The following is a 54,752-nucleotide window of genomic DNA, read 5'->3' as shown; positions in this document are numbered from 1 at the left end:
AAAAAACGTACCTCAAAGACCGCTTTGTCCATATAAAGCGCACTTAATTGTTCGTGGATCGCATTTTCTAAGCGCTTAGCTGTTTGATGGCGCAGAGTGCTGAGTGCCTCGGCTAAATCACGCGCTTTTTGTTCAGCTTCTTTGACCTTAGCAATTTGCTCATCTAAGTTTTCATCACTTTGTTGCATCACTTCAAGTTCAGCTTTGATCTTTTCGTAGTAATCAAGAATATTTTCGATCGAATCACCATATTTTCGTTTCAACTGGTGAATCGTTTCTAAACGTTCTTCAATCGAATTTAGTAAACCTTCGTCCCACTCGAGATCACTCAACTGACCTGAAACTTCATGGCTAGCATCTTGTAAATTATAGTAAGCATCAGAAACTTTAGCATAAATCGCACCTAAGTCCGAATTTAACTCCGAGATCTTTTCTAGCTCGTCCATAACATTCCCTAAGATACTCATGACATCAAGATTTTCACCATTTAACGCTTGGTAACTAAATTCAAGTGCTTGATGGATCGTTTGGTAATTATCAAGGCGTGTTTTTTGCTCACGTAACTCCTCTTCTTCACCAACTTTAAGCTCAGCATCACTGATCTCGTTTACTTGAAACTGCAACATATCTAAGCGCTGAGCCCATTCATGGGCATTTTTTTCTCTTTTTTCCAACGCCGTACGTAATTCACAATATTCACGGTATAAAATTTGATAATCAGCTAACTTCTGCGCGATCATTAGTTCATAGCCATCTACTAAATTCAAATGGCGCTCTGGATGCATTAATTCTTGATTTTCATTTTGCCCATGAATATCGATCAAAGTTTGTCCTACCTGACGTAAAGTACCTAGATTTACTAAGACCCCATTGATCCGACAAATATTTTTTCCACTCCGGTAAAGATCACGTTGTAAAATCAAGGTATCATCTTCACAATCGATACCAAATTCATGTAAAAGGTCATAAGTTTTTGCATGTGGTGGTAATATAAACTGTCCTTGCAAAATTGATTTACTAGCGCCTTTACGAATAAAGTCGACCGACCCTCGTGCCCCAGCTAACAGACCCAAAGCATCAATAATGATCGACTTACCAGCACCAGTCTCACCAGTTAAAACAGTCATATTTGCACTAAAATCAACTGTCAAATGATCAATAATCGCAAAATCACGAATCATTAACTCCTGTAACAAAATTTTTTCCCGCTGTTAAGTTACTAACAGTTTTTCCTTTCATCTAAAATCAAGCTACGTCTCGTCGACCAACGCCGTTAATTTAGTATTGATCGCGTTAGCATCTTCATTTGAACGAGCAAATAACAAAACTGTATCATCATCGCCTAAGCTCGCAAACACTTCTGGATAATTCATTTGTGAAATTAAACTTGAAAGTGCTGGCCCATTCCCTGGAAGGACTTTTATCATACACATATCACGGTGACAATCAGACATCAGATAAGCATCTTTTAACACCTTTATTAATTTCTTTTCCGTGTTATTTTGCTTGGTGGTTGGTAAACTATAGCGATAAGAACCATCTGGAGTTGGTAATTTTATCAACTGCATTTCTTTGACATCACGTGAAATCGTTGCTTGAGTAACTTCAACTCCATTAGCCGAAAGTAGCGCCACAAAATCTTCTTGACGATAGACAGTATTTTCTTGAATTATTTTCTTTATGATACGCTGACGATCTTGTTTTCTCACTAAAACATCCCCTTCTAACCACTAACTATTTTGATGAAGTAAAGTTTGGTGGGCTTTTTTGATTACGGCTTTAGGATCAATGTCTGGCATGATTTGCCCGCTCTCTTTTGTGGCGCGTAAATGAACTAGAAATTCGATATTACCTTCACCACCAGTGATCGGTGAAAAATCTAGGCCTAAAACATCGTAGCCATGTTCGGCTGCAAAACCAACAATATCTTCAACTACTTCTAAGTGAACTTTTTCATCACGTACGATCCCATGCTTACCAACTTTTTCCTTGCCAGCTTCAAATTGTGGTTTGATCAAGGCAACCACATCGCCACCTGGGGCAATAATGTCATGTAAATTTGGTAAGATCAAATGTAAGGAAATAAACGAAACGTCGATTGTAGCAAAATTTGGTTGACCTGAAGTAAAATCAGCTAATTTACTATAGCGAAAATTAGTGTTTTCCATTACCACAACACGTTCATCTTGGCGTAACTTCCAAGCTAATTGATTAGTCCCTACATCCAAGGCATAACTCAACTTAGCTCCCTTTTGCAAGGCTACATCGGTAAAACCACCGGTCGAAGAACCAATATCAAGTACCGTTTTATTTTTAGTACTTAATTTAAAAGATTTAAGAGCTTTTTCTAGCTTTAACCCACCACGACTGACATAAGGCATTTTTTTGCCCTTAAAGTGAAGTTTAACACTTGGATCGATCTTTTCACCTGGTTTATCTAACCGTTCTTCATTTTCACCTAAGATCTCTCCTGCCATGACAGCTCTTTTAGCTTGTTCACGCGTATCAAATAACCCTTGTTTGACTAATAATACATCGACACGTTCTTTTTTCATACTTACATCCTTAAATCATATTGTCAACTACCTCAATTATAATGAGGTTTGCGGATTTAGACCACAATTTGCAACTACTCATTTTTGATTTGATGAGATTGCCATTTTAGTCCGCAAGTTGCTCGACGGACTTGAAGCTTATTTTGCTTCAAAATAACCCAACAACTGCGCTAGTAAAGTCACATCAAAACCTGTTTTTGCCAGTTGTGCTAGATTTTTTCTTGCCTGCTCAAGCGTTTCATTTAAAGCTTCATATGCTTGGTCAAGCCCTAACAAACGAGGAAAAGTGTTTTTATTTTCAGCGAGATCTTTATGCACTTTTTTCCCCATTTTCTCAGTCGTCGAAACTACATCCAAAATATCGTCATAGATTTGGAAGGCTAACCCGAAGTTTTGTCCAAAAGAACGCAAATTTTCGCTTTGCTGTTCATCAGCATTAACTAGTAGGCCACCTGCAACACAAGCATATTCAAGCAACATCCCTGTTTTTTTACGGTGAACATCCATTAATTCAGTGAGAGTCAATGTTTTTTGTTCGCCCAAAATATCGCCAGTCTGTCCCGCGACCATCCCGTTAGCCCCGCTAGCTTGTGACAAGTTTTTGATTAGTTTGACTTGTAACTCAGGAGCTAAATTAGTCTCAGCTAACCAACCAATAGCTTCAGTCAAAAGCGCATCACCAGCTAAAACAGCGATGTCTTGACCAAACACTTTGTGATTAGTTGGCTTTCCACGACGAAGATCATCATTATCCATTTCAGGGAGATCATCATGGATCAACGAATACGTATGCATAAATTCCAAACTTCCCGCCACACTCAAGACATCATCGTCCAACACACGTCCTCTTGCTTGACAAATCAATAGGATCATCAAAGGACGGATTCGTTTACCGCCCGCCTCAATTGAATAACTCATTGCTTTTTGCAATTTAGGTGCACTGTTAAGTGTCGCCAAATGTTTTCCCATATGTGTCTCAAGTTGTGGTAAAACTTCTGCTTGAAAATCTGCTAACTGCGTTTTATCTTCCATCTTTGCCAATGAACCTTTAAATTTTAAAGTTCACTTTCTTCCCTTCTGTTCGATTATTCTTGGGGTTCTTCAAAAGCAATTTCTTGTCCTTCGTCATTTATGACTTGAGCCAAAGTTTTTTCAGCATTTTGAAGGGTTTCTTGCAATTTTTTACTCAAAGCGACCCCTTTTTGGAATTGCTCCATTGCTTCTTCTAAAGGAACATCACCTTGTTCAAGGCGAGCAACGATTCCTTCAAGCATTTGTAATTCCTGTTCAAAGCTTAAATTATTTTCTGCCATTATTTTTCATTCCCATCAATTTTTGTAACTTCAGCGGTGATTTTACCATCCGTTAAATGTAAATTTATTTCTTGTCCAACTTTAACATCACTAGTCGTTTTTATGATATGGTCATCAACTGTCACATACGAAAAGCCACGATTCATCACTCTCAAAGGACTTAACATATCCAACGAACTGGCCACCTTCACCAACCGTTTTTCTTTGATACCCAAATAATTTTTCATTGAATTCAACAATTCTTTTTGTAATTGGATCACTCGTTGTTCTGACAAAAGCACCTTTTCTTTAGGTGAATTACTTTGCAAACGTTCCTGCACTTCTGAAAAAGTTCGCATCTTTTGCAAAATATTTTCGCGATAAACTTGCTTTAGTTTCGTGCTGTAATTGTCTAATTTTTGTAAATATCCCTCATATAAGCGATTTGGTTGCACAAAAACATATGAATGTTGTAATTTATGCAATCGTTGTTCACGTAATTTCACCATTGCTTGGTAGCTTTGAATCAAGCGTAAGCGATCTTGTTTAATCCGCAAAATTTCATCAGCTAAAACGGGTGTAGCCAGTTCAGCAGCAGCAGTCGGCGTTGCTGCTCGAACATCTGCAACAAGATCGGCAATCGTGGTGTCTGTTTCGTGACCGACCGATGAAATGATCGGAATTTGACTCTCAAAGATCGCACGGGCTACCTTTTCTTCGTTAAACGGCCATAGATCCTCGATCGAACCTCCACCACGACCAATAATGATCGTATCAAAATCGCCCCGAGCATTGACCTCTTTTAAACGGCCAACTAAAGAATCTGCTGCTTGTTCACCTTGCACGACAGCAGGAAATAAGACGATCTGCGCAATCGGATAGCGTCTTCTAGTCGTAGTGATAATGTCACGGATCACAGCACCTGAGGGACTAGTGATCACTGCGATGCGCTTAGGAAAGTAAGGCAACGCTCTTTTCGGGGCGCCAAATAATCCTTCTTTGGCCAACTTCTCCTTTAATTGTTCATAAGCTTGATAAAGTGCTCCAACTCCATCTGGCTCCATTTTTTCGATCGTGATCTGGTAATTTCCACTAGGTTCATACAGATCAACACGACCAACAACTAAGACATTCATCCCGTCTTCTAACTCAAACTTTAGCCGATTGAAAGCAGACTGAAATATGACTGCATCAATCTTAGCACCATCATCTTTTAAACTAAAATATTGATGACGCGGGCGACGCCGATAGTTGGAAACTTCACCAGTTAAATAAACACGATTTAAGTAGGGATCTGCACTAAATTTGCGATGAAGATACTTGGTTAAGGCTGTAACCGTTAAGTATTGTTCTTTTTCCATTACTTACTCTTTTCCGCTAATTCTAAGGTTTGTTGCATTAGCATTGCGATCGTCATTGGTCCAACACCACCAGGAACAGGCGTCAGGTAAGCTGCTACACCAGTAACACTTGCTTGATCCACATCACCAACTAAATGGTTATCGGGCAAGCGATTGATGCCAACATCAATCACAGTTGCTCCTTTTTTGACATAACTTTGATCGACCATCTCCGCACGACCAGTTGCCACGACTAAAATATCAGCATTTTTAGCGATCTCAGGTAAATTTTTAGTCTTGCTATGTGCCACTGTAACTGTTGCATCAACATTGATCATCATTGCTGCCAACGGCCGACCAACTAAATTACTACGCCCAATGATCACTACATTTTTACCAGCAACTCCAATGTCATATTCAGCTAGTAAGACCATAATACCACGTGGGGTACATGGTAAAGCTTGTGGTTCATTCATGAATAGATGACCTAAATTCTTTGGATGCAAGCCATCAGCATCTTTTTTAGGTGAAATCGCATTGATCACTTCATTTTCATCCAAATGCTTTGGTAATGGCATCTGAACTAAAATTGCATGCACACTTGGATCATCATTTAGTGAGTCGATCAATTCTAAAAGTTCGCTTTGAGCGGTTTGCGCAGATAAATGGAGATCTTTAGTCTCAATTCCAATTTTTTCTGCTGCTCGTTTTTTATTGCGAACATATACTTGGCTTGCTGGATCATCACCGACTAAAATAACGGCTAAACAAGGCGTAATTCCCTGATTTTTTAACACTTCTGCTTTTTTTGCCAGTTCACTGCGGATCTTTGCCGCGGTTTGGCGCCCATCTATCATAACTGTCATTTAAATCACAACCCTTAGCTAGTTTTATAATTAGTATTTTAGCACACTTTAGTCGGTCTTTTTAATGAAAAATACCTGTACTAAAGCAAAGCACTTCAGCACAGGTATTTGTTAGATCAAATTCGATAAGACACCATTTACAAAACGGCGCGATTTATCGTCACTAAATTCTTTAGCCAATTGTAAAGCTTCGTCCAAAGCTACTTTGGCAGGTACTTCATCTTCGTCTACGTAAAGCATTTCAAAAATTGCTAGTCGCAAAATCAAAAGGTCTGTCTTATTGAGGCGAGCGAGCGACCAATTAGCACTCAAATGTTCAGCGATTTTTTCATCGATCTGTGTTTGATGCGAGCGCACACCTTCAACTAATTCAGGTAAATAGGCCGGTACTGCACTCAAGTCATCATTGTCTTCTAAAAGCGCCTCGTAAACATCCTCAGGTAAAGCGTCTGGATTGCTATTTAAAGCAAAAAGTGCTTGAAAGGCTAGTTTACGCGTATCATGTCTATTAATACTCACTATTCTTCACCATTTTCTTCACCAAATATATTATTCGGATCAATTGTTTGTTCTTGCTTTTCAGGAATTACTCCTTGAACGTGCACATCCACACCCATAATTTCGATCCCGGTCATAAAGAGGACCTGTTGTTTTACTTTTTCTTGAATTTGTGCTGCAACTTTTGGCACAGATACACCGTAATTCAAGATGACATAAACATCAACAACTAATTCATCTGCTTCTTTGTTGACCTTTACACCTTTACCGCGAATTTGACGCCCTAATAACTCAGAGAAACTATTTGCGATCGACCCACGCATTGAATACACGCCGTCAACTTGACTCGCTGCGATCCCGATAATGACTTCGATCACTTCGGGAGCCAAACGAATCTCGCCTAAACTAGGTTCTTGACTTGTTAAAACAATATTATTATCTTCAGACATACGTAAAACCTGCTATATAAAATATGGAAAAGTATAGAATTTATCTTCTACAGCTCAAGAAAGATTATATATTTCCTTTCTTAAAATTCTTTACTGCCATCATAAATGTCCTTCCATTATTATGACAAGAAATACTTTCTAAAAAGTTTAATCTGTTTTCAAGTTTTTTACGTCAATACAATTCCGATCCCATATTGTCTTTCTTACCGGACATTGTAGTAAATCCTACCACTAAGCTGATCAAAGTTGTGATAGTCGCCGTTCATTAAAAAGCTAACTTAGGCACGTGAGATATAAGTACCATCAACAGTATTAATCGTTAAGACATCGCCTTCGTTAACGAAGAATGGAACTTGTACCACAACACCTGTTTCCATTGTAGCTGGTTTTGAACCACCAGATGCTGTATCACCTTTAATGCCAGGTTCTGTTTCAGCAACTGCCAAATCAACTGTGTTTGGTAATTCAACCCCTAAAGTTTCAGCACCATACATGATAACACTAACGATCATGTTTTCTTTCAAGAACTTCAATTCATCTGTCAAGCTTTCACCTGGCAATTCTAATTGTTCATAAGTATCTGTGTCCATGAAGACATGGTTGTTACCATCAGCATATAGATATTGCATCTTCTTACGATCGATCTGTGCTTGTTCTACTTTTTCACCCGCACGGAAAGTTTTTTCTTGCACAGCACCATTACGTAAGTTCTTTAACTTAGAACGAACGAAAGCTGAACCTTTACCTGGTTTAACGTGTTGGAATTCAACCACACGCCATAATTCACCATCAACAGTGATCGTCAAACCATTTTTAAATTCATTTACAGAAATCATATTAGTCCTCCTAAAAATAATCGCACAAGTTCTACGGCTCACCAGCTGTAAGACTTATCCAAATATAATTCGTACATTTAATAATATCAAAATCAAGGCTATTAATGCAAGCTAATCAAGTGTTATCCCCTAAATTTGTCGATATTCCTGTCCAAAATCAGTCAAATTTTCATATCCGTTTTCCGTGACTAAAATATCATCTTCTAGTCTTACCCCACCTAGATCAGGTAAATAGATCCCTGGTTCGATCGTGATCACTTGTCCAGGCTGTAAGACTGTAGGGATGATTTTGCCAATATATGGATTCTCGTGCACACTCAACCCAATACCGTGTCCCATACCATGTTCAAAGTAATCTCCATACCCAGCTTCTTTTATGTAGTTTCGCCCGATCGCATCAATTTCACAAGTCTCGATCCCTGGTCTGATAGCTGCGATTGTTGCTTGTTTTGCTGTAGCTACAACTTGATAGATCTCTGCTAACTTAGAGGGAACTTCGCCTAACGCAAAGACCCGCGTTACATCCGAAGTATAATGATTAAGAAAATAACCAAAATCTAGGGTAACTAACTCATTTGACCGAAGTTTTTTTGGGCTAGCAACACCATGCGGTAAAGCTGAGCGTGTTCCAGAAGCTACGATCGTTGCAAAAGAAGCATTTGTTGCCCCTTTTTTTCGCATAAAATAATCTAATTCCAAAGCTACCTCTAGTTCAGTTTGCCCCACTTGAACATGTTCAAGAATATACTGATAGCCTTCTTTAGCCAGTTGACAACTTTTCTTTAGTTTTTTGATTTCAGCGGGTGATTTTATTTCGCGCAAACTTTCGATCAAACCACTTAAAGGTACAATATCACACATTGCTGTTTCATCCAATTGGTCATATATTTGATAGGTAAGTGTCTCTTCAAAAGCTAGCGCGACTACTTTTTGTTGTTCACACAGTGCTAAAGCTTCCGTTAAATAGTTGCGAGTGATCCTATATTCAAGCCAAGGGTGTTCAGTTTGAATTTGAGTTTCGAAGCGGGCATCAGTTATCAAATAACGCCCTTTTTCGGTCACTAAAAGCAAACCTTCGTCCCCAGTAAAGCCACTCAAATAATAAATATTAGTCGGATCAGTCACTAAATATGCATCCACACTTGCGTCTTGCATCAAAGAACGTAATTTGTCACACCGTTTATCAAATTCTTGCTCCATCACCAATCCCCCTTAACCTCTCTAAATTGACTCATGACTATGATAACATATTTACGCTAAATTACTTATCAAGATATCTCATTTTCCTAAGTTAATATATGTTATACTGTTTTTTAGATAAAGCGAGGTTTTATGATCATGAAAGAAATCACATCCGTTTCCAATCAGCAAGTAAAAGATTGGAAAAAATTAGCAACTAAAAAAGCACGACAAAAGGAAAATCGTTATCTCCTAGATGGTTGGCATCTTGTTAAAGAAGCACTTAAGGCTAAACAACCGATCACTAAAATTTTAGTAACACCCACTTTTAAACACATTGATGAACTCGAACTTCCAACTGAAACAGAACTTATTTCGATCAGCGAACAAGTTGCTAAACAGCTTAGCGAAACTAAAACTCCGCAAGGAATCTTTGCTGAAGTCAAAATCACACAAACAAACATTGATCCAACAAAGGTTTCTGGTGCTTGGCTCTTTTTAGATGGAGTACAAGATCCAGGAAATATTGGAACAATGGTCAGAACATCTGATGCTGCAGGGTTTAAAGGAGTCGTTTTCGGCAAAAATACAGCAGATATGTATCAACCTAAAGTTGTTCGGTCAATGCAAGGCAGTCAATTTCACATTGACTTAGTCAGCGCAGATCTTTTAACTTGGGTCGATGCTTTTAAAGCACAAGCCAAACCTGTTTTTGGTAGTGAATTAAATGAAGCAGCTCGTAGTTATGACCAAGTTGGGCGTCACCAAGACTTCGCTTTGATCATGGGTAACGAAGGCAACGGAATGGATCCTGAACTTTTAAATAAAACTTCTTTAAATCTATATATTCCGATCAAAGGACATGCGGAATCACTAAATGTAGCTGTCGCTGCCGGGATCTTAATGTTTCAACTTATCGACTAAGTAACACAAACAATATTTTTTACTGTGTAATGAATTTTTTTCGTTACACAGTTTTTTTATCCGCTGATTTTGAAAAGTACAATAATAAACTCTATAAAAACAGTCGCTACCATTCTTATAGAGTTTATCTAGAAATATTTAATTTTGCTAAAACTACATAGCTCTAAAACACTTGATTGTTATATTCATCGCTATTCATCGTTTTGGAGTCATACAAAACTACATAGCTCTAAAACTATCATGATTTATACAGTATCAAACAACGAGTTTTGGAGTCATACAAAACTACATAGCTCTAAAACTCAGCATTACTTAAGGCACCTACTTCATCTGTTTTGGAGTCATACAAAACTACATAGCTCTAAAACAACTTTAAGCACAGATCAGCGATGACTTATGTTTTGGAGTCATACAAAACTACATAGCTCTAAAACTGTAGCGATCCAATTTATACCGCTCGTAATGTTTTGGAGTCATACAAAACTACATAGCTCTAAAACAGCTAGCAGTTTGCACCACGTAACCCGAGTGTTTTGGAGTCATACAAAACTACATAGCTCTAAAACGGGATCATGGCAATATACTTCTACGTTAAAGTTTTGGAGTCATACAAAACTACATAGCTCTAAAACTCAACCTCGTGGAAATAACGAATATGCCTAGTTTTGGAGTCATACAAAACTACATAGCTCTAAAACAATCACCCATATCAATAGCATCTACTAATTGTTTTGGAGTCATACAAAACTACATAGCTCTAAAACCTCAAATGCAAAATTTTTTTCAAATTTGTGCAAAATCAGTTTCGTAATCACGCTACTAATCCTAGCAAGACTTTCGTTTTATATAACTCCCATATTTTTTGTTATTTGATCTCAACTAAAGACACCACAACTTGCTGTGCCTTAGTATCTTCGGCAATCATCTTATCGGGATCAAATAAAATTCCCGCCATTTTAGCATTATGCCCTGCCTGAATATCTAACAAGCGATCACCGACCATTACCGAAACTTGAGGATCTAAGTGATGTTTAGTTACTAAGTGATTCAATGCTTCTGGATCAGGTTTACGCTTAAAACCATCATCAGAAGTTGAATAATCAGTAAAATATTTTAAGAGATCATCTCGTTCTAGTAATGCAAGAGAACTCCGATCACGGTGTGTTAATAAAAAGCTCTGCCCGCCAGCAGCCTTAATTTTTCCTAACAACTCACGTGCTCCTGAAAACGGCTTAGCTAAAGCCCGAAACTCTTTTTCAAAATCGCGATAATCAGCGTGTAATTTAGTCGCATCTAAATTTGGTGTAGTATAACGTCGATAAGCTTCGCGAACCGAATCCTCTCGCATCACTTGATAGACTTCAGCTACATCTAAGGTAACACCCTGATTTTCAAAAGCCTGAACAAAGGCTTTGACCATCCCTGGATACGTATTATACAAAGTCCCATCAAAGTCAAAGAAATAATTTTGGTATTGCATTTACTTCACCTACTTGTTGTCAGTATCAAAAATGATCGTTACCGGACCATCATTTACTAAACTCACCTGCATGTCCGCCCCAAATTTTCCTGTTTGGACTTCAATCCCTAGCGCACGTAATTTTTGATTGAATTCATCATAGTTTTTACTAGCGATCTTAGGGTCTTGCGCCCGGGTAAAACTCGGACGATTGCCTTTTTTCGTATCCGCATAAAGGGTAAATTGAGAAACCGATAAAATTTTGCCGTTAACTTGTTGCACATTCAAATTCAATTTATCGTCTTCATCACTGAAAATACGACAGTTAGCAATTTTTTTGACCAAATAATCAATTTGTTCACTACCATCATCGGCTTGAAACCCGACTAATAGTAATAACCCTTGCCCAATTGTTCCTACTGTTTGATTATCGATCGCTACACTAGCTTTCTTTACTCGTTGTAAAACTACTCGCACTTTTTTACCTCACTTAATGAATTGTTCGTTTGACCACGTAAACATCCGGAACACGTTTGATATTATCCATTACCCGTTGTAAGTGAACTTTATCCTTGATCCCAACAGTTACATCGATCGTTGCCATCTTGTTGTGGTCGATTCGGCCGTTGATCGAATTTAATTGTTTAGTCGTATTATTGATAGCTTGTAAAACATCATTCAATAAACCTGAACGATTGTAACCTTGGATCTCAAGGTCACTATTATAATGGGTACGTCCATCAGGCACGATATTCCAACTTACATCGATCAAACGAGTTCCGCTCTTTTCGGCATTTTTGACATTAGGACAGTCAACACGATGGACCGAAACCCCACGTCCCTTAGTAATATAACCGACAATATCATCACCAGGAATCGGATTACAACAATGACTTAAGCGCACTAATAGATTATCGATTCCTTCGATCAAAATACTTTCATCACTCTTAGAATTAGACTTATGTGTAGTATTTTTGATCTCTTTATGATCTTCTAACAGTTCTTTTTCTTGTTGTTGCTTGCGTTCAAGTTCTTGTTTTTCTCGAATGTCTTGGGTCAAAATGTTAATAACACCAGCCGGTTGAATTTCACCATAACCTAAGGCAGCATAGAGATCTTCTTCCGTTGAAATATGCCGTTTTTCTAAGACACGCTTCAGATTTTCACGAGTCAAAACATCATGAACATTAAAGCCAGCTTCACTTAACGCCGTTTCTAAAATATCTTTTCCGCGATCGATATTTTGTAAACGATCTTGTTGTTTAAAGAAGCGTCTGATCTTATTACGCGCTTTATTCGTATGAACTAGATCTAACCAGTCACGACTTGGACCGGCTGAATTTTGTGAAGTCAAAATATCAACGATATCACCATTTTTAACCTGATAATCAAGAGGAACGATCTTACCGTTTACTTTTGCACCAGTAGTATGGTTACCGATCTCGGTGTGGATCGAATACGCCATATCAAGTGGTCCAGCTCCTTTAGGAAGTTCAAATACATCGCCTTTAGGAGTAAAAACATAAACACGATCACTGAAAAGATCACCTTTAACACTTTCCATGAAATCACTGGCATCACTAGCTTCATTTTGAAGTTCAATGATTTCTTTAAAGAGATTTAGTTTCTCCCCGGTAGTCGTCTCTTTGACCCCATCAGTTTTACCTTCTTTATATGCCCAGTGAGCAGCGATCCCATATTCGGCGACCCGGTGCATTTCTTCTGTTCGGATCTGCACTTCAAACGGCGTACCATTTGGACCAATCAAAGTTGTATGCAAAGACTGGTACATGTTGGCTTTTGGCATAGCAATATAATCTTTAAAACGCCCAGGCATCGGCGTCCACTTCGTATGGATCGCACCTAAAACGGCATAACAATCCTTGATCGATTTAACGATCACACGAATCGCTAATAGATCATAAATTTGACTAAACTGTTTATGTTGATCACGCATCTTACGATAGATCGAATAGATATGCTTAGGGCGACCATAGATTTCACAGTCTTTCAAGTTAAGATCCCCGATCGCTGTTTGAATCTCAGAAATTGCTTCATTAATATATTCCAAGCGCTCAGCACGCCTTGAGTTCATCAAATGAACGATTCGGTAGTATTGTTGTGGGTTTAAATAGCGCAAAGACGTATCTTCTAGTTCCCATTTGATCGTACTGATACCTAAACGATCAGCCAAAGGAGCATAAATTTCTAAAGTCTCATTGGCGATCCGTCTTTGCTTATCAGGGCGCAAATGTTTTAAGGTCCGCATATTATGCAAGCGGTCCGCTAATTTCACAATGATCACGCGTAAGTCTTTTGACATCGCCAATAATAGTTTACGGTGATTTTCTGCTAATTGCTCTTGATGAGATTTATAGCGAATCTTACTTAATTTTGTTACCCCATCAACAATAACTTCAATATCATTGCCAAATAACTCACCAATATCGGCCAAAATAACAGGGGTATCTTCGACTACATCATGTAAAAAGCCGGCACCGACCGTCTCTGGATCCATCTTTAATTCCGCTAAAATTGCAGCTACTTGAATCGGGTGTACGATGTATGGTTCGCCTGACTTTCTAAATTGTTCACGATGAACATATGTGGCAAAATCACAAGCTTTTTGTACGATCGCCACATGTTCTTCATTCATGTATTCTTTACATTTATTGATTACATCTTCTGCGCTCCAAATTACGTTTTTTTCCATACTCTCACCGTCGCTGCAAGCGAAAAAGCAGCTGTTCCTTTCTTATAATGTCCCAATAATTTATCCCTTTTTAGCTAGATGCGCAGTAGGCACTTTTCACTACTGTAAAAAGTGCCTACTGCTGACTCTGATGAATTTTAGTCCCGCACAGTCCCATAGGCAAAAGCAGCCAATAAAAAGTAAAAAGCGGCACAATAGATCGTATGACTATCAAAGAAAAAGTCACAACCTATCAAGTAGATCACTGGGAAAAATAAAATCAACCAAAAGTGATCGGCACGCTTACCTGCGTATATTCCTGAAGCAATTGCATAGATAACATTGATTCCGAAAAGGATAACTCCTGTTTTAGTAACTTCATCAACATTAAAAAAAGTAAAGATGATTGGTATCATAAAGCTAAATGCCAAGGCAAATGCTAGATACCAAGCAATGTGTTGTAGTGACATTCTATTTAAGTTTGCTCTCATTCTCATTACCCGTTTCTAAAAATTATTAATCTTATTTTACCTTAATTCTAAAGCAAATGAAAGTGCCGACAAGAGATAAAGTGGCGCTGTTTCGGCCCGCAAGATCCGGGAACCTAACCCCGCCGTAACAAAGCCTTTTTGTGTTAACAGTTGAACCTCTGCCGGTGCTAAGCCACCTTCAGGTCCAAAAATCGCCATTAATGCTACTGGCTTAGTGGCACTCTCTTTTTTTAATTGTTCAAATAATTTTGCTAAGTTCGTTGTTTCACCAGTCTTAGCTGCTTCCTCATATGCTACCATGCCATATTGCGCTGACGCTAGTTTTAAGTTTTCAAGTTTATCACAATAGCTGATCGCAGGTACGGTTGTCCGATGTGACTGCTCCGCTGCTGCTAAAGCAATTTTTGCTAACCGCGCTAATTTTTTAGCTCGTTTTTTATCATCCCATTTGGCAACTGAATAAGTCCCTTTGAAAAAAATGATTTCATCAGCGCCTAGTTCAGTTGCTTTTTGAACAATAAAATCAGCCTTATCACCCTTAGATAATCCACAAACGATCGTTGTTTTGACCGGTAAATTTGTCATTTGGATAAAACTATCAACTTTTTTAGCTATAGCCAAATTTTTCTCAACTGTGACTAACTCCATCACATTGACATTTTCATCTGGCGTAACTAGTTCAAACTTATCGCCACTGCGCATTCGCATTACTACAATAGCATGTTTGTAAATTTCTTTTGGAAGCTCAAATTGCTCACTTGTAAGCATTTCATCATAAAAATAACGTTGCATACTTTATTCATCCTCTACTACTGGGAGATGGGCGATGATCGAATACCAATCTTTCATATTTAAAATCTGGTCGATCACAAAACCATGTTGCTGTAACTTATTTACGATCAATGACTTTTTATCCGCAATGATCCCTGATGTGATCAAAACGCCTCCAGGATTTAAGCAATTAACTGCTTGAGGAATCAACGGTACAATGATTTCAGCTAAAATGTTAGCAGTGATCAAATCTACTTTTTTATCGATTCCCTCTAAAAGGCTATTAGCTGCAACAAAAATATCGTCTTCCATCCCGTTTAACGCCAAATTTTCCTGGGCAGCTTTGACGGCTACATCATCAATATCATAAGCAAAAATCTGTTTAACTCCAAAATGTTTAGCCGCAATGCTCAAAACACCTGAACCAGTTCCCACATCGATCATTGTTTCATCGCCTCTGACAACTGTTTCCAATGCCTGTAAAGCTAAACGGGTCGTTGGGTGTGTTCCCGTTCCAAAAGCACGCCCCGGATCAAGCACGATCAATTTTTCATCTTCAGTTTGAGGTTGATATTTTTCCCAACTCGGCACGATCGTTAAATAGCGCGTCAAGCGGACAGGATGATAATACTTTTTCCAAACATCTGCCCAAGATGAATCATCTAACTCCATTAATTCAACTTGTGTCTTACCAGGATTAAGGCCAAAATCACTCAAATGGGTGATCTTTTGTTTCAATTCATAAATCAATTCTTCTAATGCTTGTTCAGCTGGAAAATATGTCGACAAGACCACGTTTTCTAAGTCCTCGTCTTCGATTTGAACACCACCGGCTCCATTTTCCATTAAAATATTAATGACAGCTTCACTAGCTTCGTTTGTCGTTGTAATTGCTAATTTGATCCAATCCAATTTAAAACCTACTATCCTATTAAATTAATAGATAGCTTTTCCTTTCTTAAAAAATTTTCCACTCCATTAATGATACTAAAAGCGTGGATAACTTAATTCTTGTTTGGGGGTATTGTTCGTTGCATCTGCCACGATTTTTTCAAATTCTTCATTTGACCAAGTCAGCTCAAAAACTTCTTTGTCACTGTCATTTAAAAAATCTAACAAGTCAGAATATCCATTGTCTAAAACAATTTGTAAGTAGCTGAAAAATGCCTTACCACGTGCAAGTGACCAGCCTTTTTTACCAGCATAACTAAGACAAGCAAAATATGCATCTTCATCTACAGCTGCTGGATTTTTTTCGTCGTAAAACAAAATACTATCACTAAATGAAATTATCGGTTCACTTGACGCAATACCTTGGGCATCTTCGATCATTTGTCCTATTTTATTTTCGGCGTAAAAAGTAACTTCCATTTCGAAAGTTTTTTCACGTTTATTCCAAAAAAGGTCGATTTTTCCGTCAAAATCTAACTCATCGATATTTTCTTCTAAAAATGAAAGAAGATCTTTTTTTGCCATCCTCATCATTCCCATCTCTCTGATATATCTATATAGTACCCTTTGCCCCAAGGTGAAAACAAGCTCTTATTCTGTAAATATTTTATATGTTTTTCATAATTTAGTGCATTTCACAAAAATTTAACGTATGTTTTTTCAATTTTAGCAATATTTTATTAATTTTTTCCCGTTGAATCGGTACAAAAGCGCTAATTTCTGATAAACTAAGAGTGTGAATTACTAACTATTAGGAGATGATTTATTTGGCTAAATATAAAATGATCCTTGATTTAGATACTGGGATCGATGATGCACTTGCGATTGCTTACGCGCTTGCTTCTGAAGAATGTGATCTAATCGGGATCGTCGGATCGTATGGCAATATTTTAGTAGAAGATGGGGTCCAAAATAGTTTAGACTTGTTAGAATTATTAGGTCGTCCAGATATTCCTGTCTTTACTGGGTTGCCACATGCTTCCACTAAAGAAAGTTTTGAAGTTATGCCGATCAGCGCACAGATCCACGGAAAAAACGGGATCGGCGAAGTTAAATTAAAAAAAGCTGACCGTAAACCAGAAGAAATGTCTGGAGTTGACTTCTTCATTGAAGCGGCACATAAATATGGTAAAGATCTCGTGATCGTTCCAACTGGTCCTTTAACTAATCTAGCCGCTGCCTTAAAGAAGGATCCACAAATCGCTGAATTAGTCGGCAAAGTTACTTTGATGGGTGGGGCTTTGACTGTCCCTGGTAATGTAAATCCAGTTACAGAAGCTAACATCAATCAAGATCCCGAAGCAGCAGATGCTGTCTTTAGAAGTAATTTCCCACTAACAATGATCGGGCTAGACGTTACTACTAGAACCTTACTTACTACCAAAGAAACACAAAAATGGCGTGAATTAAAGACTTTATCGGGAGAAAAATATGCTGATCTAACTGATTATTATATTGATGCCTATAAAGTTACTAGCCCTCACTTAGGTGGTTGTGCCTTACATGATCCATTAGCTGTAGCTGCTGCGATCGACCCTTCATTAGTTCAAACATTAGATTTAAACATGAAAGTTGATACTGAAGGACCATATGCCGGGCGAACAATTGGGGATGAAACGCGCATCAATGAACCTGCACTTCTAACTAAAGCAGCCGTTAATGTCGATAAAGAACGTTTTGTTGAGCGTTTTATGGAACGTTTAACAACTTTGTTTAGCAAAAACTAAGTTACGTAAGGATATGAAAAGATGAATCTTATTGGGATCTCACTTTACATTTTTTGGCTCTTATTGGTCGTCTTAAAATTTAGCACTTTACCACACAATCGAAGTTTTTCTTACCAACAAGCTTTTTTTGGGACTTTGATCTGGTATAAAAATTTTAGAAATCTATTGCTATTGTGTTCTTTACTAGTACTAGTTATTTTTGCACCACTTAAGATGATTTATTTGCTATTCTTCATCACCGCATGCTTAACATTTTTAATGTCTATGCGTAATTTTTGGACACGTGTTGGTAATGCTTGGATGGGGATCTCACTTAGCCTAGTCTCACTTTTAATAAGTATTGGAACGGGACTGTTTGTTTTTAAAACTTAATAGCCAAATAAAAAGGATCATTCAAGCTACAAAATTGAATGATCCTTTTTATGAGGTGGGGATAGTGAAGTTAATATCAAATAAAAACTACACTACCATATATTAATGTTTATCGAATTTATTACTTGTGATCAGCTCAATGGTTTGATCCATCTTATCACGGTAATTTTGTTTATCTAGTAGCAATGTTGTAATAATGTCGATGATATAAGTCATTGCAAACTGTGAGTTTATAAACCGCGCATTATCAACAAAATTACTATTTTTGACTAAGATCGCTAAATCACTCAGTTTATATAGTGGACTATCTTTGATCCCAGTGATTGAAATCAACGTAGCCCCCTTTTGTTTTCCGAGTTTAGCGGCACTGTTTACTTCAGCAGTATTGCCAGTTGATGACAATGCTAAGATAACATCATCTTTTTCAACGATTCCACTACTGATATACATACTATGACTTTCAGTCATTCCAAATGCGGCGATCCCCATTCTGATCAAGCGTTGTGTTAATTCTTTTGCAGTATAACCCGAACTACCCAACCCAAAAATGTAGATGCGGCGACAATGACTAATGCGTGCAACGATTTCTAATAAAACTTGTTCATCGATTCGTTGTCTAGTTTGTGTCAATACTTCTTCATAGAATTTTTGGACTTGCATCGCTAAGGTCAACTCACTTTCCTGTGGTTCAACCTGTTCATACGTTACTAACCGCAATTTAAAATCATAAAAATTGGCACATCCCAACCGATTGACCAAACGAGTAACGGTTGCATTACTTGTACCAGCTAAAGCAGCTAATTCATTGATACTTAATCGTTGAATTTTTTTAGGTTCTTGGATCGCTTGTAGTGCAACTTTCCGTTCTTGGCGTGGTAAATTGGGATAAATTTTTTCTAGTTCATTTAAAATATTCATTCCACCAAATCCTCTTGCCAAATAAAGTAAACAATTCATTGATTATCATATCACATCACTAACCGACTTAGGGCAAAATTAGTTGATTGCTTGCACAAAACAACTTGCAATCTCCAACGGACGCGTAATTGCACCACCAACAACAACTGTATGACACCCTAATTCTAAACAGCGCTTAGCTTTTGTTGGGGTATCTATTTTTCCTTCAGCAATTACTGGTACTTTAGAACATGCTAAAACCTCTTTTAAGTAGGTAAAGTCATCTGTTGCGATATCTTGTCCCTTAGTTTCTGGTGTATAACCATGCATAGTTGTTCCGACCAAATCAAAACCTAACTCATTTGCAACTTTAACATCGGCTAAAGTTGCTGTATCGGCCATCAATAAGGTATTAGGAAATTCAATTCGCATTTGAGCAACGATATCTTCAAGCTGCTCTTCTTTTGGTCTTTTTCGACTTGTTACATCACATGCGACTACTTGAACCCCAGTAGCGGCTACCGCTCGCATCTCTTTTATTGTAGGCGTAATATAGACGTCTGAGTCTGGATAATCGACTTTATTCAAGCCAATTATCGGTAACTCAACTTCATCTTGGATCGCTTGAATATCTACAACTGAGTTAGCTCTTATTCCAGCGGCTCCAGCCAATTGCGCAGCTAGTGCCATGCGTGACATGATAAACGAACTATACAAAGGTTCGTTTGGCAGCGCCTGGCAAGACACGATCAACTTACCTTTGACTTGTTCTAAAAAGTTTTTTTCCATGACTCACACCTCAGTTTATTTAAAATATTTTTCGTAGATTTTCTTTGCACCAGCCTTAACTTCAGGAGTAGCTTTAGCCATTGGTTCTCGCGTATAACCAGCATTAACTCCTAGTTCTTGTAAAACTAATTTCAAAGTAGCATAGATACCGTTATTCAAAAGATCAGTGATCAAATCATTACTTTCATGTTGTAATTTTCGTGCTTTGTCAATATCACCAGCTTCAAAAGCTGAAATCTCAGCTTTGGCTTTTTGAGCATTAATATTAAAAGTTGAACCGATCGCACCATCAACATCTAAAGCTAAGGCTGGTAATAACATTTCATCAAACCCAGATAAGATCAACTTGTCTGGGAAACGGTCACGCAAGCGTTCAAGTAAATAAAAATCAGCATTAGTATATTTGACACCAATGATCTTTTCATTTTCAAACAACTTGGCAAAATTATCTAATGAAAGTGAGACGCCCGTCAAAGCTGGAATCGAGTAAACCACCAATTTTGTATCAACATCTTTAACGATCTCATCGTAGTAATGTTTGATCTCTTCAAAATTAAAGTTGTAATAAAATGGTGTAACCGCTGAAATTGTTTCATATCCCAAATCTGTTACATATTTAGCTAATTCTTTAGCTTCATGCAAATTAGGTGAGCCAACTTGGGCGATCAAATCAATGTTTGAACCTTTAGCTTCATCGATCGCAATTTCAAAGACTCGCTTCTTTTCCGCGGTACCAAGCATAAAATTCTCACCTGTACTGCCGCCAACATATAAACCATCAATTTGGTTAACATCAATGTTATAGCGCACCATTTCACGTGTGCCTTGTTCATCAATGTTCCCGCTTTCATCAAAAGCCGTCATTAAGGCTGCATATAATTTTTTCATGGGAAATTCCTCCAAAAGATTTGATGTTGTAATAGAAATTCAAATAATTCAACCGACGCTTACAGCATAATTCACGATAAAGATTTTTTCAAGTTAAAAAAACGGTAATTATTTTCATTTAATGCTTAAACAGCATCATTAATAAGCATTTTTAGCTGGAGAAAAAAATTTTCCTGTTTTTGATTTGAGAAAAACTTTTTCTAATGATATTATGAAACCGCAATCAAAAAATAAAGGAAGTGCGTACATATATGACACAAGAATATATGCTAGCATTTGATGTTGGCGGAACGACCATTAAGTATGCTTTGATCACACCCGAACTTGAGTTTAAGGAAAGTGGCCATGTTCCTACCGAAAAAAATAAGGATAATAAAATCTTGAAAACTCTCTTAGCAATCAGCCAAGAGTTTCAAGCCAAATATTCCCTAAAAGCTATTGGAGTCAGCACTGCAGGCATCGTGGCGACAGATGGTAGTATCCGATATGCTGGCCCAACGATCCCCAACTATCAAGGAACCCCAATCAAAGAAAAATTAGCACAAACAACTAATCTCCCCGTTTTTGTAGTTAATGACGTTGATGCAGCTTTACTAGGTGAAGCGCTAAATGGGGCTGCTAAGAACGCAACTAATGCTTATTGTGTTGCCCTAGGAACAGGAATTGGGGGCGCCTTTTTAAATAACGGCCAACTATTTGCTGGAGCGCATGGAACTGGAAATTCAATCGGTTATACCCTGTTTGATCCCTGCACTCAAACTAACTTTGAACAACGTGCTTCTACCCTAAGCCTTGAACATGAGCTTTCTCCCTTAGAAATTAGTGTGAAAGATGCTTTTAGTGAGGCTAAAGCCGGGCAAGAACCTTATGTAAGTAAACTCAACGCTTGGGCCTTAGAAGTCGCTAAAGGTTTAAGCAACATTTTATTGCTATTTGACCCAGAAGTTTTGATCATAGGCGGAGCGGTATGTCAACAAGGCGAATTTTTGCTCCAACTTTTGAATAACCAACTAGCCGATTTGTTACCACCTAATTTATGTCAAACTAAAATCAAGACGGCAATTTTAGCGGATAAAGCGCAACTTTATGGTGCAATTTACCCTTTTTCAAAATAAACCGTTTACATTATTTTTGAATTGTGATACGCTGTTTATGTAATAGAAATTGCAATCAAATAATTCAACCGTACTAAAGAGCTTGCTCTGAGCTTTTTGGTGCGGTTTTTTATTGTCCTTAAAAACTAAACGAGGTGTGATAAATGCAAGTTTCAATCAATACGGCTGTCTTTTTACCGCAGCTTGAGCAACACATCAGTCAATTAGAATGTTTACAAGCAATTGATGGTTGGCCGATCGAAAATATCGAAGTTCGCGGCGAATTTTTTTCACTGGAAACTAAAATTCAAGAATTAACCAATATTAAATCCCTTTGTCAAAAAAACACTTGGAATCTTTACTACTCCGTTCCTGAAGAACTCTTTTTAGGTGATCACTTTAATCCTGAACTTGAACAACAGTTAGCTTTAGCTGAAAAACTTGAAATCAAGAATCTCAAATATAGTTTTGGAAATTTCGAGCTGCTATTCAGTGACCAAGAATTTGATAAATTACAAACCTTATTAAACAACAGTCCCATTACAGTTACTATTGAAAACCAACCTAATTCTAAAGGTGAGTTAGCGACTATGCTTAAAAATCTCGAATTAGATCAAGCCGAAAAACTTGCGCTTGGTTATACCTTTGATGCCGGAAACTGGTATTGGATCAATGAAAATCCCAACGAAGCCTTTCAAAAATTGCACGATAAGATCAATATTTTCCACTTAAAAGATATCAAAGACCACCAGATGGTTTTACTTGGTGAAGGTCAAACCGATTGGCAACCGATGATCAAAGCCCTATCACCAAATATTCCTATTTTTTTGGAATATGGCACGACTGATTTAGAAGAACTTCAACACGAGATCAAACTAGTTAATCACCTACTAGCAAAATGAGGTGAGTGTATGCCTTATTTACTCCAATTAGTTATCATCTTACTACTTACCAAACTAGGAGCTCACCTATCAAACATGCTTAAGTTCCCCAGTGTGATCGGTGAATTGTTAGTTGGGGTTTTAGCTGGTCCAGCAGTTTTAAATCTTCTTGTTCCCAATACGTTTACCAACTATTTTGCAGAACTTGGAGTGATCGTTTTGATGTTCATCGCTGGTTTGGAAGGTGACTTAGGCTCACTTTTACGCTATTGGAAACCTTCACTTACGGTTGCCATTTTAGGGGTGATCATTCCCACTGGTAGCGCATTTCTCTTATGTTACTACGGCTTTGATTTTTCAGCTAAAACGGCTATGTTTCTCGGATTGATCCTAAGTGCGACCTCCGTTAGTATCTCTGTTCAAGTACTCCGTGAAATGCACCGCTTGAATAGCCCCGAAGGTTCGATGATCCTAGGTGCTGCTGTAGCTGATGACATCATTTGTGTTATTTTACTTGGAATCTGTGTTTCACTCTTTGGCACCAACACGGGTTCACAACAATCAATCAGTTTAATGCTAGGTTTAATGTTTCTCTTTTTCATTTTGACTCTTATTTTAGGTAAATGGTTTGTACCCAAATTTTTAGCTCTCTTTAGTCACTTAAATGCTAGCGAAAATGATACTACAGCTGCATTAGTGCTTTGTTTTGGTTTTGCTTTGCTTGCAGTTACGCTTGGCATGAGTGATGTTTTAGGCGCTTATTTTGCAGGTTTAGCAATTTCTGAAACTAAATTTAAAGAGCGTTTAGCACTTAAGATCGAACCGATCGGATATGCTGTTTTTATCCCGGTATTTTTTGTCAGCATTGGCTTAAATATTAGCTTCAAAGGGATGGGACAAGACTTATTTTTCATCATTAGTCTGATCGTGATCGCTATTTTAGGTAAACAAATTGGTTGCAGTCTAGGAGCTAGATGTTTTGGGCTTTCATTTACAAATGCAAATATCGTTGGTGCTGGTATGGTTTCGCGCGGTGAAATGGCTCTTGTAGTCGCAAATGTTGCATTAAATGCACATTTGATCGATCAAAATCATTACACTGCCATGATCATGGTCACTGTGATCACCACTTTGCTCGCACCGTTACTGTTAAAATGCTATATTCAAAAATCTAAACAACTTGAAGCTTAATTAAATACGAGGTGACTTTAACATGGAAAAAGTAGGTTTTGGCCTTACCAATTGGATCGTTGTGGTTCTATATTTAGTCGGGATGTTGCTTGTAGGCGCGTATTTCACCAAACGTTCAAGTAAAGACACTGATGCCTTTTTTAAAGCCGGCGGAAAAATTCCTGCTTGGGCTGCTGGGATCAGTATCTTTGCCACCACTTTAAGTTCGATCACATTTATGTCTGTTCCCGAACGTGCCTTTTTATCCGATTGGTCGTATGCGATCGGTTCACTTGTTATTATTCCGATCATCCCAATTTTGAATCATTTCTATGTCCCATTCTTTCGTAAATTAAAAGTAACAACTGCTTATGAATATCTAGAAGCTCGCTTTAGTCCGTTGATCCGTGCTTTAAGCAGTTTGCTATTTATGATTTATCATATTGGTCGGGTAGCCGTAGTTACGTATTTACCTGTACTTGCCGTTGCTTCTGTGACAGATATCAATCCTCTTTTAGTCGCTGCTTGTGTCGGAATTATGTGTATCATCTATACCTTCCTTGGTGGGATCGAAGGTGTTATCTGGAGCGATGTGATCCAAGCCTTTGTTTTGATCGGTGGTGCTTTATTGATCATCTTCATCGGAGCATTTTCGATCGATGGTAATTTTGCCACAGTTGCTCATACAGCCGCAAGCAATCACAAGATCTTATCCGGAGCTGATTTTAAGCTTAGCGATTTAGCTAACTTTGTTCCTTTGATTTTTGTCGGACAATTCGTCAATAGTCTTTATCAATATACTGGTAGTCAAGATGTCGTGCAACGCTACCAAACTACTAAATCGCTAAAAGAAACGATCAAGTCGTTATGGACAACTGGCTTTTTAGGCATCTTAACTATTCCACTTTTCTTTGGAATGGGAACTATTTTATATACTTTCTATCAAAATGTTGCTACGTTACCAAAAGACTTTAACACTAGTGCGATCGTACCTTATTTTGTTATCACCCAACTTCCAGCCGGAATCGCTGGATTTGTTATTGCGGGGATCTTTGCTGCCGCACAATCAACCATCGCTTCTAGTTTAAATTCGATCTCAGCTTGTTTTGTGACCGACTTTAAGCAGCGCTTCTTCAATGATAAATTTACAAAAGTTTCTGACGTTAGTCTTGCCAGGATCGTGATCATTGTCGCTGGTGTTATCAGTACTGCGATCACTATTTACTTTACACTTGGAAACACTTCAGATACTTGGAATGTATTCTTGACCGTTTCTGGACTCTTTGGTGTTCCTGTAGCAGGTCTCTTTGCCTTAGGGATCTTCACTAAACGCGCCAATGCCCGGGGTGTCTTACTAGGCTTTGTTTTAAGTGTTGTTTTAGCTTTCTATATCGATTCCTTACAAATTTCCTCACTCTTAGTTGCTACCGTTTCATTTACCGCTGCAGTTGTCTTTGGGTATTTTGCTAGTTTACTATTTCCAAACAACAATAAAGATAACCGTGGTTTAACGATCTACACCTTAAAAGATAAAGTAGATGATTAAGTTAGAAAGGAAAGTAAGCATATGAAAGATCCAATGTCACTTAAAGAAATGTCCACATATCAAGGAGCATTTCCAACTCCCACTGATTTTCATGAATTTTGGCAAAAACAATTAGCTAATTTGACTGTGCCTGACTATCAATTGATTTCACGAGATTTTAAAATTCCTGGGGTAGATTGTTATGAGCTTACCTTTAATGGAACTAGGTACGGCCAAGTCTATGCCAAGTGCATTTTCCCCGAAGGTTCGCAACCTGTTCCTGTGATCTTTTATTTTCACGGCTATATGGGGCAATCTCCAGACTGGGCAACTTTACTGAGCTTAGCTGCTGGCGGTGCTGGTGTTGTTGCAATGGATGTACGGGGACAAGCAGGAAAATCGTTAGATCATGCAACTTTTGATGGCGTAACCGTTAAAGGTCAAGTGATCCGCGGAGCACTACAAGGTCCAGATAAACTTTTCTTTAAAGATATTTATCTAGACGTTTATAGTTTAATTGAAATCGTTGCCAGTTTTTCACGAGTCGACAATACTAAATTTACTAGTTATGGTGGCTCGCAAGGAGGAGCTTTGGCGCTAGTTGCAGCTGCACTAAATCACCGTCTCACCCAAGCCATCTCGATTTATCCTTTTTTAGGTGATTTCAAGCGAGTTTTGACTTTAGGTGATCACAGTGAAGCGTACAATGAACTTTTTCGTTATTTCAAATTCTCAGATCCGTTTCATCAAACAGAAGATCAAGTCATGCAAACACTAGCATATATTGACTTAAAAAATATGGCTCAATTGATCAAATGCCCAGTAAAAATGATTACTGGCCTAGAAGATGATGTTTGTTTCCCTTCAACTCAATTTGCCATTTACAACCAAATCACTAGTGCAAAAGAACATCTTCTTTTGCCCGAATATGGACACGAAGATATGCATGTTGCCGTCAATGATCAAGTCTTTAATTGGCTCTTTAAGACTAAGATCGAAGTCGCCAAATAGCACTAACTAAAAACAAACACAAAAACGACCTGACTTCAAAATTGAAATCAGGTCGTTTTGTAATTTATTCAAGCTTATTTTACTTCAATGATCTTAACTTGCATTTCGCCACCGGGTGTTTCAACTGTAACAGTTTCGCCCACTTTATGCCCTAAAAGACCTTGAGCAATTGGTGATTCATTGGAAATCTTACCCGCAAATGGATCTGCTTCAGCAGCACCAACAATTTGATATGATTCTGGTTCATCATCATCTTCTTGGAAAATCACCGTTTTACCAATTGCAACTTCATCAGCTGCAATTGCACCATTATCAATGATTTCAGCGTGATTCAACATGTTAGTAACTTCTTTTATGCGCCCTTCAAGCATTGATTGTTCATTTTTTGCTGCTTCGTATTCGGAGTTTTCAGATAAGTCACCAAAAGAACGTGCGATTTTGATACGTTCGATGATTTCAGCACGTTTAGTTGTGCGTAACTCCTCTAATTCTGTTTCAAGCTTTTCTTTACCTTCCAAAGTCATTGGAAATGTTTTTTCTTCAGCCATATCAACTTTCACCTCATTAAATGTTTGTGTTACATTATAACACACTTATGCTTCATTCTTACGGATAATATCACGAACCTTTGTGACTAACAAATCGATCGCTACTTGGTTTTCGCCCCCTTCAGGTACGATAATGTCAGCGTAGCGTTTTGTCGGTTCAATAAATTGGTGATACATTGGTTTTACTGTTTTTAAGTATTGATCAATAACTGATTGTAAAGTACGTCCCCGTTCTTCAATATCACGTTGAATCCGACGAATGATCCGAATATCATCATCGGTATCCACAAAGATTTTAATATCCATTAAATCACGTAATCTTGCATCGTTTAACGCTAAAATACCTTCAACGATGATAACTTCACGTGGTTCTTGCACTACAACTTCTTTACTACGCGTATGAGCTGCATAGTCATACACGGGAATCTCGATCGTCTTCCATTTTAAGAGATCTTCAAGTTGTTCGATCAAAAGATCTGTATCAAATGCATTGGGGTGGTCATAGTTTACCTTTGTACGTTCTTCAAATGGAACATCGTCTTGACTCTTGTAGTAAGAGTCTTCTTGTAACATCATTAAAGAATGACCGTGTAATTGGTCAAAAATTGCGCGTGAAACAGAAGTTTTTCCACTACCGGAACCTCCTGTAACACCAATGATGATCGGACGGGGATGTTTCTTTGATTCTGACATTAATAAAATCCTTTCTTATACCTTAGAGTTATTGATTATCTTTTTCAAGTTTCTTAGTCAACGCTTGATGTTCTTCATATGTTTTTGAGAAGTAGACCTTACCAGTCTTCATATTAGCGATAAAGTATAAATACCCTTTATCTTTATCAACTGGATTTAACACAGCTTTGACCGAAGTAATACTTGGGTTGTTAAATGGTCCAGGTCCCAAGCCTTCATACTTATAAAGGTTATATGGTGAATCGACTTCAAGATCTTTATAAGTAACACTTTGCTTATGTGTTCCTAGCGCATATAAAACTGAAATATCAGATTGGATCTTCATATTTTGCTCTAAACGATTCTCAAAAACCCCAGCGATCTTATAGCGATCACTCTTAGTAACACCTTCACGTTCAACTAAGGATGCTAAAGTCAATACTTGTTGTACAGTATAATTTTTCTTAGCGATCTCACTGTAGTAAGGCGATAACATTTCATTTGTTTTAGCTACCATTTGCTCAACTAACTCACGCAAAGTGGAACCTTTTTTTACGGTATAGGTTGCGGGATATAGGTAACCTTCCAATTTATACCGAACATCTTTTGCTTCTAAAGCAGAAGTTAGTAATTCAGGATATTTTGCTTTTAATTCATTTAAAAAGCTTTCATCGTTTACTAACTTCAAAAAACTCTTCTTACTAAATTTGGTATTGTTCTGGATAGCCGTCCCGATCTCATCTACCGTAACACCCTCTTTAACTAGCACACGATTAGAACTTACCGACTCACTTGAGCCACCTTTTTGTAAGGTCTTTGAGATCTTTGCTAGACTCATTGAAGGTTTTAAGACATAGTACCCTGCTTTAAGGTTGCTGATTTTGTGCGTTTTTACATAGTAGTCAAAAACAAATCCACTCTTAATAACTTTTTTATTCTCTAAAATTGCTCCAATTTGTTTAGTTGTACTTCCAACCGGAATTTTTACCTCGATCTGCTTAGTAGAAGTTTTATCTAACGGTTCGAGAGCAGATTTGAAATACCGATATCCAAAAGCACCAACCAAAACGACCATGATCCCGATCACCAAGATCACACCGGTAATAATTCGCTTAGCAACTGGCTTTTTGGCTTTTTTAGTCGTTTGACCGTTATCTTTATTACCCAAAATATCGACCCCTGCTATATAAAATGTGAACAGATACGCTCAAATTATTGAGCCACTATCTGTGAAAGAAATATAGTTTTTCCTTTCATTTCTTTATTAATAAGCTACATTTTTATATTATTCCTATGGCTTCAGCCAAATATCAGCCACACATTTTTAACTTTCTGGCTAAAATTTCCTAAATTAAGTACTCTATTTCATAATTATTATCAGCTGATTCCCCCTTGAACTCTATCTCTATCATTATATAAGTGTCACCAATTAATTGCAATATACCCGCGCATTCCTCGCAAAAAATATCTCATCTGACAAAATACTGTCAAATGAGATATAGCAAACGATATTTTGTTGATTAACGAATATCAGCTGCAAAAGTTTCCACTAACTTAGCTTTAACTTTTTCAAATGCTTGGTTAACAGCATCATCTTGAAGTGTGCCGCTTGGATCAGCATAAACTAATGTATATGCTAATGATTTAGAACCCTTAGTAATATGTTCACCTTGATAAAGGTCAAAGAGTTTCACATCTTGTAAGAAAGCACCACCATTTTGCTTGATGCAATCAACAATTTGTTGGTTAGTAACATCGCTTGCTACCGCTAAAGCAATATCACGTGTGACTGATGGGTACTTCGATACTGGGGTATAAACCTTTTCTTCTTTTGGTAGCTCAATGACTTTTTCTAAGTCCAATTCAAAGACATAAACTCGTTGCTTTAATTTATATTCTTTTGCCGTAAGCGGATGAATCTCACCAACAAAACCAAGGTATGTTTCACCAGCATAGATTTCTGCCGTACGTCCAGGATGCATATCGGCTAACTTGCTTGCACGATAAGTAACATCTTTTACCCCTAATTCTTGTAAAAGATTTGCTACGATCCCTTTAGCATAATAGAAATCAACTGCTTGTTTTTCAGTATTCCAAGTCGATGGGCGAACTAAACCAGTCATTGCACCTGCAATATGTTCTACTTCTTTTGGTCGATCAGTTCCCTCGGCACGGAAAAAGACACGACCTTGTTCATATAATGCAACATCATTTACTTTACGTGCAGCATTATATGCTAAATCATCTAACAAACCAGAGATCAAGTTCATACGAACCGTCGTATGTTCACTACTCATTGGAAAGGCAAGCTCGGTTGGTAAAGCTTCTTCAAGGGCAAAACGAGTTGCCTTTTTAGTTGTCGTAAGACCATAAGAAATTGCTTGATTCAAACCAGTAGCTTCAAGAGTTTGTTTAGCTTGACGAATCAATTTTTGCGCAGGTGTATAGCTACCTGGAGTCGTTTGACCTGCTGGTAAAGTCGTTGGTAAGTTATCATAACCATAAATACGTGCAACTTCTTCAACTAAATCGGCTTCAATTGCAATATCCCAACGCCTTGTTGGTACTAAGACATTCAACTGCTCGCCATTTACCGTCACTATAAAACCTAAACGTTCAAAAATCGCCAATACGTCAGCTTGTGAAAGCTCTGTTCCTAAGACTTTATTGATATGAGCCACAGACGTAACAACATTTTTACCTTGAGCCTCAATTTCATTGGCCGAAGCGATACCAGCAACTACTTGACCATCACCTAGTTCCGCGATCAACGCTGCAGCTGCATCTAAAGCTTCTTTGACAGTTCCTAAATTGATACCACGTTCAAAACGCATTGAAGCTTCAGAGTGAAGATTTTCTCGTCGTGAAGTCTTTCTGATTCGATGACTATCAAATACAGCTGATTCTAAAGCTACCGTCGTTGTATTATTGTCAATTTCTGTATCTAAGCCACCCATTGTCCCTGCTAAAGCTACAGGAACGTCATTATTGGTGATCACGATATCATTTGCTTCTAACGTCCGTTTTTCGCCATCAAGTGTCGTTAAGACTTCGCCTTCTTTAGCTAAGCGAACTACAATTTGATCACCTGTCAATTTGCCTTGATCAAATGCATGTAATGGTTGGCCATAGTCCAATAAAATATAATTTGTCACGTCGACCACATTATTTAATGGACGGATCCCAGCATTCCATAACCGTGTTTGAAGCCACATTGGACTTTCTTTAACGGTAACATTTTTAATGATTCGCATCATATATGGAGCAGCTAATTCTTTTGGTGCACTAACATTAACATAGTTAGCAACGTTATCCGTTTGGTCTTCATCAACTTTAGGCGTAGGTAAAGTAACCTTTTGATCATAAATCGCAGCAATTTCATGAGCTGCGCCACGCATACTTAATAAATCACCACGATTAGGCGTAATGTCGAGATCAATTACCGTTTCGTCCATCCCTAAATAAGGAAATACTGGATCACCAGGTTTAGCATCTTCTGGTAAAACATAGATTCCATCAGCATATTCCTTAGGAACAACACTTTCAGAAAAGCCCAATTCTTGTAAGGCACAGATCATTCCTTCAGAAACTTCACCACGCATCTTGCCACGTTTAATCTTCACGTTACCGGCAATTCTTGAGTTAGGTAAAGCAACGATAACTTTTTGGCCAGCTTTGATATTAGAGGCACCACAAACGATTTGCGATGGTTCATCTGCCCCAATATCTACTTGACAAATATGCAAGTGATCTGAGTTTGGGTGGTCTTTAACATCAAGGGTATAACCCACAACAATTTTCCTTAACCCATCCTCAAGTTTTTCTGTGCTAGCAACTTCAACTGCTGTTCTTTCAATTTTTTCTGATAATTCCAGTGGATCAAGATTTTCAACTGGAACATATTCATTTAACCATTTTGTTGAAACTTTCATGAATCAATTATCCTTTCTGCGAAAATTGTTGTAAGAAGCGAACATCATTTAAGTAAAATTCGCGAATGTCATCAACGCCGTACTTAAGCATCGCAAAACGATCCGGTCCTAAGCCAAAGGCAAAACCGCCGTAAATTTCTGGATCCACCCCAGCCATCTTCAAGACGTTAGGATGAACCATACCAGCACCTAAAACTTCGATCCAACCAGTACCTTTGCAGACAGAACAACCTGTGCCCCCACACTTAAAGCATGAAACGTCTACTTCAACAGAAGGTTCTGTGAATGGGAAATAACTTGGCCGCAAACGAATTTCGCGATTTTGACCAAAGACTGTTTTGGCGATCAATTCTAACGTACCTTTTAAGTCACCCATTGTAATGTTTTTATCGATCACTAAACCTTCAACTTGATGGAATTGATGCGAGTGCGTTGCATCATCGGTATCACGCCGATAAACTTTTCCGGGAGAGATCATCTTTAATGGTCCCTTAGAAAAATCATGAACTTCCATTGTTCGAGCTTGGACAGGGGATGTTTGAGTCCGCATCAAAAGTTGATTTGTAATGTAAAAAGTATCTTGCATATCACGTGCTGGATGATCTGGTGGTAAATTTAACATTTCAAAGTTATAGTGATCTTCTTCGATTTCAGGGCCATCAACAACTTGGAAGCCCATCCCTAGGAATAATTTTTCAATTTCATCGATCACTTGCACCAATACGTGAGGTGTGCCTGTAGCTACTGGGCTAGCAGGTAAAGTTACATCAAGTGTTTCGCTTTCTAACCGCTTTGCAAGTTTTAAAGCCTCAAGTTCTTCGTTTTTTTGTGCAATTGCTTGAGTAAGTTCATCTCTGATCGTATTGGCAAAACTACCGACTTTAGGACGTTCTTCAGCACTAAGATCACGCATGCCACGGAGAACTTCGGTGATCGAACCTTTTTTACCTAACAAATTGACACGAACATCATTAATAGTTTTAACATCTTGTGCATGTCGAATTTCTTCGAGTCCTTTTTGCTTGATCTCTTCAAGTCTTTCTTTAAGATTCATCTTGATCTTTCCTTTCATAAATATCTATCTAAACGCAAAAAAGCCCCATCCCTAAAAGGGACGAGGCTTCGCGGTACCACCCTTGTTCTGTCAGTAAAAACAGCACTTTTTCATGATAAAACGGTCATGAACCGATCTGTTATTCATCTAAATGAATCCCAACAGTAACTCAGGAAGTGAAATTCAAATCATTTTGTATCAAAACCTTCTCAGCTACCGGTCTCTTTCTGTTATACAGCTTGATTCTACTAATTTCCGTCTACGTCTTTAAATATTATATTATTCAGTTTAAGCTTGGATCTAAGGTTAGTCAAGTAATTCTTTGCAATCCTCAAGCGAATACCATTTCTCTGACCAGGTATGAATGTCGTTCATAATGGCGCGTAAATCCGCCCCGCGTGCAGTTAATTGGTAGACTGCACGAGAACTTTTTTCAGAAGCGGCTTTTTCAACAAGACCTTCTTTTTCCAGTTCTTTTAAGCGTTCAACTAATACACGATCACTACATTTTTCTACTTTTTGAGCTAACTCCTTAAACCTTTGCGGTCCTTCATTTAACAATACTTCGATAATTAATCCATTCCATTTTTTTCCTAAAATTCCAAAAGTCTTTTGAAACTTCGGACAGACTTTAAAAACAGTTTGCGTACCCACAGGCCATACCCCCTACTAAATTTATATCTAAAAAAACCCGCATCACTATGTAATACGGGTCTATCTCTATGCTAATCCATAGTGCTTAACACTATTGTACACTATTCACTTACTTTAGCAAAGCCTAGAGCTTGTTTTATGGATCCTACGAGCTTAAGATAAAGGTGTTTGCTATACTCTTCAGTGGCAGAATATTTATCGATCAAAGTCACAATATAACCTTCTGAATATTTTGGTGGGCAAGTAGTTGCACCCCACATGTGCTTGATGATGATATCTTTCTCGCGTGGAGTTAAAGTCGTTAATTTTTCAGCATTGCGTACTGCAATTCGTGGATGGATCCATGCATGAGTTCCACGATCAAACTTCGTCACACGCCAATCGTAGTAAAATAAATCATGCAATAATCCGGCACGAGCAGTCGCTTTAGCATCTAAGTTAAATTTTTTGGCAAGTAAATAGCTTTCATAAGAAACAGCGATACAGTGTTCCAAGCGCGTCGAAAAATGGTGTTGCGTATAATTAGCTAAACGTTGAACTTCTGGCTTAGCTAATAATTCGCCCACATAACTCATGTATTCTTCATCATTGCGCCATGCGTCTTTTTTCATATGCTGCGATCTCCTTCAATAATAACAACAACTATACTACTATTTGACTAACCAACTCTTCTCTTCACCTTTAATATTACTATTTTGAAGTAAAAAAGCAATATTTAATAGCTAAATTAGCATAAACTAAAGACAAATTTAAAGAAAGTGTTTTCAATCACGCTAGTGTTGGTTTACTTACAACTCTAAAAATACATGTAATATATTATTTAAAATTAAATTTATGCTTAAGAAATCAAAAAGTTTTGATAAATATCTCTATTAAAACTTAAGCGGATTTAATTTTTCAAACAAAAAAACCCTTGAAAAATCAAGGGTTTTAACGTTTTTATTAACGGCGACGTTCTGGGATACGAGCAGCCTTGCCTTGCAATGCGCGTAAATAGTACAATTTAGCACGACGTACACGACCGTAACGTACAACTTCGATCTTATCAACACGTGGTGTGTGTAATGGGAATGTACGTTCAACACCTACACCGTTACTGATTTTACGAACTGTATAAGTTTCTGAGATGCCTTCGCCACGGCGTTTGATAACAACACCTTCGAAGACTTGGATACGTTCACGCTTACCTTCAACGATACGAGCGTGAACACGCACTGTATCACCAGCACGGAATTCTGGAATATCATTACGTAATTGAGATTCCGTAATTTTTTGGATCAATGGGTTTACTGACATTTATGTTTTCTCCTTTTCATCGACATTCATGTCCAGATGCAGCGGAATATCGTTAATCTTGGCAACAGCCAGAATTTATTTTAACACACAAAAAACTTCATGTAAACAACTATTATTTTATTTATCTAATAATAATGGCGCAGGAACAGGATGATCCCCAATCAATTTTTCCATCCAGATCATGTCGTACCACGTATCAAATTTATAGCCACAACTATGAAAACGACCAACTAGTTTATAACCTAGATGCTCATGGAAATGCATACTACCATAGTCTACATAAGAATCAGCATCTTTTTTAGGTACACTGATACAAGCATTGAGATTTTGAAAGCCCATCGCACTCAAACATTGCTCTAAACGATAATAAAGCTTTTTGCCAATGCCATTTCCGCGACTAGTCGGGTCAAGGTAAATCGTCACTTCAACTGACCACTTGTAAGCTGCACGATGATTAAAAGGTGCTGCATAAGCAAAGCCTACAACTTTACCATCTTTTTTAGCTACTAAATATGGGTAAGTCTGACTGATTTCTTCAATTCGTTTTTGATATTCAGTTAGACTAGGGATCTCATATTCAAAGGTGATGGCCGTATTTTGGATATAGTAGGCGTAAATATCTAACAACTGAGCTGCGTCAGTAATATCTACTGGCATTATTTTGATTTCACTCATACCCTATTCCTCGATCGTTTTAAATTCTCGTAACCACTTAGCTTCTTTAGCAGAAAGCTCATAATTTTCAAGTAGATCTGGGCGCCGCTCATATGTACGCCGTAAAGCTTCTTTATTGCGCCATTCAGCGATTTTTTGGTGGTTACCACTAGTTAGTACTTCAGGAACTTTCATCCCTCTAAAATCAGCTGGACGTGTATATTGGGGATATTCCAATAAACCAGTCGAAAATGAATCTCCAATCGCCGACTGAGCATTTCCCAATACATCTGGTAATAAACGAACCGTTGCATCGATCACGACCATGGCACCTAATTCACCACCAGTCAACACAAAATCACCTAATGAGATCTCATCGGTGACCCGTGCTCTGATTCGTTCATCATAGCCTTCATAATGCCCACAAATAAAAGTTAGGTGTTCTTCATTGGCTAACTCTTCAGCCACACGTTGATCAAATTTACGTCCTGCAGGATCAAGTAAGATAACCTTGCCTAAGCCATTATTTTTCGCTTCGATCGCATCTAAAGCATCATAGATCGGTTGCGCCTGTAATAACATCCCTGCTCCACCACCATAAGGCGTATCGTCAACATGGCGCTGTTTGTTAGTTGTATAAGCGCGAAAGTCGGTAACCTCTACGTCCAATAACCCCTTATCGATTGCTTTACCGACGATCGATTGGGTCAAAGGTCCCGTAAACATATCCGGAAATAAACTTAAAATATCTATTTTCATTTAGTCATCCAACCCATCTAAAAGTTCTACCTCAACTTTACCTGCAGCTAAATCGACCTCTTTGATCACATCATCGATCACAGGTAATAACAAGTCTTTTTTATTTTTACGTTTTACGACCCAAACATCATTTGCACCGGGAGATAAAATTTCGGTGATCTTACCTAACTCTTCACCGGTAGTTGTCACTGCTTCAAGCCCGATGATTTGATGATAATAATATGAGCCTTCTTCTAATTCTTTTTGTTGTTCAGCGGAAACTTTTAAATCGTCTCCCTTGAGTGGTTCAACCAAATTAATGTTTTCCATGCCTTCAAAAGTAAGCATGATAAATTGTTTGTGCTTACGGCTCTTTTTCACAGTTAATTCGATTCCTTCGGTTGCATTAGGCTTGAAGGCATATAATTTATTTCCCGCTTTAAACCGTTCTTCTGGAAAATCAGTTGTTGCGACCACCCGAACTTCACCGCGAATTCCGTGAGTATTAACGATCTTACCTACTTGATAAAATTCCATGTTATTTGCTGCCATGAAACTTTTTAGCTATCATGGCTTTTCCTTTCCTAAATTTATCTATCCTAATTGCTAAAGACATTAGGCTAAAGAAGAAATCATTTTTTATTGGTACATTGTATTAAAAAAACCTCTGAAGAAACAGACGTTTCAACCAGAGGTTTAATTAATCATCTACGATATTTAAACGAACTTTTGAAGGTCCGTCAATACGAACGCTATAAACCACAGTCCGAATTGCTTGAGCAACCCGACCATGTTTTCCAATTACACGCCCTACATCATTAGGCGCAACTGTTAAGTTAAAATTCAGAAAATGTGCATCCTGCACGGTTGTGATCTTGATCGCATCAGGATCACTGACCAACGGTTTTACAATTGCGATGATCAATTGCTTCACATTTGCCTCTGTCATTCACTAAACCTTATTTCTTGGAATATTTAGCTTCGTGGAATTTCTTCATAACACCATGTTTTGAAAGGATGTTACGAACTGTATCTGATGGTTGAGCACCGTTATCTAACCAGCCCATGATAGCTTCTTCTTTAAGAGTAACTTGTTCTGGTTGTGTTAATGGGTTGTATGTACCCACTGTTTCGATGAAACGGCCATCACGTGGTGAACGTGAATCTGCTACAACAATACGGTAGAATGGGCGCTTCTTAGAACCCATACGCTTTAAACGAATTTTTACTGACATGCAATACACCTCCTAATATCTTCTCAACGATAAATAATATACCAGTATTTTCGTCTGCTGTAAAGGGAAAATTCTTGACAGTTGATATTTTTTTTTGAAAAATCACACAAAAACGCTGATATATCGCCTATTTACGGCGTTTACGTAATCTTTGTAATTTACGTTTTTTATTCTTGCGTACCATACGGTTCATGGACATTTTGGCCAACTTACCACTCAAACCGTCGCCTAACAACCCTTCCATGCCACTAAAGTTGCCTTTAGACATTTTTTGCATCATATCACGCATCTGTTTAAATTGCTTGATCATTCGGTTTACTTCTTGAATTGGACGGCCTGACCCTGCTGCGATCCGGCGACGTCGACTTGGATTTAAAATATCTGGATCTTCACGCTCTTGTGGTGTCATCGAGTAAACGATTGCTTTGGTATGTTCCATATCTTTTGGATCAACTTTAATGTTCTTTAAAGCTGGATTATTAGCCATTCCAGGAATCATTTTCATGATATCTTCGATTGGCCCCATATTTTGAACTTGTTCCATTTGATCTAAGAAATCATTGAAATCAAAGCTGTTTTCCCGCATCTTATCCGCTAGTTCTTCAGCTTTTTTCTCATCAAAATCTTTTTGGGCCTTTTCGATCAAGGTAAGCATGTCACCCATACCTAAGATACGTGAAGCCATTCGGTCAGGATAAAAGACATCTAAAGCAGTCATCTTTTCACCTTGACCAATAAATTTGATTGGCTTACCGGTTACCGCACGGATTGATAAAGCAGCCCCACCACGTGTATCACCGTCTAATTTGGTCAAGACGACCCCGGTCACATCGAGTTGATCATTAAAGCCTTGTGCCACTTCAACCGCATTTTGCCCGGTCATTGCATCAACTGTCAAAAGGATTTCATCTGGTGTAGCTAATTCTTTGATTTGAACAAGCTCATCCATCAATTTTTCATCAATTTGCAAACGACCAGCCGTATCAATCAAAACATAATCATTTTTCTTTTCTTTAGCTAGCTCCATCCCTTGACGAACGATCTCAACAGGATCGACTTCTGTCCCTAATTCAAAAACTGGCACATCAATCTCTTGACCAACTGTTTTCAACTGATCGATCGCAGCTGGACGATAGATATCGGCAGCAATCATTAATGGACGCGCATTTTGTTCTGTCTTTAAGCGATTGGCTAATTTCCCTGCAGTAGTCGTTTTACCAGCACCTTGCAACCCAACCATCATGATCACGGTTGGAATCTTTGGTGACTTGTTAAGTGGAGTCGCTTCTTCACCCATAACCTTAACTAATTCTTCGTTAACGATCTTGACGATTTGTTGTGCCGGGGTCAAGCTTTCTAAAACTTCTGCCCCAACAGCACGAGTGCGAACAGTCTTGACAAAATCTTTGACAACTTTAAAGTTAACGTCAGATTCAAGCAAAGCTAAGCGGATCTCACGCATAACTTCTTTTACATCTGCTTCACTAACTTTACCCTTTCTACGTAATTTTCCGATCGCATTTTGGAGACGTTCTGTTAAACCTTCAAATGCCATTTATTGCACCAACTTTCATATTTCTTCTAAATTTTCTAAACTACTGATCATGTCGAGCAATTTTTGATCATCAGGATATGTCATTTGCACATATTCTAAGATTTCATCTGTTTTTTCACTTTGTTGTAAAAAATTTTGATAAAGGTGTAATTTTTTCTCATACTCTTCGAGAATTTTTTCTGTTCGTCTTATATTATCATAAACTGCTTGGCGCGAAACATCATAATTTTCTGCGATCTCACCAAGTGAAAAATCATCTCGATAATATAAGGCAATGTATGTCATTTGTTTTTCCGTTAACAAAGGCTCGTAAAATTCAAAGAGCGCATTGATTCGGTTTGTTTTTTCAATTGCCATCTTTTAATCCTTTTTGGGCGTGACCAAGCCTTTAAACAGGCCATAAACAAATTCTTCGGGTGAAAAATCACGCAGATCGTCCATTTTTTCACCAAGTCCCACCAACTTAACTGGTAAGTGCAATTCATTTCGGATAGCTAAAACGATCCCACCACGAGCGGTCCCGTCTAGCTTAGTTAAGACGATTCCCGTCACATCAGTTACTTCTTTGAATTGTTTAGCTTGTGTCAACGCATTTTGGCCGGTGGTTGCATCAAGTGCCAATAAAACTTCCTGCGGGGCATCGGGCAACTCACGAGTGATCACGCGCTTGATCTTGTCAAGCTCTTTCATTAAGTTGACCTTATTTTGCAAACGTCCTGCCGTGTCAACTAACAAGATATCATAATCTTCTTTTTTGGCCTTGATAACTGCATCGTAGACAACAGCTGCAGGATCACTTTTTTCAGGTTTAGTTACAACATCGACACCGACTCTTTTGCCCCATTCAGCAAGCTGTTCGATCGCACCTGCGCGGAAAGTATCACCAGCTGCAAGTAAGACTTTTTTGCCTTCTTGTTGATAACGATGCGCTAATTTACCGATCGTCGTTGTCTTACCAACACCATTTACCCCTACAAATAAAAAGACGGTTGGGCCTTCTGAAGCGAAATGCAAGGTATTATCTTCATCTTGACCTTCATTTTCATAAATATCCACTAAACGTTCAATGATCGCATCAGAAACATCAGATTTACTTTTAGCGTTACGTAACTTTACCTCATCTTGCAACTCGTCACTGATTTTCATAGCTGTTTCAAAACCAACATCAGCTTCGATCAAGGTTTCTTCAAGCTCTTCAAAGAAGTCTTCATCGACACGTCTAAAGTTGGCTAAAAGTGCATTGATTTTTGCTCCAAAGCCCTTACGCGATTTAGCTAAGCCTTTATCATAGCGTGTTGTTTCAGAAACTTCTTCTTTTACTTCAACTTCTGCTTGTTTGGGCTCTGTTGTTGCTGGTTCAATAACTTCTTCTGTGATTTCTTCAACTACTTCTTCAGTCGTTACTTCACTACTTTCGATAGTCATAGATGCGGTAACGACCTCTTTGGTTGAGCTTGATTCTTCTGTCTGTGTCATTTCAGACTCAGGTTCGATCATCGTTTCTGAAGTTTGCTCAACCGTTTCACTTTGACTTTCAGAACTTGCAGTTTGACTAGTTTCAACTGAAGCGTCACTTTCACTTGTAGCTGTAGCTACTTCACTCGTTTGATTTTCTTCCGAAGTCTGAAGCTGTTCTTCTTTTTCTTTATCTTTCTCAGGTTCGCCTGAAAAAGCTCGTCTTAATCTATCAAAAAGCCCCATTTATAAAATCCCTCGCTTTTAACTTTTTCTCATTCTATTAATTTGCTGGTATTAATCTAGTTCATCTAACGACACTGAGACCATCTTTGAAACACCTGACTCTTGCATTGTTACGCCATACAAGATATCAGCATTCATCATTGTTCCTTTACGATGTGTGATCACGATAAATTGTGTATCTGTATTAAATTGATGTAAATACCGTGAATAACGAACAACATTGGCATCATCTAAGGCAGCTTCAGCTTCATCTAGAACCACAAATGGCACCGGTCGAACTTTTAAGATCGCAAATAACAATACGATTGCCGTTAAAGAACGCTCCCCACCTGAAAGAAGATTCAAATGTTGGAATTTCTTTCCTGGTGGTTGTGCCATGATCTCGATCCCCGTTGTTAAAAGATCAGTTGGGTCGGTCAAACTAAGTGTTGCCTTGCCACCCTCAAAAACTTGGGGGAAGATCTCAGCAAAGGCTTGGGCCACATCATTAAATGCTTGTTCAAACCGAGTCCGCGCCTCATTATCCATTTCATCCATACTAAGGGTCAACTGTTCTTTTGCTTCTAACAAATCAGCTTGTTGTTGGGTCAAAAATTCATAGCGCGTATTGATACGTTCAAATTCAGAGATCGCTCCTAAGTTGACTTCGCCTAACTCATCAATTCCTAGTTTCAACAGATGAACTTTATTTTTAACAAATTCTAGATCCGTTTCTTGGTTAGTCTGACTTGCAACTTCATAAGTTATCCCATAGTTTTGCGCTAATTCATCTAAATTATGTGTCAAAGTTGTCTTGCAACTACTTAATTTAGCAACAAAATCGCCTTTTTCATCCAAAGAGGCTTGACGTAAATCATTAGCACGTTTGAGTAATTGTTGGGTCTCAGTCACTTTTTGGCGGACTTCTTTACGTGCTTGTTTTTTAGTAGCAAGACTTGCTTGTAACTCATTATAACGTGTTTCGACATCTTGACGCTTAGCTTCAATATCTGTATCGAGCAATTCATTTTTCGCTTGATTCTCTTTTGTGGCAGCCACACGTTGTTTTGCTTTTTCAATTCTTGCAAGTGTTTGAGACAATTGGACATTTATTTCGTTTAGACGCACCTGTAGCGATTCGATCCGTTCTTGATTGAGACTAATTTTTTGCGTCAAATCATTTAATGTATCTTGTTGCTCACGTTGCGTCTTTGAACTATCCTTTTGGAGTGCTTGACGTAAAGCTAATTCTTTTTGTTGCTCCTCGATTACTTGTTTTAAAGCTTGGAGCTTTTTAGTCAATTTAGCCTTTTTCTCACCAAAAAGTGCAGTTTCATCAGCTTTTAAGCCTAGTTCAAGTGAAGCTACTGTTTCTGCTTGATGCTGTGTTTCAACCATACACAATTCAAGAGTTTTATTAGCCTGTTGTTGCTTGACTAAGGCGGCTTGATTGAGTTCTTGTTGCGCCTCGATCTTTGTTTGCAGATCTTCTATTTTCTTTTTAGTTTGACCACCTTCAACTTCGATCTGAGTTAATTTTTCTTCCATCTTTGCAATATTAGTCGAAAGTTGTGTCAATTGTTGTTGCTGTTCTAAAAGACCAGTTCTTTGATTCTTATCACGTCCACCAGTCATTGAACCACCAGCGTTTAAAACTTCACCATTTAGTGTTACGATCTTGACACTATAGCCTAGGCGCACCGCAATTTTAGTAGCTGCCTCAAGATCTTTAGCGATGATGATCGCACCCAATAAATGCTCAACAATAGGTCGATCTTTAGCATCGTAAGTCACAAGATCTTTAGCAACACCAACTACCCCAGCTAATTGGGCTAACGTATTTTGCTGTTGAACCGACAAGCTTCGGGGCTTGACCGTTGTTCGTGGTAAAAAGGTCGCCCGGCCAGCTCGTTTTTGATCGAGATATCTAATAGCTTTTTTAGCAGTATCTTCATCGGCTACAACAACATTTTGCAACTGTGCCCCCAAGGCTACATCGATCGCTTTAGCTACTTCTTGTGGTACCTTAAGCCGTTGAGCCACCGAACCTACTACCCCGGGAAGATCTGCTTGTAAAATGGCCTTAACCCCGTGATAATAACCACTTAGTCCGGCCACCACATTTTGTAATGATTCCTGTTGTGCCTTAGCTCGTTGCAAGATCTCGCTTGCTTTAAGCCATCTTCGTTGCTGATCTTCTCGCAAACGTTGGGCGGTTACTAATTCTTGTTGAAGACTAGCTAATTGTACTTTTAACTGTTTTTGTTTGGCAGTAGCATCATCGACCTTCTGTTCACTTTCAGTTTGCTTTGCCTTAAATTTTTCTAACTCTTGCTTAGCAACTTCAAGTCGTTTTAAGGTTGCTTCTTGTTGGTTGGTCGTACGTTCATTTTCTTGTTCAAGATATGTCAACTCATTATCAAGTGAAACCTTCGCTTGCATATCATCAATGATTTTTTGACGCATTTCTTCAATTTGTGCAGCTAAAGTTTCTGGATCATCGACCAAGATTTTATTGATATCATCAAATTCTTTTTGATAAGTATCTGTTTGTGCTACAAGCTCACTCTTAGCAGTTTCTAGTTCTAATTTTTGTTGCTCAAATTGCTTTAATGAAGCTTCGTCACGCTCAATGCTCTCAGCATATTCCGCCAAGCGTTCACGATAAAGATCATAATCGTGCTTTGACATATCTTGACGCCCAATGAGTCGTTCTCTTTGACTAGTCAATTCATTGAATTCTTTTTGCTCTGCATCAAAATCTGTTTCTAGTTTTTCTTGTTTGGCATGCAATTTTTGCGTTTTTTGTTCTTGTAGTTTTACTTGCTCGGTTTGCTCTGCTAAAAGTTGATCAATTTCAGCAATTTTTTGTTCTAAAGCCACCTTTTGTTCAGAATTTTGCTTGATTTCTAAGACTAACCGGCTTTTTTCATAATGATCATATTCTTCTTTTTGCTTAACATAATCTCTTGCAATACTTGCCTGTTGCTTTAACGGTTCACGCTGTTGCTTTAATTCCGTAATAATATCAGCCACCCGATCTAAATGATCAGTCGTTTCGGCTAATTCTTGGAGCGCTTTTTGCTTTTCTTTTTTATATTTCACTACACCAGCAACTTCTTCGATCAAAACACGTCGATCTTGTGGTTTACTATTAAAGATCGCTTCAACTTTCCCTTGAGAAATGATCGAAAATGATTCGCGTCCAAGCCCAGTATCCATAAATAGATCGACAATATCACGCAAGCGAACATTTTTATTATTGATCAAAAAATCACTATCACCATTACGATAGATCCGTCGTGTGATTGTAACTTCATCGGTCTGTAGCTCTAAAAAACGATCAGCATTATCAAAAGATAACACTACCTCAGCATGGTTCAAAGGTGCTCGTGTTTGTGAGCCTGCAAAAATCACGTCTGGCATCTTGCCCCCACGTAAACTTTTAGCCGATTGTTCACCTAAAACCCAACGCAAAGCTTCAATAATGTTACTTTTTCCGCTACCGTTTGGTCCAACGATCCCAGTCATTCCATCTTGAAAAGTGATCGTTGTTTTGTCAGCAAAGGACTTAAATCCGTTAAGTGTTAACGATTTTAACTTCATGCTGATATCTTCCCTTCAATCATAAGTTGGCTACTTTTGGAGCGATTTCAACGCTTGGAAAGCAGCTTGTTGTTCAGCAGCCTTTTTAGACATTCCTGAGCCTTCGCCGATCTTTTGTCCATCTGCGTAGACTGCCATCGTATATTCTTTTTCGTTATCTGGTCCTTCTTCAGCAACTTTTACATAATTGATCTTGCAATCGCCATCTTGTTGTAATAATTCTTGTAATTCGGTCTTGTGATCCAAGTAATGATCAAACCATCCCATATCAAGTTTAGGGAACACCACTCGTTGAATAAAAGCACCCACAACTTCTTTACCTTGATCTAAATAAAGAGCTCCGATAAAGGCTTCAAAAATGTCACATAATAACGATGGTCGTTGCCGTGCATTTGACTTTTCTTCCCCTTTTCCTAAGCGAATATATTCATCAAAATGACATTCTTTAGCAAACTTACTAAAACTATCTTCACAAACCATCGCTGCCCGTAAACGCGACAATTTCCCTTCTGGAAGAGTTGGATAGCGCTTGAATAAATATTCCGAGACGCAAAGTTGCATGACTGCATCTCCTAAAAATTCGATTCGTTCATAATATTTTAGATTTTCACGTGGATGCTCATTGACATAAGAAGCATGGGTAAATGCCTCATCAAGCAACTCCGTATTTTTAAAATCAATGTCAAATTCATCATTTAACATCTTAGTTAATCCAATTATCACAGTGATTCTCCTAACTATACTAATGCTTTATCCATTATAACAAAAAACCTACGCGTTGATAACTAAGGCTCCTGGTAAGTTGCTAAGAATGGTAAGCAATTTTACTTAATTTTTATTAAATAAAAAACCAGCTTTCTTTCAAGCTGGTTTTTCCTTAACCTTGATGAGATGCAATGTAGGCTACAGCATCTTTAACTGTTAAGATTTGTTCGGCATCTTCATCGGATATTTCTGCCCCAAATGTATCTTCTAATTCCAAGACAAACTCTACCAAATCGATCGAATCAGCATTTAAATCATTTTTAAAGTTTGTTTGTTCAGTAACTTCTGCTGCTGTCACATCGAAGTGATCTTCAATGATCGTTTGGATCTTAGCAAAAATTTCATCTTCATTCATGGATATCATCCTCGCTTATCGTAATCTTATCGCAGACCAGTATATCACATTATTCAGTTGCTTTACCACCATTGGAAACTTCTTTAGCTAAAGCTTGTTGGGCTTGCCAATAAGTAGTAAAGTTTGGCACCATTTCTTCGTGGATCATCGTTCTGATTTGTTTTAACGTATAATACACTGTTCTAGCATCACTTGAACCATGAGCTTTAACTACAGGGGCTTTAACGCCTAGCAAGACTGCACCACCATATTGTGCTTGGTCCATGCGTCCTTTGATACTCTTTAAATCGTCTTTTAATAATAAAGCACCTAATTTACCCTTAGTACCAGAATTTTTGATCGTATCTTTCAATAGGCTCATTACGGCTAAAGCTGTTCCTTCAATTGCTTTTAAGACTGCATTACCCGTAAAACCATCAGCGACAACTACATCGCAAACCCCTTGCATCAAATCTTTAGCTTCAACATTACCAACAAAATTCAAGCTTTCATCAGCAGCCAACAACTGATAGGCTTCTTGTGTTAGTTTACTTCCTTTATGCGGTTCAGTCCCATTATTTAGGAGACCGATTCGAGGTTCTTTTAGGCCACGAACGTTTTGAGCATAGTACTTACCTAACAAAGCATATTGATATAGATGTTCTGGTTTACTATCAGCATTAGCACCACTGTCTAATAAATTAAATGCGCCAGTTTGGCCTGAAACGACAGGCAAAGTCGATAATAACCCCGGACGTGAGATTCCTTTGATCCGTCCAACTAGTAACAATCCTGCCGTTAATAACGCCCCTGTGTTACCACATGAAAATAAGGCATCGGCTTCTTTTGCTTTAACCGCATTAGCTGCAACAACCAACGAAGAATCTTTTTTCTTTCTGATTGCTTTGACCGGTTCATCATTCATGCCGATTACTTCAGTTGTGTTAACCACTTTGATCCGTTCATCATTAGCGATCAAGGCGCGAATTTGTTGTTCATCTCCATATAAAATGAGTTCTAAATCTTTGAATTCATCCCGTGCTTTTAAAGCACCCTTTACCACGCTTTCAGGTGCATTATCGCCACCCATTGCATCAATTGCAATTTTCATATAAAAATCCTCACTTTCAATCCAAACTAGCTAGATTAGTAGTTTCTTGGTTTAAATACCGCATGATTCCTGCATTTTCTTGCTTCTGTGAAAAATCAGGGTCATTCAAAATTCGTGCGACTTCAACTTGTGCTGCTTGTAAAATATTAAAATCACTTACGGGATCACCGATCTTAAAATCAGGTAAGCCCGATTGTTTTTTACCTAAAACATCTCCTGGCCCACGCAATTCCAGATCTTTTTGCGCGATCACAAAACCATCAGTTGTTTCGACCATTGTTTGCATCCGTTTGATGCCATACTCACTTTTTGGATCCGCAACTAATAAACAATATGATTGCTTATTGCCACGCCCAACGCGACCACGTAACTGGTGCAATTGTGCTAAGCCAAAGCGATCTGCATCTAAAATTACCATCACGGTTGCATTGGGAACATCGACGCCAACTTCGATCACTGTCGTCGACACTAAGAGATCAATTTTTTTGGCTTTAAATGCAGCCATGATTTCATCTTTTTGTTCAGCTTTCATCTGACCATGCAAAAGTCCAACTTGGTAGGTCGGTCCAAAATGCTCAGTCAATTGCTCATAGATCTCGGTAGCATTTTGCAGATCTAAGGCCTCAGACTCCGCAATCAAAGGGGAGATCACATAGGCTTGCGAACCGTCTTTTAGTTGCTTAGCAATAAAATCTAAGGCCTGCTTAAATTGCTTTTTCTTTAGCCAACTCGTCTTGATCTTCTGGCGTCCCCTCGGTAATTCATCAATGATTGACACATCCATTTCACCATAGGTCGTAATTGCTAATGTCCGCGGGATCGGCGTGGCGGTCATTGCTAACGTATCAGGATTTTCACCTTTATTTCGTAAAGCTTTTCTTTGTCCCACACCAAAGCGATGCTGTTCATCGGTTATAATCAACCCTAAATTTTTAAAAGCGACATTGTCTTGAATAACTGCATGTGTACCGATCAAGACATTGATCTCTCCTGCTTTTAAATGTTCTAACAAGGTGGCTTTAGCCTTTTGACTACGGTTTGTACTACTAGTTAACAAGGCCACATTAACTTCGGAGAAATTTTCAAAGAGTTCGGCCAACTTTTGCGCATGTTGTTGCGCTAAAATTTCGGTCGGTGCCATTAAAACCGTTTGAAATCCTGCTGTTACCGCGGCATACATCGCAAGGGCTGCTACAATCGTCTTTCCTGAACCAACATCGCCTTGTAACAAACGATTCATATGCACATCTGAATGTAGGTCATGGCAAATTTCATTGACGACTCTCTTTTGGGCACCAGTTAATTCAAAAGGCAGATGTTGGATAAATTCTTTTAATTTTTGATTATCATATGCAATTACTAAGCCCTGCCCCTTTTTTTGGCGTTTCTTTAACAATTGAATCTTTAACTGAAATTTAAAAAATTCCTCAAATATTGCCGAACGGCGTGCCAACTTGCCTTGATTCAACGTTTCTGGAAAATGCATATTGTGGATCATTACTTTGCGTTCTTCTAACTTAAACCGTTCGCGTAAACTCACCGGCACAATATCAAATAATAAATCTTGATAATTTTCATAAGCTTGCGCCACGATTTCTTTGATCGTCTTTGCTGTGATCTCTTTAGAAGCACGGTAGACCCCTGCAAAATCTTCTTGTTCTTGTAAGATCAATTTCATTGCCGTCAAACTTTGACGCCGTTGATCATACTTACCATAAATTGCTACTTCTTGACCAACACTTAGCTTTTTAGCTAAATAACCTTGATTAAAAAAAGTCACCCTAAGCAGATCATGTTCGACTAACAGACTAAAATTCAGCCGATTTTTAGCACGCCCAAAATGTGAAACAACTGGTGGTGTAGCAACAGTTCCTTTTAAAACAATTTTTTCACCATCAGTAACTTCAGCTAGTTTTTTAACGGTTAGATCTTCGTAGCGAAAAGGATAATACGTCAAGAGCTCTTCGATCGTATTGATTCCTAATTTATTTAGCGCCGTCACTTTTTTTGGTCCAACACCCTTCAAGACAGCTGGCGAATCTGTTAATGAACGTTCCATAATCACTTAGCACATCAAGTAAAGCTGCTTAGTTTGTGCCTTTTTCCTTTCTTAAAATTTGGGTTCACACATAAATATTTCAAGAATTCAAAATATATTGCAATAACTAAATAAATTCTGGCCAGCAAAAATCACCGTCAGAATTTACCTTTGCTTATTCAACTGAGATCAAATATGGGTAAACTGGTTGATCACCTTCATGGATCTCAATTTCCACATCAGGATCAATTTCAGTCACTTTAGCAGCGATTTTTTCTGCTTCTGCTTCAGTGCCGTCTTCACCATAGATGATCGTGACAACTTCACTGTCATCATCTAACATCATTTGGACCATTTCAACTGCCGCTTGTTCACAGCCAGCCGCCGTATTAACGATCTTACCATCAACGATTCCCATATAATCGCCTTGTTTGATTTCTTGTCCATCGATCGTAGTATCACGCACAGCGACCGTTACTTGACCTGATTTTACCAATGACATTTCTTCGGTCATATTTTCTTTATTTTCTTCCAATGAAGCTGTATCAACAAAACCTAACATTGCGCTCATCCCTTGAGCAATTGTTTTACTCAAAATAACTTCAACTTGGGCATCAGCTACTTCTGCTGCTTGTTGGGCTGCTAAGAAAATATTTTTATTATTAGGTAAAATAATTACTTTTTTAGCATTAGTTTTCTCGATTGCTTCAACGATGTCTTTTGTACTTGGATTCATCGTTTGACCGCCACTGATAATATCGGTAACACCAAGATGTTTAAAGATATTGGCAATACCAGCCCCAGAAGCGATCGCGATCACACCATATTCTTTTGGTTCAGTATTTTCTGTAGCAGTTGCAGGCATTTCAGTTGCTTCTGCTTCATCTTTTCCGATGATTGTTTCATGTTGCAAGCGCATATTGTCAACTTTAACCTTAACTAAAGAGCCAAATTTTTGTCCATATGATAAGACTTGACCTGGGTGCTCTGTATGCACATGAACTTTGACCACTTCATCATCAGCGATCACTAGTAAAGAGTCACCAATTTGAGCTAAATGGTCACGAAATTCATCATAGTCAAATTTTTCATCAACTAAGCGACCGGCGCCGATTCGTACCATGATTTCAGTACAGTAGCCAAACTTGATATCTTCAGTGTTCAATTGTCCTTGTACACTCTTATGGTGTTCTGCATTGACCATTTCGTCCATTTCAACGGTACTTGGAGTATGAACTTCATCTTCACGCTCATTGCCAGAAAGTGCATCATAGAAACCTTGGTAGACAAAAGTTAACCCTTGACCACCAGAATCAACCACTCCAACTTCTTTTAAAACAGGTAAAAGATCAGGTGTTGTTTTCAATGCTTCTTCGGCTGCATCGTAAGTTGCTTTCATTACAGCAACTACATCGTCTGTTTTAGTAGCTTCTTTAGTAGCTGCTTCAGCTGCCTTACGTGCAACGGTCAAAATCGTACCTTCTTGTGGTTTCATCACAGCTTTATAAGCCGTTTCCACCCCACCTTGTAAGGCTGTCACTAAATCATTTGCGGTGAGCGTTTCTTTATCAGCAATGCTCTTTGCAAAGCCACGAAAGACTTGGGATAAAATAACACCAGAATTTCCCCGTGCCCCCATGAGTAATCCCTTAGCCAATGCATTTGCCAATTTTCCTACACTTGTTGCAGTTGATTCAGCAACGTATTTTTCACCACTGGCAAAAGAAAGACTCATATTAGTCCCTGTATCACCATCAGGTACGGGAAATACGTTCAAAGAATTGATAAATTCTGCATTGCTAGCTAATCTTTTTGAACTGACTAGAATCATCTTGCGAAATTCTGTCTCAGTAATATTCTCCACTTTCAAGTTCCAAACTCCTCCTTGGTTATTCTGGTACACTAGTCGCCGATAACGCGTACACCTTGAACGATCACATTGACCGACTCAGCAGTGATCCCTAGCATCGAATCTAAATTATACTTAACTTTATCTTGAACGTTTCGACAAACTTCAGAGATTTTTGTACCATAACCGACAATAATATATACATCGACTGCGATTGCATCATTTTCTTGGCGGATCACCACGCCTTTTGAATAGTTATCACGTCGTAAGATTTCATTTAAATTGTCACGAATTTGTTTTTTACTTGCCATTCCAACGATCCCAAAGATCTCGGTTGCGGCACCACCCACAACGGTTGCAATAACTTCATTACTGATATCAATATTTCCAAATTGATTTTGAATTTTTACAGCCATTAGACATAGCCTCCTTAACTATCTAAGACATTTTATCTGGATAAACTAGTCTTTGTCTTCAACCAATTCCTAGTATCACAACAGTCTTAATCAATACTTGTCTTTATATTATAACATGTTTATGCCCTGAGCCCAAAATTCGTTATGATCATTCTAATAACTTGACACTGCTAGTCCATAAAATTAAAGTTGTAATATCATTTGAATAACTTATATTCAAAATTTAAAATTTATAAAAAACCTTATTAAATCAACATTTATAGCTGTCAAGCAAAATTACTTTATAGAAAATTGTTGCAATCATGCGTTATCTATGATAATTTTATTTAGTGAATGAGCAAGACCCATTGCTCCTTAATTTAGAATAAGGGAGGATAATAATAATGGCTAAAGATTTTGTAACAGGTCGTAAAACAACATTTGGTAAGAAACGTTCACACGCTTTGAACCAAACAAACCGTAGCTGGAAACCAAACTTGCAAAAAGTTCGTATCTTAGTTGACGGCAAGCCTAAAAAGGTATGGGTTTCAGCACGTGCTTTGAAATCCGGTAAAGTTACACGCGTTTAATTGTGTGCTAAGCCCCAATTTGAGGGCTTTTTTCTTTATATCAAAAAAAGCGGGTCAATGTGATCCGCTTTTTTTGTTTATTTAACCAAATAGACTTCCTTCCAATTATTAGTAGTTCCAGCCGAATTTTGAATCAATCCCTTGATCGTTTCGCGTTTCAACTGCGGAATATTGGCTTGATATAATGGGATCACTCCCTGTTTTTCGCTTAAGAGTTTCGACGCTTTAACAAGATCTTCAAACCTTTTTGCCTTATTATTTGCGTCGGTGGTCTGAGCAGTTTTGATCAGTTCATTATACTTAGTGTTATTCCAACCACCAAAATTATAACTATTTTCTGTAGTGAATAGTGCTAAGAAACTAAGAGGATCAGCAAAATCCGCTCCCCAAGATGTTAGTTGGATATCAAAACTGCCATTTTGTCCTTGCGCGATCCGTTGTTTTAAAGAAACACTTTGAACCGTCACTTGAACATTAGGTAATGTTTCTTCTAGCTCTTCTTTGATAAACTGTGCCACTTTTTTAGCCGTTTCGTCGTCACTACTCATCAAGGTAAATGATAATTGCTTGACACCTAATTCAGCTAGACCTTGCTTAAAAAGCCATTTAGCTCGTTGCTTATTTCCAGTCACGCCTGCTGTTGTTTGGGCAACTTCAGCAAAATCGCGTCCTTTATATTCATACAAACCTTGGGGAACGATCCCTAAACTTGTTTGCGCACCGCCACCAACGATTTGTTTTACTAATTTATCACGATCAATTGCATATGAAAGTGCCTGTCGGATTTTTAAGTTTTTAAAGGTTGTTTTTGTTTGATTGAAGTCTAGATAACTTGTCCGTGCCTGTTTTAAAACACTATAGCCTGGATCTTTTTTTAGTTTAGTTGCTTGTTTACTACTTAATGTCAGATAATCTAACTTACCAGCTTGATACAATTTATATGCCTTAGTAGTACTTTTATTAACTTTAAAATTGATCGTACTTAGCTTAACCTTTTGTTTATCCCAATACTGTTCATTTTTTACTAACTGCCAGCTTTTTTCTGTCCCTGTCCAATTTTTAACAACAAACGGCCCATTATAGACCATTTTTTCAGCTGCACTCCCGTATTTTTCACCATATGTTTCGACTGCTCGCTTATTTTGGGGCAAAAAGGCCTCGATCGTTAGCAAAGATTCAAAGTATGGTAGCTTCTTTTCTAATTCGACTACTAAAGTATGATCGTCTTTAGCGGTAACGCCTAAACTAGTTACTTTTTTGTTACCCGCAATGATTGCATCAGCATTTTTGATCCCACTAAATAAATACGCAGAAGGTGAAGCCGTGTCCTTTTGTAATGTTCGTTGCCAACCATAGACAAAATCACTGGCTGTTACTGGATCTCCATTGGACCATTTAGCCCCTTTACGCAGACTAAAAGTATATTTTAGTCCACCTGCTTCCACCTTAGTTTTAACACCTAAGGCAGGTACTAATTTATTATTATTCCCTAAACGATACAACCCTTCCATCGTATTACCAACAATATCGCCACTGTAAGAATCGCTGACTTTGGATGGATCAAGTGTGGTCAATTCTGCCGGATAATTCCAATTTAAAACTTGTTTTTCTGCAACTGTATGTTGGGAGATCTTCTCTCCTTTACTACAGCCACTTAGACTTACTAGCAAAAATAACGTTAATAAAAGCAACGCAATTTTTCGCACCTAAAATACACCTCTCCCTGAAAAAATCCCCTTAAAAAACCTTATCCTTAATTAATTTTACTTTAAATAATAATTAGGACGCAACTTTTATAATTAATGTTGATTCCACTAAAATAAGACAAAGCATTGCTTATACAGCAAAATACTTTGTCTTAGCAAGAGATTATTTATCTTTACTTTGAATAACACAAATTATCCCTTCGGTAAAGGAAAAGTGTGCCTTTTTACCAACAAATTCATTGCTGATATATGCTAGCGGAAGTTCGGCGTCGTGCTCAAAAAGTTGATACTTCTCATCGGGCAAGGTCAAATCTTTTACCGACGTCAAAGTCACAAAAGAGAGATATTTCATGGTCGGTATCTGGATCAATTCATATTCTCCGGGCAAATAAAAACTAATATTGTTTTGCCGATCATAAAATTTTACTTTTTCGACAAATAGCGGAAAATCTAACCGCAAAACGCTCAACAAGTTGGCCAACAAATGATCGATTCGACCACCAGTTGCACCGTATACCCTGATTTCAGTTGGGCGGTAGCGTTTTTGGATCTCAAGTAATGCGACTTCTGTATCCGTATAGTCTTTTTGCGCTGGTAATGTTACCAAATCTAAACTCATATTTTTAACAAGTTGGGTTTGTTTAGGTGTTGCAGTATCAAAATCACCAACTGAAAACGCTGGCTTGATCCCAGCTTCACACAAACGCACAGCACCTAAATCAGCACCGACCCAAATTTCATTTGCCATATTGTTAAAAATATCAATGGGGAGAAATTCCCTTGGACCACCCACCAATAAATTCACGATCATTGATCTGCCACAGCTGCCTTTAATAAAGCTACTTTTTTAGCTGGTTCATCTCCAAAAACATACGACCCAGCTACGGCAACGGTTGCTCCTGCTTTAGCTGCTTGTTTGATCGTTTCGTCATTGATGCCACCATCAACTTCAATTTCAAATTGTGCGCCTGTATCACGTTTATATTGCGCTAATTCTTCTACTTTTTTGAGAGTTTCAGGTAAAAATGCTTGTCCACCAAAGCCAGGATCAACTGTCATAACTAAAACTTGATCAACTAAAGGCAAAACTTCGGTTATCATTGAAACTGGCGTCCCTGGATTAATAACAACTTCAGCTTTAACACCAGCTGCTTTGATTTGGCTTAACACCCGGTGAATATGAGGAGTAGCTTCAATATGGACCCCGATTACATCGGCACCAGCAGTAGCCAACTCGGAAATATAATCTTCTGGACGATCAACCATCAAATGACAATCAAAAACAAGTTTGGAATAAGGGCGCAATGCTTGCACAACATTAGCACCAAACGTTAAGTTTTCAACAAAATGACCATCCATGATATCAATATGCAGGTACTCTGCGCCTGCTTGTTCGACTGTGGAAACATCTTTTTTTAATTCAGCAAAATTTGCACTTAAAATTGAAGGTGCGATTTTCATGACTTTCTCTTGACTATGTATTGTAACAGAATAATCAATTATTATTCTTGGAGTTTACATAGCTTTCCTTTCAATTAATTCTACTTTTCTAACTCTATTTCAGGTTCACACATGACTCCACCTGTTTTAGCGATATTTTGGTTTTTGATTAATGATCGCCTCATAGAAATGTTTATAATTATCATAACGACTAGGCAAGATTTTTTCACTTAAAACGGCTTC

The 54,752-nt window shown here is 38.1% G+C and carries 57 protein-coding genes, 1 CRISPR repeat array and 1 other annotated feature (1 of these 59 cut by a window edge); of the genes, 9 read left to right on the top strand and 48 right to left on the bottom strand.

Annotated elements, in window-relative coordinates; translation table 11 throughout:
• From FC32_RS07510 to FC32_RS07460, 11 genes are all read right to left on the bottom strand, one after another.
• On the bottom strand, positions 1-1,196 hold a 1,196-nt coding region (locus FC32_RS07510), incomplete at its 3' end, for a DNA repair protein RecN (RefSeq protein WP_235804345.1).
• Positions 1,197-1,250: 54 nt separating this feature from the next.
• Positions 1,251-1,709: an arginine repressor gene (locus FC32_RS07505; RefSeq protein WP_025087754.1), complete on the bottom strand. Its 459-nt coding sequence runs from the start codon at positions 1,707-1,709 to the stop codon at positions 1,251-1,253.
• 21 nt (positions 1,710-1,730) lie between these two features.
• Positions 1,731-2,555, bottom strand: coding sequence for a TlyA family RNA methyltransferase (locus FC32_RS07500; protein WP_025087753.1), 825 nt, complete (start codon positions 2,553-2,555; stop codon positions 1,731-1,733).
• A 138-nt stretch (positions 2,556-2,693) separates the two neighbouring features.
• Positions 2,694-3,587: a polyprenyl synthetase family protein gene (locus FC32_RS07495; RefSeq protein ID WP_056957437.1), complete on the bottom strand. Its 894-nt coding sequence runs from the start codon at positions 3,585-3,587 to the stop codon at positions 2,694-2,696.
• A 53-nt stretch (positions 3,588-3,640) separates the two neighbouring features.
• Positions 3,641-3,868 carry an exodeoxyribonuclease VII small subunit gene (locus FC32_RS07490; RefSeq protein WP_025087752.1) on the bottom strand — a complete coding sequence of 76 codons (228 nt, stop codon included), beginning with the start codon at positions 3,866-3,868 and terminating at the stop codon, positions 3,641-3,643.
• Complete coding sequence (gene xseA / locus FC32_RS07485) at positions 3,868-5,208, bottom strand: exodeoxyribonuclease VII large subunit (protein ID WP_025087751.1); 1,341 nt, start codon at positions 5,206-5,208, stop codon at positions 3,868-3,870. The genes FC32_RS07490 and xseA overlap by 1 nt, the downstream gene beginning before the upstream one ends.
• Positions 5,208-6,053 carry a bifunctional methylenetetrahydrofolate dehydrogenase/methenyltetrahydrofolate cyclohydrolase FolD gene (gene folD, locus FC32_RS07480; RefSeq protein WP_025087750.1) on the bottom strand — a complete coding sequence of 282 codons (846 nt, stop codon included), beginning with the start codon at positions 6,051-6,053 and terminating at the stop codon, positions 5,208-5,210. The genes xseA and folD overlap by 1 nt, the downstream gene beginning before the upstream one ends.
• A 111-nt stretch (positions 6,054-6,164) precedes the next feature.
• Complete coding sequence (gene nusB / locus FC32_RS07475; RefSeq protein ID WP_025087749.1) at positions 6,165-6,572, bottom strand: transcription antitermination factor NusB; 408 nt, start codon at positions 6,570-6,572, stop codon at positions 6,165-6,167.
• Positions 6,572-7,000 (bottom strand): Asp23/Gls24 family envelope stress response protein, encoded by a 429-nt coding sequence (locus tag FC32_RS07470; RefSeq protein ID WP_025087748.1) that lies wholly within the window; start codon positions 6,998-7,000, stop codon positions 6,572-6,574. Before FC32_RS07470 ends, nusB begins: the two co-directional genes overlap by 1 nt.
• A 278-nt stretch (positions 7,001-7,278) precedes the next feature.
• A complete protein-coding gene (gene efp, locus FC32_RS07465; protein ID WP_025087747.1) occupies positions 7,279-7,836 on the bottom strand; it encodes an elongation factor P in 558 nt (185 codons plus the stop codon).
• Positions 7,837-7,965: 129 nt separating this feature from the next.
• Entirely contained in the window at positions 7,966-9,036 is a 1,071-nt protein-coding gene (locus tag FC32_RS07460; RefSeq protein WP_056957360.1) for a M24 family metallopeptidase, read from the bottom strand.
• Between the two features lie 138 nt (positions 9,037-9,174).
• Between FC32_RS07460 and FC32_RS07455 the strand changes: the two genes are divergently transcribed.
• Positions 9,175-9,939, top strand: coding sequence for a TrmH family RNA methyltransferase (locus tag FC32_RS07455; RefSeq protein ID WP_025087746.1), 765 nt, complete (start codon positions 9,175-9,177; stop codon positions 9,937-9,939).
• 200 nt (positions 9,940-10,139) lie between these two features.
• Positions 10,140-10,703: a CRISPR direct-repeat array (repeat unit 36 nt; unit sequence GTTTTGGAGTCATACAAAACTACATAGCTCTAAAAC).
• A 101-nt stretch (positions 10,704-10,804) separates the two neighbouring features.
• Here FC32_RS07455 and FC32_RS07450 read toward each other — a convergent pair.
• The 7 genes from FC32_RS07450 to FC32_RS07420 form a co-directional block, all read right to left on the bottom strand.
• Positions 10,805-11,419: an HAD-IA family hydrolase gene (locus FC32_RS07450; RefSeq protein WP_025086887.1), complete on the bottom strand. Its 615-nt coding sequence runs from the start codon at positions 11,417-11,419 to the stop codon at positions 10,805-10,807.
• A gap of 9 nt (positions 11,420-11,428) precedes the next feature.
• On the bottom strand, positions 11,429-11,875 hold the full coding sequence (dtd, locus tag FC32_RS07445) for a D-aminoacyl-tRNA deacylase (RefSeq protein ID WP_025086888.1): 447 nt from the start codon (positions 11,873-11,875) through the stop codon (positions 11,429-11,431).
• Between the two features lie 13 nt (positions 11,876-11,888).
• Positions 11,889-14,111: a RelA/SpoT family protein gene (locus FC32_RS07440; protein ID WP_056957359.1), complete on the bottom strand. Its 2,223-nt coding sequence runs from the start codon at positions 14,109-14,111 to the stop codon at positions 11,889-11,891.
• A gap of 137 nt (positions 14,112-14,248) precedes the next feature.
• On the bottom strand, positions 14,249-14,581 hold the full coding sequence (locus FC32_RS07435; protein ID WP_051533639.1) for a hypothetical protein: 333 nt from the start codon (positions 14,579-14,581) through the stop codon (positions 14,249-14,251).
• A 36-nt stretch (positions 14,582-14,617) separates the two neighbouring features.
• A complete protein-coding gene (locus tag FC32_RS07430) occupies positions 14,618-15,373 on the bottom strand; it encodes an RsmE family RNA methyltransferase (RefSeq protein ID WP_025086890.1) in 756 nt (251 codons plus the stop codon).
• Between the two features lie 3 nt (positions 15,374-15,376).
• Positions 15,377-16,264 (bottom strand): 50S ribosomal protein L11 methyltransferase, encoded by an 888-nt coding sequence (gene prmA, locus FC32_RS07425; protein WP_025086891.1) that lies wholly within the window; start codon positions 16,262-16,264, stop codon positions 15,377-15,379.
• A 75-nt stretch (positions 16,265-16,339) separates the two neighbouring features.
• Positions 16,340-16,828, bottom strand: coding sequence for a DUF3013 family protein (locus FC32_RS07420; protein ID WP_025086892.1), 489 nt, complete (start codon positions 16,826-16,828; stop codon positions 16,340-16,342).
• A 242-nt stretch (positions 16,829-17,070) separates the two neighbouring features.
• Here FC32_RS07420 and FC32_RS07415 point away from each other — a divergent pair, with 242 nt between their 5' ends.
• Together FC32_RS07415 and FC32_RS07410 are read left to right on the top strand one after the other, a co-directional pair.
• The gene (locus tag FC32_RS07415; protein ID WP_056957358.1) at positions 17,071-18,030 is read left to right on the top strand and encodes a nucleoside hydrolase; all 960 of its coding nucleotides are present in this window, start codon (positions 17,071-17,073) and stop codon (positions 18,028-18,030) included.
• Between the two features lie 21 nt (positions 18,031-18,051).
• Positions 18,052-18,402 (top strand): hypothetical protein, encoded by a 351-nt coding sequence (locus FC32_RS07410; protein WP_025086893.1) that lies wholly within the window; start codon positions 18,052-18,054, stop codon positions 18,400-18,402.
• Between the two features lie 102 nt (positions 18,403-18,504).
• Here FC32_RS07410 and FC32_RS07405 read toward each other — a convergent pair whose 3' ends face one another.
• From FC32_RS07405 to FC32_RS07395, 3 genes are all read right to left on the bottom strand, one after another.
• Positions 18,505-19,320: a MurR/RpiR family transcriptional regulator gene (locus FC32_RS07405; protein ID WP_025086894.1), complete on the bottom strand. Its 816-nt coding sequence runs from the start codon at positions 19,318-19,320 to the stop codon at positions 18,505-18,507.
• Positions 19,321-19,398: 78 nt separating this feature from the next.
• Positions 19,399-20,088 (bottom strand): N-acetylmannosamine-6-phosphate 2-epimerase, encoded by a 690-nt coding sequence (locus tag FC32_RS07400; protein WP_025086895.1) that lies wholly within the window; start codon positions 20,086-20,088, stop codon positions 19,399-19,401.
• A gap of 15 nt (positions 20,089-20,103) precedes the next feature.
• Positions 20,104-20,976 (bottom strand): N-acetylneuraminate lyase, encoded by an 873-nt coding sequence (locus FC32_RS07395; RefSeq protein ID WP_025086896.1) that lies wholly within the window; start codon positions 20,974-20,976, stop codon positions 20,104-20,106.
• Positions 20,977-21,227: 251 nt separating this feature from the next.
• On the opposite strand from FC32_RS07395, the gene FC32_RS07390 reads away from it, so the two are divergent.
• From FC32_RS07390 to FC32_RS07370, 5 genes are all read left to right on the top strand, one after another.
• Positions 21,228-22,091 (top strand): ROK family protein, encoded by an 864-nt coding sequence (locus FC32_RS07390; RefSeq protein ID WP_056957357.1) that lies wholly within the window; start codon positions 21,228-21,230, stop codon positions 22,089-22,091.
• Between the two features lie 143 nt (positions 22,092-22,234).
• On the top strand, positions 22,235-22,972 hold the full coding sequence (locus FC32_RS07385; protein WP_025086897.1) for a sugar phosphate isomerase/epimerase family protein: 738 nt from the start codon (positions 22,235-22,237) through the stop codon (positions 22,970-22,972).
• Positions 22,973-22,981: 9 nt separating this feature from the next.
• A complete protein-coding gene (locus FC32_RS07380; protein WP_025086898.1) occupies positions 22,982-24,142 on the top strand; it encodes a cation:proton antiporter in 1,161 nt (386 codons plus the stop codon).
• Positions 24,143-24,164: 22 nt separating this feature from the next.
• Positions 24,165-25,667 carry a sodium:solute symporter family protein gene (locus tag FC32_RS07375; protein ID WP_025086899.1) on the top strand — a complete coding sequence of 501 codons (1,503 nt, stop codon included), beginning with the start codon at positions 24,165-24,167 and terminating at the stop codon, positions 25,665-25,667.
• A 21-nt stretch (positions 25,668-25,688) separates the two neighbouring features.
• Entirely contained in the window at positions 25,689-26,657 is a 969-nt protein-coding gene (locus FC32_RS07370) for an acetylxylan esterase (RefSeq protein ID WP_025086900.1), read from the top strand.
• A 74-nt stretch (positions 26,658-26,731) separates the two neighbouring features.
• Here the strand turns inward: FC32_RS07370 and greA are convergent, their stop codons facing one another.
• From greA to FC32_RS07255, 23 genes are all read right to left on the bottom strand, one after another.
• Positions 26,732-27,205, bottom strand: coding sequence for a transcription elongation factor GreA (gene greA, locus FC32_RS07365; protein ID WP_025086901.1), 474 nt, complete (start codon positions 27,203-27,205; stop codon positions 26,732-26,734).
• A 45-nt stretch (positions 27,206-27,250) separates the two neighbouring features.
• Positions 27,251-27,898, bottom strand: coding sequence for a uridine kinase (udk, locus tag FC32_RS07360; RefSeq protein WP_025086902.1), 648 nt, complete (start codon positions 27,896-27,898; stop codon positions 27,251-27,253).
• A 28-nt stretch (positions 27,899-27,926) separates the two neighbouring features.
• Positions 27,927-29,045 carry an endolytic transglycosylase MltG gene (gene mltG, locus FC32_RS07355; protein ID WP_025086903.1) on the bottom strand — a complete coding sequence of 373 codons (1,119 nt, stop codon included), beginning with the start codon at positions 29,043-29,045 and terminating at the stop codon, positions 27,927-27,929.
• Positions 29,046-29,397: 352 nt separating this feature from the next.
• Complete coding sequence (gene pheT, locus FC32_RS07350) at positions 29,398-31,809, bottom strand: phenylalanine--tRNA ligase subunit beta (RefSeq protein ID WP_025086904.1); 2,412 nt, start codon at positions 31,807-31,809, stop codon at positions 29,398-29,400.
• 7 nt (positions 31,810-31,816) lie between these two features.
• Positions 31,817-32,863: a phenylalanine--tRNA ligase subunit alpha gene (gene pheS, locus FC32_RS07345; RefSeq protein WP_025086905.1), complete on the bottom strand. Its 1,047-nt coding sequence runs from the start codon at positions 32,861-32,863 to the stop codon at positions 31,817-31,819.
• A 53-nt stretch (positions 32,864-32,916) separates the two neighbouring features.
• Positions 32,917-33,134, bottom strand: a binding site (T-box leader).
• Between the two features lie 35 nt (positions 33,135-33,169).
• Positions 33,170-33,517: a winged helix-turn-helix transcriptional regulator gene (locus tag FC32_RS07340; protein ID WP_025086906.1), complete on the bottom strand. Its 348-nt coding sequence runs from the start codon at positions 33,515-33,517 to the stop codon at positions 33,170-33,172.
• A gap of 101 nt (positions 33,518-33,618) precedes the next feature.
• Entirely contained in the window at positions 33,619-34,128 is a 510-nt protein-coding gene (locus FC32_RS07335; RefSeq protein ID WP_025086907.1) for an HD domain-containing protein, read from the bottom strand.
• Between the two features lie 331 nt (positions 34,129-34,459).
• The gene (gene rplS / locus FC32_RS07330) at positions 34,460-34,813 is read right to left on the bottom strand and encodes a 50S ribosomal protein L19 (protein ID WP_025086908.1); all 354 of its coding nucleotides are present in this window, start codon (positions 34,811-34,813) and stop codon (positions 34,460-34,462) included.
• A gap of 117 nt (positions 34,814-34,930) precedes the next feature.
• A complete protein-coding gene (locus FC32_RS07325) occupies positions 34,931-35,488 on the bottom strand; it encodes a GNAT family N-acetyltransferase (RefSeq protein ID WP_025086909.1) in 558 nt (185 codons plus the stop codon).
• A gap of 3 nt (positions 35,489-35,491) precedes the next feature.
• Positions 35,492-36,226: a tRNA (guanosine(37)-N1)-methyltransferase TrmD gene (trmD, locus tag FC32_RS07320; RefSeq protein WP_025086910.1), complete on the bottom strand. Its 735-nt coding sequence runs from the start codon at positions 36,224-36,226 to the stop codon at positions 35,492-35,494.
• On the bottom strand, positions 36,227-36,742 hold the full coding sequence (gene rimM, locus FC32_RS07315; protein ID WP_025086911.1) for a ribosome maturation factor RimM: 516 nt from the start codon (positions 36,740-36,742) through the stop codon (positions 36,227-36,229). It abuts the gene before it with no gap.
• Between the two features lie 163 nt (positions 36,743-36,905).
• Entirely contained in the window at positions 36,906-37,154 is a 249-nt protein-coding gene (locus tag FC32_RS07310; RefSeq protein ID WP_025086912.1) for a KH domain-containing protein, read from the bottom strand.
• 10 nt (positions 37,155-37,164) lie between these two features.
• A complete protein-coding gene (gene rpsP, locus FC32_RS07305; RefSeq protein WP_025086913.1) occupies positions 37,165-37,440 on the bottom strand; it encodes a 30S ribosomal protein S16 in 276 nt (91 codons plus the stop codon).
• Between the two features lie 127 nt (positions 37,441-37,567).
• The gene (gene ffh, locus FC32_RS07300) at positions 37,568-38,995 is read right to left on the bottom strand and encodes a signal recognition particle protein (RefSeq protein WP_025086914.1); all 1,428 of its coding nucleotides are present in this window, start codon (positions 38,993-38,995) and stop codon (positions 37,568-37,570) included.
• A 15-nt stretch (positions 38,996-39,010) separates the two neighbouring features.
• Entirely contained in the window at positions 39,011-39,352 is a 342-nt protein-coding gene (locus tag FC32_RS07295) for a putative DNA-binding protein (protein WP_025086915.1), read from the bottom strand.
• A gap of 3 nt (positions 39,353-39,355) precedes the next feature.
• Positions 39,356-40,696, bottom strand: a complete 1,341-nt coding sequence (ftsY, locus tag FC32_RS07290) for a signal recognition particle-docking protein FtsY (protein ID WP_025086916.1) — start codon at positions 40,694-40,696, stop codon at positions 39,356-39,358.
• A gap of 51 nt (positions 40,697-40,747) precedes the next feature.
• Complete coding sequence (gene smc, locus FC32_RS07285) at positions 40,748-44,281, bottom strand: chromosome segregation protein SMC (protein WP_056957356.1); 3,534 nt, start codon at positions 44,279-44,281, stop codon at positions 40,748-40,750.
• A gap of 30 nt (positions 44,282-44,311) precedes the next feature.
• Positions 44,312-45,004, bottom strand: a complete 693-nt coding sequence (rnc, locus tag FC32_RS07280; protein ID WP_025086917.1) for a ribonuclease III — start codon at positions 45,002-45,004, stop codon at positions 44,312-44,314.
• A gap of 154 nt (positions 45,005-45,158) precedes the next feature.
• Positions 45,159-45,401: an acyl carrier protein gene (acpP, locus tag FC32_RS07275; RefSeq protein WP_025086918.1), complete on the bottom strand. Its 243-nt coding sequence runs from the start codon at positions 45,399-45,401 to the stop codon at positions 45,159-45,161.
• Between the two features lie 49 nt (positions 45,402-45,450).
• Positions 45,451-46,491: a phosphate acyltransferase PlsX gene (plsX, locus tag FC32_RS07270; protein WP_025086919.1), complete on the bottom strand. Its 1,041-nt coding sequence runs from the start codon at positions 46,489-46,491 to the stop codon at positions 45,451-45,453.
• A 16-nt stretch (positions 46,492-46,507) separates the two neighbouring features.
• Positions 46,508-48,550, bottom strand: a complete 2,043-nt coding sequence (recG, locus tag FC32_RS07265; RefSeq protein WP_056957355.1) for an ATP-dependent DNA helicase RecG — start codon at positions 48,548-48,550, stop codon at positions 46,508-46,510.
• Positions 48,551-48,704: 154 nt separating this feature from the next.
• Positions 48,705-50,399 carry a DAK2 domain-containing protein gene (locus tag FC32_RS07260; RefSeq protein WP_025086920.1) on the bottom strand — a complete coding sequence of 565 codons (1,695 nt, stop codon included), beginning with the start codon at positions 50,397-50,399 and terminating at the stop codon, positions 48,705-48,707.
• Positions 50,400-50,431: 32 nt separating this feature from the next.
• On the bottom strand, positions 50,432-50,794 hold the full coding sequence (locus tag FC32_RS07255; protein WP_025086921.1) for an Asp23/Gls24 family envelope stress response protein: 363 nt from the start codon (positions 50,792-50,794) through the stop codon (positions 50,432-50,434).
• Between the two features lie 383 nt (positions 50,795-51,177).
• Here FC32_RS07255 and rpmB point away from each other — a divergent pair, with 383 nt between their 5' ends.
• Positions 51,178-51,363: a 50S ribosomal protein L28 gene (gene rpmB / locus FC32_RS07250; RefSeq protein WP_004047397.1), complete on the top strand. Its 186-nt coding sequence runs from the start codon at positions 51,178-51,180 to the stop codon at positions 51,361-51,363.
• A 77-nt stretch (positions 51,364-51,440) separates the two neighbouring features.
• Here rpmB and FC32_RS07245 read toward each other — a convergent pair whose 3' ends face one another.
• From FC32_RS07245 to rsgA, 4 genes are all read right to left on the bottom strand, one after another.
• Complete coding sequence (locus FC32_RS07245; RefSeq protein WP_025086922.1) at positions 51,441-53,069, bottom strand: peptide ABC transporter substrate-binding protein; 1,629 nt, start codon at positions 53,067-53,069, stop codon at positions 51,441-51,443.
• Between the two features lie 163 nt (positions 53,070-53,232).
• Positions 53,233-53,880, bottom strand: coding sequence for a thiamine diphosphokinase (locus tag FC32_RS07240; protein ID WP_025086923.1), 648 nt, complete (start codon positions 53,878-53,880; stop codon positions 53,233-53,235).
• Complete coding sequence (rpe, locus tag FC32_RS07235) at positions 53,877-54,530, bottom strand: ribulose-phosphate 3-epimerase (RefSeq protein WP_025086924.1); 654 nt, start codon at positions 54,528-54,530, stop codon at positions 53,877-53,879. Before rpe ends, FC32_RS07240 begins: the two co-directional genes overlap by 4 nt.
• 126 nt (positions 54,531-54,656) lie before the next feature.
• Positions 54,657-54,752: the final stretch of a ribosome small subunit-dependent GTPase A gene (gene rsgA, locus FC32_RS07230; protein ID WP_056957354.1), read on the bottom strand. The gene runs 792 nt beyond the window's last position; the window shows 96 of its 888 coding nt (coding positions 793-888); its start codon lies off the right edge, out of view; the stop codon is at positions 54,657-54,659.

Origin of the sequence: Ligilactobacillus apodemi DSM 16634 = JCM 16172, from assembly GCF_001434405.1 — a bacterium.
Classification (GTDB): Bacteria; Bacillota; Bacilli; order Lactobacillales; family Lactobacillaceae; genus Ligilactobacillus; species Ligilactobacillus apodemi.
The sequence above is the reverse complement of the archived record's forward strand: the minus strand, read 5'-3'. Positions and strand labels throughout refer to the sequence as shown.

Coding starts and splice junctions, on each gene's coding strand:
- FC32_RS07500 (WP_025087753.1), bottom strand. CDS start 2,555: ATGAAAAAAGAACGTGTCGATGTATTATTAGTCAAACAAGGGTTATTT.
- FC32_RS07495 (WP_056957437.1), bottom strand. CDS start 3,587: ATGGAAGATAAAACGCAGTTAGCAGATTTTCAAGCAGAAGTTTTACCA.
- FC32_RS07490 (WP_025087752.1), bottom strand. CDS start 3,868: ATGGCAGAAAATAATTTAAGCTTTGAACAGGAATTACAAATGCTTGAA.
- xseA (WP_025087751.1), bottom strand. CDS start 5,208: ATGGAAAAAGAACAATACTTAACGGTTACAGCCTTAACCAAGTATCTT.
- folD (WP_025087750.1), bottom strand. CDS start 6,053: ATGACAGTTATGATAGATGGGCGCCAAACCGCGGCAAAGATCCGCAGT.
- FC32_RS07470 (WP_025087748.1), bottom strand. CDS start 7,000: ATGTCTGAAGATAATAATATTGTTTTAACAAGTCAAGAACCTAGTTTA.
- efp (WP_025087747.1), bottom strand. CDS start 7,836: ATGATTTCTGTAAATGAATTTAAAAATGGTTTGACGATCACTGTTGAT.
- FC32_RS07460 (WP_056957360.1), bottom strand. CDS start 9,036: ATGGAGCAAGAATTTGATAAACGGTGTGACAAATTACGTTCTTTGATG.
- FC32_RS07455 (WP_025087746.1), top strand. CDS start 9,175: ATGAAAGAAATCACATCCGTTTCCAATCAGCAAGTAAAAGATTGGAAA.
- FC32_RS07450 (WP_025086887.1), bottom strand. CDS start 11,419: ATGCAATACCAAAATTATTTCTTTGACTTTGATGGGACTTTGTATAAT.
- FC32_RS07440 (WP_056957359.1), bottom strand. CDS start 14,111: ATGGAAAAAAACGTAATTTGGAGCGCAGAAGATGTAATCAATAAATGT.
- FC32_RS07435 (WP_051533639.1), bottom strand. CDS start 14,581: ATGAGAGCAAACTTAAATAGAATGTCACTACAACACATTGCTTGGTAT.
- FC32_RS07430 (WP_025086890.1), bottom strand. CDS start 15,373: ATGCAACGTTATTTTTATGATGAAATGCTTACAAGTGAGCAATTTGAG.
- FC32_RS07420 (WP_025086892.1), bottom strand. CDS start 16,828: ATGGCAAAAAAAGATCTTCTTTCATTTTTAGAAGAAAATATCGATGAG.
- FC32_RS07410 (WP_025086893.1), top strand. CDS start 18,052: ATGAATCTTATTGGGATCTCACTTTACATTTTTTGGCTCTTATTGGTC.
- FC32_RS07405 (WP_025086894.1), bottom strand. CDS start 19,320: ATGAATATTTTAAATGAACTAGAAAAAATTTATCCCAATTTACCACGC.
- FC32_RS07400 (WP_025086895.1), bottom strand. CDS start 20,088: ATGGAAAAAAACTTTTTAGAACAAGTCAAAGGTAAGTTGATCGTGTCT.
- FC32_RS07395 (WP_025086896.1), bottom strand. CDS start 20,976: ATGAAAAAATTATATGCAGCCTTAATGACGGCTTTTGATGAAAGCGGG.
- FC32_RS07390 (WP_056957357.1), top strand. CDS start 21,228: ATGACACAAGAATATATGCTAGCATTTGATGTTGGCGGAACGACCATT.
- FC32_RS07385 (WP_025086897.1), top strand. CDS start 22,235: ATGCAAGTTTCAATCAATACGGCTGTCTTTTTACCGCAGCTTGAGCAA.
- FC32_RS07380 (WP_025086898.1), top strand. CDS start 22,982: ATGCCTTATTTACTCCAATTAGTTATCATCTTACTACTTACCAAACTA.
- FC32_RS07375 (WP_025086899.1), top strand. CDS start 24,165: ATGGAAAAAGTAGGTTTTGGCCTTACCAATTGGATCGTTGTGGTTCTA.
- FC32_RS07370 (WP_025086900.1), top strand. CDS start 25,689: ATGAAAGATCCAATGTCACTTAAAGAAATGTCCACATATCAAGGAGCA.
- greA (WP_025086901.1), bottom strand. CDS start 27,205: ATGGCTGAAGAAAAAACATTTCCAATGACTTTGGAAGGTAAAGAAAAG.
- udk (WP_025086902.1), bottom strand. CDS start 27,898: ATGTCAGAATCAAAGAAACATCCCCGTCCGATCATCATTGGTGTTACA.
- pheT (WP_025086904.1), bottom strand. CDS start 31,809: ATGAAAGTTTCAACAAAATGGTTAAATGAATATGTTCCAGTTGAAAAT.
- pheS (WP_025086905.1), bottom strand. CDS start 32,863: ATGAATCTTAAAGAAAGACTTGAAGAGATCAAGCAAAAAGGACTCGAA.
- FC32_RS07335 (WP_025086907.1), bottom strand. CDS start 34,128: ATGAAAAAAGACGCATGGCGCAATGATGAAGAATACATGAGTTATGTG.
- rplS (WP_025086908.1), bottom strand. CDS start 34,813: ATGTCAGTAAACCCATTGATCCAAAAAATTACGGAATCTCAATTACGT.
- FC32_RS07325 (WP_025086909.1), bottom strand. CDS start 35,488: ATGAGTGAAATCAAAATAATGCCAGTAGATATTACTGACGCAGCTCAG.
- trmD (WP_025086910.1), bottom strand. CDS start 36,226: ATGAAAATAGATATTTTAAGTTTATTTCCGGATATGTTTACGGGACCT.
- rimM (WP_025086911.1), bottom strand. CDS start 36,742: ATGGAATTTTATCAAGTAGGTAAGATCGTTAATACTCACGGAATTCGC.
- FC32_RS07310 (WP_025086912.1), bottom strand. CDS start 37,154: ATGACAGAGGCAAATGTGAAGCAATTGATCATCGCAATTGTAAAACCG.
- rpsP (WP_025086913.1), bottom strand. CDS start 37,440: ATGTCAGTAAAAATTCGTTTAAAGCGTATGGGTTCTAAGAAGCGCCCA.
- ffh (WP_025086914.1), bottom strand. CDS start 38,995: ATGGCATTTGAAGGTTTAACAGAACGTCTCCAAAATGCGATCGGAAAA.
- FC32_RS07295 (WP_025086915.1), bottom strand. CDS start 39,352: ATGGCAATTGAAAAAACAAACCGAATCAATGCGCTCTTTGAATTTTAC.
- ftsY (WP_025086916.1), bottom strand. CDS start 40,696: ATGGGGCTTTTTGATAGATTAAGACGAGCTTTTTCAGGCGAACCTGAG.
- smc (WP_056957356.1), bottom strand. CDS start 44,281: ATGAAGTTAAAATCGTTAACACTTAACGGATTTAAGTCCTTTGCTGAC.
- acpP (WP_025086918.1), bottom strand. CDS start 45,401: ATGAATGAAGATGAAATTTTTGCTAAGATCCAAACGATCATTGAAGAT.
- plsX (WP_025086919.1), bottom strand. CDS start 46,491: ATGAAAATTGCAATTGATGCAATGGGTGGCGATAATGCACCTGAAAGC.
- recG (WP_056957355.1), bottom strand. CDS start 48,550: ATGGAACGTTCATTAACAGATTCGCCAGCTGTCTTGAAGGGTGTTGGA.
- FC32_RS07255 (WP_025086921.1), bottom strand. CDS start 50,794: ATGGCTGTAAAAATTCAAAATCAATTTGGAAATATTGATATCAGTAAT.
- rpmB (WP_004047397.1), top strand. CDS start 51,178: ATGGCTAAAGATTTTGTAACAGGTCGTAAAACAACATTTGGTAAGAAA.
- FC32_RS07240 (WP_025086923.1), bottom strand. CDS start 53,880: ATGATCGTGAATTTATTGGTGGGTGGTCCAAGGGAATTTCTCCCCATT.
- rpe (WP_025086924.1), bottom strand. CDS start 54,530: ATGAAAATCGCACCTTCAATTTTAAGTGCAAATTTTGCTGAATTAAAA.